The following is a 55,882-nucleotide window of genomic DNA, read 5'->3' as shown; positions in this document are numbered from 1 at the left end:
TCAAGTTCGGCTTTGGTCTGATCGCACTCGCCGTGGTCTACTTCTTTGTGGCCCGTAAGGCAGTGCCCAAGGTCATGAAGGTCCTCGACGAGCGTCACGACGCCATCGAGGGCGGCATCGAGCGTGCCAAGACCGCCGAGGCCGAGGCCGAGGCGATCCGCCAGCAGTACCGCGAGAAGCTCGAAGAGTCGCACCGCGAGTACGCCCAGGAGCTGGAGAAGGCCAAGGAGCAGCGGGCGGCGATCATCGCCGAGGCGCGCGAAGAGGCACAGGCGGAGGCACGGCGTATCGTCGCGGCCGCCCACGCCCAGATCGAGGCCGACCGGCAGCAGGCGTTCTCGCAGCTCAAGGGTGAGATCGGGGTGCTCTCCACGGAGCTCGCCGGCCGCATCGTCGGCGAGAGCCTCAGTGACAGCGCCGCCCAGAACCGGGTCATCGACCGGTTCCTGGACGAGCTGGAGCGGAGCGAGGGCAAGCAGCAAGCCGAGGTGCGCTGATGCGTGGGACCAGCCGCACGTCGCTGGTCGAGGTGACCCGGCGCCTGGACGAGAACGTCCTGGCGTCGGTCAGCACGACCGGCAGCGGAATCGCCCTCGGCCAGGAGCTGTTCCAGGTGGTGGGCCTCATCACCGCGGAGCACTCGCTCCGCCGCTGGCTCGCCGACCCGGCGAACCCGGCCGAGGCCAAGTCGGGCCTGACCGGGCGGCTCCTGGAGACCAAGGTGTCCCCGTCGGCCGTCCTGGTGGTCGGCGACGTCGTCTCGGCCCGCTGGTCGAGCGGCCGGGACCTCGTGGACGCGCTGGAGCGCATGGCGGTCTACGCGACCGTCGCCTCCCTGCGCAGCGCCGCCGCCCTGGACCGGCTGGAGGACGAGCTGTTCCGCTTCGAGCGGATCGTCTCCTCCCAGCCCCGGCTTCGCGACGCCCTGACCCGTGAGGGCGTCGCTCCGGAGCACAAGACCTCTCTTCTGGAGGAGCTGCTCTCGGGCAAGGCGGACCCCGCGACGATGGTCCTGGTCGGTGAAGCGGTCAACCGCCCCAGGGGACGTAACCTGGAGCGGGCGCTGGAGAACTACGGGCGGATCGTCGCCGAGCGCGCCAAGCGCTACGTCGCGGTCGTCCGCAGCGCCGTCCCCCTGAGCGAGGACCAGCAGTCCCGGCTGGGGGCCGCCCTCACGCGCGCCTACGGCCGCGACATCCACCTGAACACCGAGGTCGCCCCCGAAATCGTGGGTGGCCTGTCCATCCAGGTGGGTGACGAGGTCATCGACGGGACCATCGCCGGGCGTATCGCCGAGGCCCAGCGCCGTCTGGCCGGCTGACAGAACGCAAGGCATGTACGCACGGCGCCGGTCAGGCGCCACTTGAGAGCAAGGACAACGTAGAGATGGCGGAGCTGACGATCCGGCCGGACGAGATCCGGGACGCGCTGCAGCGCTTCGTCCAGTCGTACGAGCCTGAGGCAACCCGCGCGGAAGAGGTCGGTACCGTCACCTACTCCGGTGACGGCATCGCCCGCGTCGGCGGTCTCCCCTCGGCGATGGCGAACGAGCTGCTGAAGTTCGAGGACGGAACCCTGGGCCTGGCCCAGAACCTCGAGATCGGCGAGATCGGTGCCGTTGTACTGGGCGACTTCACCGGTATCGAGGAGGGCCAGAAGGTGCGCCGCACCGGACAGCTCCTCTCGGTCCCGGTGGGCGACAAGTTCCTCGGCCGCGTGGTGGACCCCCTGGGCGCCCCCATCGACGGCAAGGGCGAGATCGAGGCCACCGACCGCCGCGAGCTGGAGCTGCAGGCCGCGACCGTGATGGAGCGCAAGCCCGTCCACGAGCCGCTGCAGACCGGTATCAAGGCGATCGACTCGATGACCCCGATCGGCCGTGGCCAGCGCCAGCTGGTCATCGGCGACCGGCAGACCGGCAAGACCGCGGTCTGCGTCGACGCGATCATCAACCAGAAGGCGAACTGGGAGTCCGGCGACCCCGACAAGCAGGTGCGCTGCATCTACGTCGCGGTCGGCCAGAAGGGCTCGACCATCGCCAGCGTGCGCGGTGCCCTCGAAGAGGCCGGCGCGATGGAGTACACCACCATCGTCGCCGCTCCGGCCTCCGACGCCGCGGGCTTCAAGTACCTCGCCCCCTACACGGGTTCGGCCCTGGGCCAGCACTGGATGTACGAGGGCAAGCACGTCCTCATCGTCTTCGACGACCTGACCAAGCAGGCCGAGGCCTACCGCGCCGTCTCCCTGCTGCTGCGCCGCCCGCCGGGCCGCGAGGCCTACCCGGGCGACGTCTTCTACCTGCACTCCCGCCTCCTGGAGCGCTGCGCCAAGCTCTCCGACGAGCTGGGCAAGGGCTCGCTGACGGCCCTGCCGATCATCGAGACCAAGGCGGGCGACGTCTCGGCGTACATCCCCACCAACGTCATCTCCATCACCGACGGCCAGGTCTTCCTGGACTCCGACCTGTTCAACCAGGGTCAGCGTCCGGCCATCGACGTCGGTATCTCGGTCTCGCGAGTCGGCGGCGCGGCCCAGACCAAGGCGATGAAGAAGGTCTCCGGCACCCTGCGGCTGGGCCTGGCCCAGTACCGCGAGCTGGAGGCGTTCTCCGCGTTCAGCTCCGACCTGGACGCCGTGTCCAAGCAGCAGCTCGCCCGCGGCGCCCGCCTCATGGAGCTGCTCAAGCAGGGCCAGTACTCGCCCTTCGCGATGGAGAAGCAGGTCGTCTCCATCTGGATGGGCACCACCGGCCGCATCGACGACGTCCCGGTCGAGGACGTGCGCCGCTTTGAGGACGACTTCCTGGACTTCCTCGACCGCGAGCACACCGGCGTCCTGGACACCGTCCGCGAGGGCGGGAAGTTCGAGAGCGAGACCGAGCAGGCCCTGGAGGTCGCGCTCGACAAGTTCAAGCAGGGTTTCCAGACCTCCTCCGGCTCCCTGCTGGGCACCGAGGCCGAGTCCGAGGCGCTCGAAGAGGAGAACGTCGGCCAGGAGACCATCAAGGTCGCCAAGGGCGGGAAGTAACCCATGGGTGCACAGCTTCGCGTCTATCGCCGGAGGATCCGCTCGACGAAGTCGATGGCGAAGATCACCCGTGCGATGGAGCTCATCGCCACGACGCGCATCACCAAGGCGCAGCGGGCTGCTGAGGCTGCTGGGCCCTATGCGCGGGAGATCACCAGGGCCGTCTCGGCCCTGGCGAGCCGGGTGTCCGACCACCCTCTGCTGACCGAGGCCGAGAACCCCACCCGCGCCGCCGTCCTGGTGATCACCAGCGACAAGGGCCTGGCGGGAGCCTTCTCGTCCAACGTCCTCAAGGAGGCTGACTCCCTCGCCCGGCTCCTCCAGGAGCAGGGCAAGGAGGTCGTCACCTACATGGTGGGCCGCAAGGGCACCGCCTTCTACAAGTTCCGCGGCCGCACGGTCGAGGACCGGTGGGAGGGCATGACCGAGCGCCCGACCTACGCGCACGCCCAGGAGATCGGCACCGCGCTCATGGAGAGGTTCTCCCGGGACTCCTCCGAGGGCGGCGTCGACGAGATCCACGTGGTCTCGACCGAGTTCGTGTCGATGCTGACCCAGCGCGCGTCCGCCACGCGGGCGCTGCCGCTGGAGGTGGAGGAGGTCGACGCGGAGGAGCTGGCCGAGGCGCACGGCGGGCAGGCGCTGCCGCTGTACGAGTTCGAGCCCTCCGCCGAGGAGGTCCTCGACCAGCTGCTGCCGAAGTACGTGGTGAACCGCATCTACTTCGCCCTCTTGGAATCCGCCGCCTCCCAGCAGGCGTCCCGTCGTGCCGCCATGAAGGCCGCCACCGACAACGCCGAGGACCTCGCCAAGAACCTGACCCGTCTGGCCAACCAGGCACGTCAGGCCGAGATCACCAACGAGATCAGTGAGATTGTCGGCGGTGCCGACGCGCTCTCTGCTGTCAGCGCGGGAAGTGAGTAAGAAAAGTGACTGCGACTGTTGAAGAGACGACCGGGGCTGGCACCGCCACCGGTCGGATCGCCCGGGTCACCGGCCCGGTGGTCGACGTGGAGTTCCCCGTCGGCTCGATCCCTGCCATCTACAACGCCCTGCACACCGATGTGACCGTCGGCGGCGAGACCAAGACCATCACCCTGGAGGTCGCCCAGCACCTGGGTGACAACCTGGTGCGGGCCATCTCGCTGGCCCCGCAGGACGGCCTCGTCCGCGGCGCCGAGGTGCGCGACAGCGGTGAGCCCATCAGCGTGCCCGTCGGCGACATCGTCAAGGGCCACGTGTTCAACACCCTGGGCGAGCCCCTGGACGTGTCCGCCTCGGAGCTGCAGGTCACCGAGCGCTGGCCGATCCACCGCAAGCCCCCGGCGTTCGACCAGCTCGAGTCCAAGACCGAGATGATGGTCACGGGCATCAAGGTCATCGACCTCCTCACCCCGTACGTGCGCGGTGGGAAGATCGGCCTGTTCGGTGGCGCCGGTGTCGGCAAGACCGTGCTGATCCAGGAGATGATCACCCGTATCGCCCGCAACTTCGGCGGTGTGTCCGTGTTCGCCGGCGTCGGCGAGCGCACCCGTGAGGGTACGGACCTCTTCCTGGAGATGGACGAGATGGAGGTCCTCCAGGACACCGCGCTCGTCTTCGGCCAGATGGACGAGCCCCCGGGCACCCGTCTGCGCGTGGCGCTGTCGGCTCTGACGATGGCGGAGTACTTCCGCGACGTCCAGAACCAGGACGTGCTCCTGTTCATCGACAACATCTTCCGTTTCACCCAGGCGGGTTCGGAGGTCTCCACGCTGCTGGGCCGCATGCCCTCGGCCGTGGGCTACCAGCCCAACCTGGCGGACGAGATGGGCCAGCTCCAGGAGCGGATCACCTCGACCCGCGGCCACTCGATCACCTCCATGCAGGCGATCTACGTGCCCGCGGACGACTACACCGACCCGGCTCCGGCGACCACGTTCGCCCACCTGGACGCGACGACCGAGCTCTCCCGCCCGATCTCGCAGAAGGGCATCTACCCGGCGGTGGACCCGCTGGCGTCGACCTCCCGCATCCTCGACCCGCAGTACGTGGGCCAGGAGCACTACCAGGTCGCCCAGCGCGTCAAGGAGATCCTCCAGCGCAACAAGGACCTCCAGGACCAGATCGCCATCCTCGGTATGGACGAGCTGTCCGAAGAGGACAAGATCATCGTCAACCGCGCCCGCCGCATCGAGCGCTTCCTGTCGCAGAACATGTTCGTGGCGGAGAAGTTCACCGGCACGCCGGGCGTGTTCGTGCCCCTGGAGGAGACCATCGCCTCCTTCAAGGGCCTGTGCGAGGGCGAGTACGACCACCTGCCCGAGCAGGCCTTCCTCGACGTCGGCAACATCGACATGGTCGTCGAGAAGGCGAAGAAGCTGCAGGGCTAGTACCCCGCGCAGCGTCCGTCGAGGGTGGTGGCGGGCGAGGGGCGGCCGGTCAGTCGTGGGTCGGGGCGGCCGTCCGCAAGGACGGCCGCCCCGACCGCCCCACCCGCTAGCCGAGGAGTTCAGGCAGTGTCGAAGAAGCTTTTCGTTGAGATCGTCTCGCCCGAGCAGGAGGTTTGGGCAGGCGAGGGCGACATGGTCATCGCCAAGACCGTCGAGGGTGAGATCGGTGTCCTGCCGAACCACATCCCGGTGCTCTCGCTGCTCGCCGAGGACGCGGTCGTCCGGGTGCTGGGCGCCCGGGAGAACGGCGAGGTCCGCGCCGCCGCCCACGGCGGGTTCATCTCGGTGTCGGGTGAGGGACGTGTTTCGATCCTCGCCGAGACCGCGGAGCTCGCCGAGGACATCGACGTGGAACGCGCCCGCACCGCGTTGAAGAACGCGTCCGAGGGCGAGGACGCCTCCGCCCTGGGCCGCGCCCGCAGCCGCCTGCGGGCCGCCGGCGAGGACGCCTCCTAGCAGGTGTCCCCTTGAGTCCCCCCTCCGGTCCGTGCCCCGGCGCCCCCGGGCGCGGGAACGGGCCGGAGGGAACGCGGCGGGCGGTGCGGGGGAGTCCGGAGGGTACGGGCTCCCCCGCGCCGGGTCTCCAGGGCCCGCCGGCGCCGCGCCGAACCCCGCCACCACGGCGGAGCACGCGAAGAACAGGCCCTGGCCTCTCGGAACGGGGTGGTATGGAACAGCCGCTGGAATCGCTTCGGTGGGTGTTCGCCGCCCTCGTCCTGTGCGCGGCGGCGGTGGTGCTCGCCGCCCTCCTGCGCCGGCGGGTGATCCTGCGGCGCGGGGGAGCGGTGGAGTGCCACCTGCGCTTCCCGGGAGCCGGGGGGCGCCGGGGGGCCTGGAGGATCGGCCTGTGCCGGTACGGGTCCCTGGGCCTGGACTGGTTCCCCGCGTTTTCGATCAGACCGCGGCCGACGGCGGAGCTGTCGCGCCGCGGTCTCGTCGTCTCCGGGCGCCGTCCGCCCGAGCCGCACGAGCACCTGCCCGCGGACACCACCGTCGTGCTGCTGGCCTGGCCCGCCGGCGGGGGCGGGCCCGAGGCGGAGGTCGCGATGAACGACGCCACCCTCACCGGTTTCCTGTCCTGGGTGGAGTCGCTCCCCCCGGGCACCGACTGGGACTCCTGACCGCGTCCGCGCCCGGCGCCGGACGCCGTCCCCGTGGCCGGGTGCGGCCGGGACCGGTGCGCCGCCGACACCGGGGCGCCCGGGGGTGGCAGGATGCGTTGCCATGGTGGTATCGCGGTTGCGGGGCCTGACCGCCCTCGCCCTACTCAGCCCGTTCCTCGTCTCCTGTCAGCCGACCGGCGGCCATGTCGCCGCGGTCGCCACCGGCCATTTCACGGCCGGGCACAAGTTCCCCGTCGTCATGGTCACCTGGTGCGGGGAGGACCCGCCCCGCCAGATCGACCTCATCGGCGAGAGCCAGCGAAGACACCTGGTGGCCACGCGTGATTTCGAGGGCCGGTCCCTGGAGGTGGACCTGTCCGCCCCCGGCGAGGACTGGAGCATCGTCGGCGGCGACGGCCGCCCCGTCTACCGGATGGGCCCGGAGTCCTCGGACGAGGAGTACCTGCTGGGGGTGGGCAGCGAGGAGGCCGGGCCCGGTGAGGCGGCCGAGCACGACATCGCCGTGCTGCGCTTCACCACCGGCGCCCTGGCCTCCGAGCAGGGCCTGTACGCGAGCGTCTCCGGCGAGGGGGAGGCGGAGTACGCCGACCCCGCCGAGTTCCCGCCCGCCTGTTAGGGGGCGTTCCGCGCCCCCCGGCGGGCCGCCCGGCCCGGGACCGGGCTCAGCGCTCGCCGCCCGGCCGCCACAGGACCTCGTCGCCCTCCCCGGCCATGTACCGGCCCAGGATGAACAGCAGGTCCGAGAGGCGGTTGAGGTACTGCGCGGTGAGCGGGTTGACGCTGTCGCCGTGCTCCTCGACGGCCGCCCACACGCTGCGCTCGGCCCGCCGGGTGACGACCCGCGCGGTGTGCGTCAGCGCCACGGTGGGCGAGCCCCCGGGGAGGATGAAGCTGCGCAGGGTGGGCAGGTCCGCGTTGTAGGCGTCGCAGGCCTCCTCCAGCCGGGTGATGTACTCCGGCAGGACGCGCAGGGGCGGGTACGCGGGGTCCGGGACGATCGGTGTGGAGAGGTCCGCCCCCAGGTCGAACAGCTCGTTCTGGACCCGGGACAGCAGCGCCCGCACGTCGTCGGGCACCTCCCCCAGGGACAGCAGGGTGCCCAGGGCGGCGTTGGCCTCCTCGGTGTCGGCGTAGCCGACGATCCTGGTGTCGTTCTTGCGGGTCCGGCTCATGTCGCCGAGCGCGGTGGTGCCGGCGTCGCCGGTGCGCGTGTAGATCTTGGACAGCACGACCGGCTTGTCCGTGTCCCGTTGAGTCATCCCCCCACCCTAGGGGGACCGGACCGCGGGGCCGGGGCGCGGGCCCGCGGCGGCGGCACTAGCATCGGGCGGCATGAGCGAGACGGAGACGCCGGTCGGTGAGGCCTACGACGCGGTGGTGCGCGAGTACGCGGCCCTGGTGGCCGAGCGGGAGGCCGGCAGGCCGCTGGACCGGGCGCTGTTCCCGGTGTTCGCCGAGCTGGTCCGCGGCGGCGGACCGGTGCTCGACGCCGGGTGCGGCCCCGGGCACCTGACGGCGCGGCTGCGGGCGGCGGGGGTGGACGCGTTCGGGGTGGACCTGTCCCGGGGCATGGTCGACCTGGCCCGGGCCTCCCATCCGGGGGTGCGGTTCGAGCAGGGGGACCTGGCGGACCCGGTCGCGCGGGACGGGACCCTGGGCGGGGTGCTGGCCCACTACTCGGTGATCCACGACCCGCCGGGGCGGCTGCCCGCGACACTGGCGGGCTTCCACCGGATGCTGGCGCCGGGCGGGCTCCTGCTGCTGGCCTTCCAGGCCCACGACGATCCCGGGGTGCTCTCCGAGGCCTTCGACCACCGGGTGGCCACCGCCCACCGCTACTCGCCGGAGCGGGTGGCGGTGCTGGCCGGGGAGGCGGGGTTCACGGAGGCGGCGCGGCTCGTCATCGCGGCGGGGGAGGACGACCAGCGCGGTTTCCCCCAGGCCCACCTGCTCTTCCGGAAATAATCGTCACGGAGGATAACTGTTCGATATCAGGGGGTGAAGGTGATGTGGCTCACTGATACCTTGTGGAGTGAAGGAACTACTCACCGTAGTTCCCGGGCGGTGGCCACGCGCCACACCCGAGCGGAGTCATGAGGGGGGCCGCTCGGGCGGGTGCGGAGGGGGAGACACCGTGAGGGGGCGGCGGGCGTGAAACCGGGGGGTTCACGCCCGCCGCCCCCTCTTCCGCGTGCGTGCTTCAGGCGCGCGGAGGCCTGCGGGTCAGCGGAGCCACTCGTGGCCCAGGCGCGGGAACTCCGCGGCGGCCCGCGAGCTCAGCACCCCGTTGACCGGCAGGGTGCTCGCGGCGAGGAACTCCACGCCGTGCGCGCCCGCGGCGGCCAGCTCGGCCACCGAGTCCCAGTTCACGTTCTCCAGGGTGTCGTCGGGCGTGTGGTAGTACGGGTCGAACTGCTCGCCCGCGGTGCCGCCGTACCATTCCACCTGCTCCTCGGACTTGACCCCGTCGGCGCCGCTGAACAGGCCGCCCGAGGGGATGCCCGCCGCCATGAACGCGGCGTAGTCGCTGCGCCCGCTCAGCACACCCGGCTCGCTGACCTGGCCCTGGGCGGCGAAGTAGTCCTCGAACACCTTCGCGATCGCACCCGAGCCGGACGGCGCGCCCGTCGAGTCCGGCAGCTCCATCCGGCCGTCCAGGACGAACCGGGCGTAGTTGTGCGAGCCGATCATGTCGAAGTTCAGGTACAGGGCGATGTCGTCGACCTCGCCGTCGGTCAGGCCCTCCACGTACTTCGTGGACCCGACCAGCCCCTCCTCCTCGGTGCCCCAGAAGGCGAACCGCACCTTGTTCTTCGGGGCGGCCTGCTCGGCCAGCCGGATCGCGGTCTCCAGCACGAAGGCCGTGCCGGACCCGTTGTCGTTGACGGCCGGGCCGTCCTCGACGCCGTCCAGGTGGGCGCCGACGACCACGACGTTGTCGTCGCGGCCCCCGGGCGTCTGGGCCAGCACGCTGTAGGACGACTCCTCCACCACGGTGGCGTCGACCCTCACCCGCAGCTCCAGGCCCTCGGCCTCCAGCAGCGCGGCGCCCGCGGCACCGGAGACGCCCACGGCCGGGATCTCCGAGGACTCGCCGACCGTCCCCGAGAACACCTCGTCGGCGTTGTTGACCACCAGCGCGGCGGACGCGCCCGCCGCGGCGGCGTTGGCGACCTTCTCGGAGAACGGGCAGGTGCCGCGCACGGTGACCGCGACCGCGCCCTCGGGGAAGCCCGCGAAGTCGTCCGCGGTGCAGCCGCTGTCGGCGCCGTCCGCGCCGACGGCGACCGCGGGCGCGGTCACGTCGCCGGAGACGGAGTACGTCATCGTCAGGAAGTCGGTCCCCTCCTCGTAGGGGACCTCCTGCGGCGCGGTCTGCGCCAGCACCGGGTCGGACTGCTCGCGCCACAGCTCGTAGTCGTACTCGTGGCGGAAGGTCTCGTACCCGGCCCGCTCCAGCTGGTCCTCGACGTACAGGGCCGAGACGTCGTAGCCGGGTGAGTTCGTGGCCCGGTGGCCGCCGTTGTACTCGGCGATCGTGTTCAGGTTCTCCATGTGCGCCCTGACGGCGTCCGCGGTGACCAGTTCGGACAGGCCGGGGGCCGCGGGCTCCCGGGGCACGTTGGGCCGTGCGGGCTTCTCGGGCCGGACCGGGCGCTGGAGCCACTCCGGCGGCTCGACCTCATCGGCGCCGCGTGCCTGCGCGTCGGGGTCCGCGTGGGCCGGGGCGGCCGCGAGGACCCCCGCGGCCATGACCAGTGCGGTGAGGCCGGCGGTCGCCGCCCGTCGTCCGTGGGGTGTGCGCAACGATGTTCCTCCGGTGTGCGGGGGAGTCCATTGCTCCGAAGTGTCGGGGGATGGACACCCGGGGTGGCGGGGTATCGCTGCACAGTGCCACTTCCCGTGCGCACCGGGCAAGCGCCGCACAGGAGGTTGCCACAATCAGCCACAGGCCTTACGTTTCCGTGATCACTGTGGTTGGATTGTCCGCTTCGCGGCGCCCGAACGTCTCGTCCGCCGCCGCCTCACTCCTCGACTTCGCGGTTCTTCTTCTCGTGCTTGCGCTTGCGGTACTCCACGCCCACCCCGCCCATGACGGCCAGCCCGCGGATGTGGATGACCGGCGCCTCGGGGCCGACCACGCTCGGGGTCCCCTCCTCCACGCCGAAGCCGCCCATGATCGGCAGGCCGTGCACGCGGACCTGCACGTCGTCGGGGACGATGATGCCGATCCCGCCCATCACCGTGTGGGTCCAGATGGTGGTCTCGCGGGCGGTGAAGCGCGCCTCGCGCAGGTCCAGCTCCACACCGCCCATGAGGGCGAACGCGAAGTAGTTCTCCGGGACGACCCAGCTGCCGGAGCGGTCGGCGCCGCCCATGACGGCGATCGCGCTGCGGCTCGTCGGGGCCTGGTCGACGATCCGGTCCCCGCCGTAGACCGGGCGGGGCGAGCGGAAGCCCCCCGGCGCCGGGACGGGGGCGGTGGAGTGCCCGACGGCGGGCAGGTCCTCGGTGAGGGGGACGAGTTCGCCGACGGTCTTGGCGCGGTAGACCGCGTCCAGGCGCTCGGTGTGCTCGTCCGGGTCCAGGCGGCCCTCGGCGAAGGCCTCCTGGAGTCGGTGCGCCACCGCGTCGCGGTCCGCGTCGGAGGCGCGCATCCGACCGGGGTCGGGGGGTGTGGTCTCGCTCATCGTCTCCACCATAGTTCTGATTCTGGCGGCGGGACACCCTCGCCCGCATCGGGGGGCGACCCCGGTGCGGCCCCGGGGTTCCCGGAGTCAGTCCCCGGGGAGGAGCCCCTGCCGCAGGGCCCGGCTGACGGCCGCCGTCCGGTCGCCCACCCCCAGTTTCTCGTACACCCGCATCAGGTGCGTCTTGACCGTGGTCGGGCTGATGTGCAGGGCCCGGCCGATCGCCGCGTTGGTCGCCCCCTCGGCGGCCAGGCGCAGCACCTGGACCTCGCGCGGCGACAGCGCCGGGCCCGCGGGCGCGGAGCGGTTGCGCATCCCGGTGACGAGCTTGCCCGCCAGCCGGCCCGTCAGCACGGTCTCCCCGCGGGCGGCGGCGCGCACCGCCTCGGCCAGCTCGGCGCGCGGGGTGTCCTTGAGCAGGTAGCCGGTGGCCCCGGCCTCGACCGCGCGCAGGATGTCGGTGTCGTTGTCGTAGGTGGTGAGCACCAGGACGTGCGTCCCCGGGTGCTCGGCGGTGATGCGCACGGTGGCGGCCACCCCGTCGCCGCCCGGCATGCGCAGGTCCATCAGGACCACGTGGGGGGACAGTTCCGCGACCCGGGCCAGCGCCTCGGGTCCGGAGGCGGCGTCGCCGACGATGTCGAGGTCGTTCTCGGCGGAGAGCATGCCGCGGATGCCCTCGCGGACCACGGGGTGGTCGTCGACCAGCAGGACGCGGATCACGGGCCCTCCTCTTCGGGTTCGGGCAGGGTCAGGCGGACGGTGGTGCCGCGGCCGGGCGCGCTGTCGACGTCCAGCGTCCCGCCCACGCCGCGCGCGCGGTGCAGCATGCCGGGCAGGCCGTTGCCCGCCGACGGGGCGCGGGGGTCGAAGCCGTTCCCGTCGTCGGTGACGGTGAGCCGGGTCCCCACGTCGGTGTGGGCCAGGGTGAGCGCCACCCGCTCCGCGGCGGCGTGCTTGCGGATGTTGGCCAGCGCCTCCTGCGCGGTGCGCAGCAGGCACACCTGGAGGTCGCCGGGCAGCTCGCGCGGGGAGCCCTGGACCCGCACCGCGACGGGCACGCCCAGCTCGGTGCCCAGCCGGGCCCCGATGCGCTCCAGCGCGGCCTCCAGGGTGTCCTCCCCCAGGGGGACGGGCCGCCGGGCCGCCACCATGGCGCGGGCCTCGGCGAGGTTCTCCGCCGCCGTCTCCCGCATGAGCGACAGGTGGCGGCGGGCCAGGGCGGGGTCGGTGTCCAGCTCCGACTCCACGGCCTGGGCGAGGGTGATGATGCTGGTGAACCCCTGGGCGAGGGTGTCGTGCACCTCCCGCGCCAGGTGCTCGCGCTCGGCCAGGGCACCGGTCTCCTCCGACAGCCGCGCGGCCTCGGCGCGGCTCTCCCGGAGCTGGCGGATGAGGACGGAGCGCTCGTAGCTCTCCTCCACCACCCTCTCGAACCAGCGGCCGAACCACAGGGCGAAGCCGAGGATGACCAGGTTGACCCCGATCCCCACCGCCACCTCGCGGGGCTCCGTCTCGCCGAGGGAGAGGCGCACGGCCGCGGGGACGAACATGATGAGGCCGACCGACAGGGAGCCGAACAGCGACCCCGCGCTCATGAAGCACAGGGGGGCCACCGCGAACAGGCAGAAGGTCGTGCTGGGAGTCAGGGTCACCGCGACGGTGACCATGGCGGCCACGGCCAGTGAGAACGAGATCGCGGGGACGCTGCCGTAGCGGTCCTCGTTGTAGAGCCTGCGGCCCGCGACCAGGTACAGGGCGGCGGTCGCGAGCAGCAGCGCCGCGGAGGCCCAGGCGGGCGGGCCCGTCCCGGACATCACCCCGACCGCGGCGGCCACCGCCAGCGCGACCGTCACGTAGATGTACCACCCGATGTTCAGCTCCCAGGCGTGGCGCTCGTCGAGCACGGGCTCCGGCCCCGCGTCCCGCCCCTGCTCCGGAGCCCGCGCCGACACGGCCATCACCCGTCCTTCCGCGTCTTCCACCGGAACGTCAGCAGTACCAGGACCAAGCCCACCACACACCAGGCGCCCAGGGCCAGCGCCACCAGGTGCAGGTCCCACGACCCGGAGGCCTCCAGCGCGGCCATCCCGTCGGGGTAGAAGGCGGCCCGCATGCCCTGCGCCATCCACAGCAGGGGGAACAGGGACGCGACGGCCAGCACCCCGTCGGGCAGCACGGTCACCGGGACGAACACCCCGGAGGTGAACTGCAGGGCCAGGAACGGCACCACCACGATGGTGGACGCCGCCTGCGCGGTGCGGGCCAGCGAACTGACGGCGATGCCCAGCAGCGAGCAGGCGGTCGTGCCCAGGACGAGCACCCAGACCAGGGTCAGCCAGTCGGCGCCGGTCCGGGGCATCTGGCCGCCGAAGGCCAGCGCGGCGACCCCGAGCAGCAGCACCGCCTGGCCGACGGCGAGGAAGAACACCAGCAGCGTCTTGCCCAGGAAGTAGGCGGTGGGCGGCATCGGGGTGCCGCGCAGCCGCCGCAGGCCGCCCTGGTCCCGTTCGGTGGCGATCCCCGCGCCCAGGGTCTGGAAGCTGACCGACATCAGGCCCATGGCGAACAGGCCCGGCAGGTAGTGGTCGACGGCGGGCATGCCCATGTCGAACATCCCGTCGAAGATCGACGCGAACATGACCAGGATCAGGGCGGGCAGGGCGAACGTGAAGACCACGCTCTCCCACTCCCGGACGAAGGACCGGATCTCCAGCCACCCCCGGGACAGGCCCACCCGCAGGGTGCCCGGCAGCCGGACGTCGTCGATGCGCGTTCCGCTCATGCCAGGGCCTCCGCCCGCTCGCCGCCGCTGCCGGCGCCCTCGTCCTCGTCGATGAGCCCCAGGTAGACCTCCTCCAGGGTCGGGCGGTGCACGCGCAGCTCCGGGACCTCCCCGGGGAATCCCGCGGCCAGCTCCGCGACGGCCCGGGTGGGCTCGTCCGTGCGGATCTCGCGGCGCACCCCCCGCTCGGACCAGCTCACGGTGGCCTGCGCGGTGGCCCGTCCGCCCAGGGTGTCGGGGGCTCCCAGGGCGCGGACCCGGCCGCCGGCCAGGACGCACACCCGGTCGGCCAGCGCCTCGGCCTCCTCCAGGTAGTGGGTGGTGAGGAGGATGGTGGTGCCCTGTCCGGCGAGGTCGCGGATCAGCTGCCAGAAGTCGCGCCGGGCCCGGGGGTCGAAGCCGGTGGTGGGCTCGTCGAGGAAGAGGAGTTCGGGGCCGCCGATGATGCCCAAGGCCACGTCGAGGCGGCGCCGCTGCCCGCCGGACAGGGAGTCGGCCAGCGCGCGGGCCTTGCCGGTCAGGCCGACCAGTTCCAGGGTCTCGTCCACGCCGCGGGGGGACGGGTAGTTGCCGGCGAAGTGCCGGACGATCTCGCGCACGGGGACCTTGGGCAGCAGCGTCTCCCGCTGCCACACGATGCCGATCCGGGCCCGCCAGGCCCGGCCCGCGCTCTGCGGGTCCGCGCCGAGCACCCGGACGGTGCCGCCGTCGCGGCGGCGGAAGCCCTCCAGGATCTCGACGGTGGTCGACTTGCCGGCGCCGTTGGGACCGAGCAGCGAGAAGACCTCGCCCCGGGGGACCGCCAGGTCGACCCCGGCGACGGCGAGGTGGTCGCCGTACTTCTTGAGGAGGCCCGAGGCCTCGATGACGGTTGCGCTCATACCACCGAGCCTCGCGCGCGGCGCGGCCCGGCGGTATCGGGCGACCGGGCGGTGCGGTGTCCTCCGGTCGGAGGACACCGGTCAGAACAGGCGCAGGACGTCCGGCTCGATGCCGCGCAGCTCGTCGTAGTCCAGGACCACGCAGGCGATGCCGCGGTCCTCGGCCAGCACCCGTGCCTGCGGCTTGATCTCCTGGGCGGCGAAGATCCCCTTCACCGGCGCCAGCACGGGGTCGCGGTTGAGCAGCTCCAGGTAGCGGGTGAGCTGCTCGACGCCGTCGATGTCGCCGCGCCGCTTCAGCTCCACGGCCACCGTGGCGCTGTCGCCGTCGCGGCACAGGATGTCCACCGGGCCGATCGCGGTCGGGTACTCGCGGCGGATGAGGGTGTAGCCGTCGCCGAGGGTGGTGATGTGCTCGGCCAGCAGCTCCTGGAGGTGGGCCTCCACGCCGTCCTTCTGGAGGCCGGGGTCCTTGCCGAGCTCGTGGGAGGAGTCGTGCAGGACCTCCTCCACGGTCAGGACCAGCTTCTCCCCGGACTTGCCGTGGGTGACCGTCCAGATGTCGGGACCGTCCGCGACGACCTCCTCGCGCAGCCTGCACGGGGGGTTCATCCAGTTGAGGGGCTTGAAGGCCCGGTCATCGGCATGGATGGACACACTCCCGTCGGCTTTGATGAGGATCAGCCGGGGGGCCATGGGCAGGTGGGCGGTGAGCCGGCCGACGTAGTCGACGCTGCACCGGGCGATGACGAGACGCACGAAACGTCACGTTACCGCCTCCGCGGTGCGCCCGCTGCGCGAACCCGGGAACGGGCTCTTCCGGTCCCGCGGGCGCGGCGGCCCCGCCGGGGACAGGTGGGGGCACCGCGCGGGCAAGGGCTTTGTGGCCCGCACGCCCCGTGACCGGCGGGGGGTCGTGCGCCTAACCTCTCCAGAGAACGCGCGGTGCGGGCCGGGACGGTCCGCGTGGACGGACCGCGCGGGGACCCGGCCCGGCCGGGAGGGGAAGGAGAGGGGCCGCCGCCCGTGACGGCGGCGGCCCCCGCCGGGCATGTCCCGACATCGTGTTACTCGTGAGTACGCCCGAGGGGGTCCCGGGGACGGCCGGGGTCCGGCGGCCGTCTAGGCTGGGCCCCATGGTGCAGGAATTCAAGAAGGTCGGTGTCGTCGGACTCGGCACGATGGGAGCGGGCATCGCCGAGGTGTTCGCCCGCGCCGGCTTCGACGTCATCGGGGTCGAGATCGACCAGGCCGCCCTCGACCGCGGCCGCGGCCACCTGGACAGGTCCCTCGGACGGGCCGTCGACAAGGGCAAGCTCACCGGGGAGGAACGCTCCGCGATCGAGGAGCGCCTGGCGTTCACCACGTCCCGCGAGGACCTGGCGGACGCGGACCTGGCCGTGGAGGCCGTCCCCGAGCGGATGGACCTCAAGCGCGACGTCTTCGGCGACCTGGACCGGATCTGCCAGCCCGGGACCGTCCTGGCGACCAACACCTCCTCGCTGTCGGTCACCGAGATCGCGGCCCTGACCGGGCGCCCGGAGCGCGTCGTGGGCCTGCACTTCTTCAACCCGGCCCCCGTCATGAAGCTCACCGAGGTCATCACCACGGTCGCCACCTCCGCCGAGACCGTCGACGTCGTCACCGAGGTGGCCAAGCGCATCGGCAAGACGCCGATCGCAGTCGCCGACCGCGCCGGGTTCGTGGCCAACGCGCTGCTGGTGCCCTACATCAACGACGCCGTCCGCCTCTACGAGCGCGGTATCGCCACCCGCGAGGAGATCGACGCGTCGGTCAAGAGGGTCGCCGGCCTGCCCATGGGCCCGCTGGCCCTGGCCGACATGGTCGGCGTCGACGTGTGCCTGGCCGTCATGGACGTGCTGTGGGACGAGTTCCGCGACCAGCGCTACGTCGCCGCCCCGCTGCTGCGCCGCATGGTCGCCGCCGGCCACTACGGCCGCAAGGCGGGCAGGGGCTTCTACGCCGGCCGCCACGAGGCCCCCGAGCCGCTGCCGACCGGCCGCTACGCCGAGATGATCCGCGAGGAGGAGACCCTCGACCTGGGCGAGATCCTCATCGCCCCGCAGATCGACGACGCCCTGCGGATGATCGGCGACGGCTACGCGACCGCCGCGGACGTCGACACCGCGATGCGCTTCGGCTGCGGCTACCCCAAGGGCCCGACCGAGCTGCTCGACGACCGCGGCGCGGAGTCCGTGGTGACCACCCTGGTCGCCATGGGCGAGTACGGACTCACCACCATCGCCGTGCCCGCGCCGCTGCTCATGGACCGGCTCCCCGACACCCCCGAGGAGGAGGGCCACGGCGGCTGCGCCTGCCACGCCTGACCCCTCCCGGGACCTTCGGTGGCCGCCGCCGCGGCGCGTCTGTGGCGGCGGCCACCCCTGCTTCCACCGGCCCGTGCCCTCCCCGCCCCGCGTCCTCTTCTACCCTGGACGGGTGAGCCCGCGTCGCAATTCCTCCCGCCGCAAGTCCTCGCGCGCGGGCCGCCCCGCCGGCGGCCCCCCGGACGAGGACTCCCTCATGCTGCGGATCACCGGGGGCCAGCGCAGGGAGAGCGGTCCCGACGGCGAATGGGTGATGCGCAGCATCCCCGGCTCCGCCGCGGTCAAGGCCTACCGCTGCCCCGGCTGCGCCCAGGAGATCCCCGCCGGCATGCCCCACGTCGTCGCCTGGCGCCCCTACGGCGACGGCGACGACCGGCGGCACTGGCACTCCTCCTGCTGGGAGCGGCGGTCCCGGCGGGCTCCCCGCGCCCCCCGATACTGAGCACCGCCCGCCGAGAACCGGACCGAGGAGCCATGGAGATCCGAGCCACCACGGTGCTGCCCGCCGTGCGACGTCCCATCACCCTGCACACCGCCGACGGCCTGGAGCTGGTCGGCGAACTCGCCCTGCCCGAGGACCGCGACCCGGTCGCGACCCTGGTGTGCCTGCACCCGCTGCCCACCGCCGAGGGCATGATGGACAGCCACGTCCTGCGCAAGGCGTCGTTCCGGCTGCCCGCGCTGGCCGGCGTGGCGGTGCTGCGGTTCAACACCCGCGGCACCACCTCCCGCCACGGGACCAGCCAGGGCGAGTTCGGCGAGGGGGAGACCGAGAAGCACGACGTGCTCGCCGCCATCGAGTTCACCGAGTTCGAGGGCCTGCCGCACCCGTGGCTGCTGGGCTGGTCGTTCGGCACGGAGCTGGCCCTGAAGTGGGGCGCCGACCCCCAGGTCGCGGGCGCGCTGCTGCTCTCGCCGCCGCTGCACCGGGCCACCGACGCCGACCTGCGGGCCTGGGCCGCCACCGGCAAGCCCGTGGTCGCCCTGGTCCCCGAGCACGACGACTACCTGCGCCCGGAGCAGGCCCGGGAGCGGTTCGCGCCGCTCACCCAGGCCGAGGTCATCGGTGTCGACGGCGCCAAGCACCTGTGGGTGGGCGAACCGTACGTGCGCCGGGTCCTGGACGAGGTCGTCAAGCGGGTCAGCCCCGGCGCGTACCCGCTGCCCACCGAGTGGGACGGGCCCTACGAGAAGGACGTCCAGCCGCCGGCCTGACCCCGGCACGCACGAGGGCCCGCCTCCCCGGGGAGGCGGGCCCTCGCGTGTTCGCCCGTCCGCGGAAGCGGAACGGCTACTCCTGCCACCAGTCCTCGTCGTCGGCGCCCTTGCCGGAGCGGGCCGGCTGCCTGGGCTCCTCGGCCACCGGTGCGGCCTCGGCGATGGCGGGCGCGGGGGCGGGGGCCGGGGGAGCGGCCACCGGCGCGGGGGCCGCACCGCCGGGCAGCGCGCCGCCGCCGAGCAGCTGGCGCAGCTGCTGGAGGTGCGACTGGATGCTGTCCCGCTGGCGGTTGAGCTCGTCGACCTCCTTCTTGGCGGCGGTCGTGGCGCGGTTGGCCTCGGCCTTGGCGTCGCTGACCAGGTGCTCGGCCTTGGACTTGGCCTCCGCCTCGATCTGGCCGGCGTTCTTCTTGGCGTTGCCGACCAGCTGCTTGGCGTGGTTCTCCGCGTCGCGGCGGGTCTGCTCGGCCTGCTGGCTGGCCTGCTTGGCGTGGTGGTCGGCGCTGGCGGCGCGCTCCTCCGCCTCGGCGACCATCTTCTGGGTGGCCGCCTGGGCGGCGGCCAGGCGCTCGGCGTCCTGGCGCTCGGCCTCCGCGCGCCGGTCGGCGAGCTGGAGCTCGAACTGGTCCTCCAGCTCGGTCCGGCGGGCCTCGGACTCGGCGTAGGCGCGCTCGGCGTTCTTGCGCAGCTCCTCGGCCTGGCTCTTGGCGGCCTGGATCGTCTCGTCGCGCTCGCGCTTGGCGGCGGCGCGGGCCTGGGCGCACTCGCGCTCGGTGGTGGTGCGCAGCTTCGCGATCTCGCCCTCGAAGGTCGCCCGCTTCTCGGCGATCTCGTGGTCGACGGCGGCCCGCTTCTTCTGGACCTCGCGCTCGGTGGTGGAGGACAGCTCGTCGGCCCGGCGGCGGGCGCTGGTGCTGATCTCCTCGGCCTCGGCCTCGGCGCTCTGGCGCGTCTCGTCGGCCTCGCGCTGGGCGAGGGTGCGCGCCTCGGTGGCCTCGGACTCCGCCGCCGCCCGCATCTCGGCCGCCTCGATCTTGGCGGCCGAACGGATGTCGTTGGCGTCGATCTGGGCGCTCTGGACCAGCTCGTTGGCCTGCTCCTCGGCCAGGCGCAGCAGCTCCTCGATGCGCGAGCCCAGGCCGGCGTAGGAGGGGCGCTCGCGCTCCTGGAGCTGGCGGTTCTTCGCGTTGAGCTCGGCCTTGTACTTCTCGGCCTGCTTGCTGGACGCCTTGACCTCGTTGCGCAGACCGTCCAGGTAGTCCGACACCTGGGTACGGTCGTAGCCGCGCAACACCACGTCGAATTCGGGCGGGGTGTTGTCCTCGTCGAAGATGTTGTTGAGTTGGGTGTCGATGTTGTTTGACGGCATGTGGCGGAATCCTGAACGGGTGCGAGACGGCTATTTGTGAACTGCCGGGGACCGCGTTGGTGGGCGGTGGTCGGGTACCCCGGGGACGGGCGTGCTCTCCGGTCCGGCCCGCGGGCGCGGGTTGTTCGGCATGGCGTGGTCGCGACCGGTTCTCGACCACCGCCGACGCCGTCGGTGCGCTCCGCGTGCACCGGTCCGCCGCGGCGCGGGGGTCGCGTTGTCGCGGCCGACCCGGTCCACCGGATCGCAGGACGTGGACCGAACGACCGGAGATTCACATCCGGCGGCCAACCGACTTTATCAAGCGGGGAACCCCTGGGAAGGGGGTTTCGGGTAACTTCCGGTGGGGTTTGCGGTCGCTTACACGGGCGACGCACAAGATGTGATGTGTCCGGAACGCCCCCGTGACGTCGGGCGGCGGCCGCCGCCCGGGCGAGAGCGCGTCAGCCCGCGCCCTGCACCAGTTCCGTGAGAACGCCCCCGCAGTCCTTGGGGTGCAGGAAGACGATCCGGGACCCGGCGGTGCCCCGCCGCGGCCGCTCGTCCAGGACCCGCACCCCGCGCTCCCCGATCCCCTCGGCGCTGGCGGCCACGTCCGAGGTGCCGAACGCGATGTGGTGCACGCCCTCCCCGTTGCGGTCGAGGAACTTCGCCACCGGGGAGTCGGGCCGGGTCGGCTCCAGCAGTTGCAGGCAGGTGGCGCCGCCGTCGTCCGTGCCGTTGATCCGGAGCATCGCCTCGCGCACGCCCTGCTCCTCGTTGACCTCCTCGTGCTCGACCTCGAAGCCGTAGGTGGACCGGTAGAACTCGATCGAGGCGTCCAGGTCGCGGCAGGCGATGCCGACGTGGTCCAGGCGGGTCAGACCGGAGAAGGGGACGGCTCGATCAGGGGTGTTGCTCATCGTGTGAACCTCTCGACGGCGGCCGACGGCTGTGTGGGTATCGTTGCAGACCAGGTGCGTCACATATCACTTGGAGGCCAGTTACGATGCCCGGTTCCGTCATCGTCGGTGGGGCTCGGACCCCCACCGGACGACTCCTCGGCTCCCTCGCCGGGTTCTCCGCCGTCGACCTGGGCGGCTTCGCGATCAAGGGCGCCCTCGACAGCGCCGGGATCGCCGGAGACCAGGTCGAGTACGTGATCATGGGCCAGGTGCTCCAGGCCGGCGCCGGGCAGATCCCGTCCCGCCAGGCCGCCGTCAAGGCCGGCATCCCCATGAACGTCCCCTCGGTCACCGTCAACAAGGTGTGCCTGTCGGGCCTGGACGCCATCGCCCTGGCCGACCAGCTGATCTCCGCGGGCGAGTTCGACGTCGTCGTCGCGGGCGGCATGGAGTCCATGACCAACGCCCCGCACCTGCTCCCCAAGTCCCGCCACGGGTACAAGTACGGCTCCATCGAGGTCCTGGACGCCACCGCCCACGACGGGCTCACCGACGCCTTCGAGGGCGACTCCATGGGCGCCTCCACCGAGCGGCACAACGCCAAGCTCGGCATCGGCCGCCGGGAGCAGGACGAGTTCGCGGCGCGCTCCCACCGGCGGGCCGCCGCCGCCGCGGAGAAGGGCCTGTTCGACGCGGAGATCGTCCCGGTGGAGATCCCGCAGCGCAAGGGCGACCCGGTCGTCTTCGCCCACGACGAGGGCGTCCGCCCCGACACCACCGCCGAGAGCCTGGGCAGGCTGCGCCCGGCCTTCGACCGCGACGGCACCATCACCGCCGGGTCCTCCTCGCAGATCTCCGACGGCGCCGCCGCCGTCGTCGTGATGAGCCGGGCCAGGGCGCAGGAGCTGGGCCTGCCGGTCCTCGCCGAGATCGGCGCGCACGGCAACGTCGCCGGCCCCGACAACTCCCTGCACTCCCAGCCCTCCAACGCCATCGGCCACGCCTTGGCCAAGGCGGGCCGGGAGGTCGCCGACCTCGACCTCATCGAGATCAACGAGGCCTTCGCCGCGGTCGGCATCCAGTCCATCAAGGACCTGGGCGTGTCCGCCGACATCGTCAACGTCAACGGCGGCGCCATCGCCGTCGGCCACCCGATCGGCGCCTCCGGCGCCCGTATCGCCCTGCACCTGGTCCACGAGCTGCGCCGCCGCGGCGGCGGGCTGGGCGCGGCCGCCCTGTGCGGCGGCGGTGGCCAGGGCGACGCGCTGCTGTTCTCGGTGCCCGCGGAGTAGGGCGCCCGCCGCCGGAGCCGGGCGCGGAGCGCGGGAGATCCCCGGGTGCCCGCGCGTCGCCGCCGGCGGTCCGAGGACCGTCGAAGAGACTAGAGCATTCCCCGAAGACCGCGCGGGGCCGGACCCGGCCCCGCACGGAGTCACGACGCACCTGTACCGGCGGGGCGGCGGTCACGAGCCGCCGCCCCGCCGCCGCGCGGTACGGGCCGCGCACGGAAGGAGCCGCATGGACACCCCCCGACTGGTCGAGAAGCTGCTGCGGGGCGACCGCCGGGCCCTGGCCCGCGCGATCACCCTCGTCGAGAACGGCTCCCCGGAGCTGCGCGAGATCATGGCGGGCCTGGCCCCGCACACGGGGCGCGCCCGGGTCGTCGGGTTCACCGGGCCCCCCGGTGTCGGCAAGTCCACGACCACCAACGCGGCGGTGCGCGCCGCGCGCGCCCGCGGCCTGAGCGTGGCCGTGCTGGCGGTGGACCCCTCGTCCCCGTTCACGGGAGGGGCGCTGCTCGGCGACCGGGTCCGCATGCAGGAGCACGCCACCGACCCGGGCGTGTTCATCAGGTCCATGGCCAACCGGGGCCACCTGGGCGGCCTGTCGTGGGCCGCCCCGCACGCCCTGCGGGTGCTGGACGCGGCCGGGTTCGACGTGGTGCTGGTGGAGACCGTCGGCGTGGGCCAGGCCGAGGTGGAGATCGCCGGGCGGGCCGACACCACCGTGGTGCTGTGCGCCCCGGGCATGGGCGACTCGGTGCAGGCCGCCAAGGCGGGCGTGCTGGAGGTCGCCGACGTGTTCGCGGTCAACAAGGCGGACCGGGACGGCGCCAAGGCGACCCTGCGCGAGCTGCGGCAGATGATCGCGATGAAGGACCGCTCCGACGAGGAGTGGAAGCCGCCGGTCGTCATGATGGTCGCCGTACGCGACGAGGGCGTGGACGAGCTGTGGGACCGGCTGGACGCGCACTTCGCGCACCTGGAGTCCACCGGCGGCCTCGCGGAGCGCCGCCGGCTGCGCGCCCGGGAGGAGGTCCAGGCCATCGTGCTCGACCTGCTGCGCTCCCGGATCGGGGTGGGCGACGACGGCGCCCTGGAGTCGGCGGCCCGCGAGGTGGCCGAGGGGACCCGCGACCCCTACGCCGCCGCCGACCTGGTCCTCAAGGAGTTGGGCGCCTAGTCCCGGGCCGGGCCCCGGTCCAGGACGTGGCGCAGGACGTCGGCGAAGCCCGCCGGGTCCTCCGCGAACCCGCCGTGCCCGCCGGGGAAGACCACCGGGCCGGTTCCGAGCGCCGCCGCCAGGGCGCGCGACGTCGGGTCGGTGAGCAGCCCCGACGACGCGGCGCCGAGACCGACCACGACCCGGACCGGGCCGCTCCGCAGCGCCGCGACGTCGGGGACGTGGCGGGTGGTGGGGCCCAGTTCGTGGGCGAAGAAGCGGTGGGCGTCGGCCCGGTCCTGTTCGGTGGGCTCCGGCTCGGGGGCCCGCCCGTCCTCCTCCGGCGGCGGGAACCCGGCGTTGGCCGCGAACGCGGCGAAGGCCGCCGCGGCCCCGTCCCGGTGGTAGGTCGCGATGATCGCGTCGGTGGCCGCCCGCTGCCGGGCGGCGTCGGGCAGGACCTCCAGCACGGGCGGCTCGTGCGCCACGACCGTGCCCAAGCGTGCGGGGTGGCGCACGGCGGCCGCGAGGGCGGTCACCGCCCCGCCGCTGGACCCCAGGAGGTCGGCCCGCTCGAAGCCCAGCGCGTCCAGCAGCGCCGCCAGGTCGTCGGCGCGCAGCTCCGGGGTGGAGTCCCGCCCGGGGTCGTCCAGCGGGCTGCGCCCGATGCCGCGGGGGTCGTGGGTGATGACGGTGCGCTCGGCGGCCAGCAGGTCCGCGAGCGCCGCGAAGGGCTTCGCGTCCATCGGGGCGCCGGTGAGCACGAGGGCGGGTCCGGAGCCCCGCACCTCGTGGTACAGGGCGCCGTCGGCGGTCTTCAGGGTGTGCGACTCGGCCATCGTCGTTTCCTCTCCTGGGGATCTCACCGGTACCGACCCGGCCCCTTGCGGGAAATCATCGCCCGGACGGGCCCTGATCCGTTCGCCGGCGGTTCCGGGTGCCCCCGCCGGGGCCGGGCAGCCGGAGAGCGGACACGTGTTCCGCGGCCGTCCGCGGGGACCGGGCGGACCCCCGGGGGGCTCCCGGCCCGGCGGGGTCCGGGAGAAGAGCGGCGGCGCCCCCCGGTGGGGGACGCCGCCGCGGTGCCGCGCCGGGGTCAGCCCAGCGTCGCGTCGATCGCGTCCATGAGGGTGCCGTTCGCGTCGTCACCGTCGATGGACCAGATCATCACGCCGCCCAGGCCCCGGTCGACCGCCCACTGCGTCTTGCGGGCGATGGAGACCTCGTCGTCGTAGGTCCAGAACGTGCTGCCGTCGTACAGCCACGCCGTCCCGGAGTCGTCGTCGCGGTGCAGGTCGAACCCGGTCAGGTTCTTGATGACCTTCCAGTCCTCGATGCCGGCCTCGTAGCTTCCGGGGGCGGGCCCGGTCGCGCTCTGGAACAGGCCGTCGCCGTCCGGCCCCGGCGCGACGCCCGTCCAGCCGCGGCTGTAGAAGGGCACGCCCAGGACCATGTCCGCCGGGTCCACGCCCAGCTCCAGGTACCGGTCGATGCTCACCTCGGCGGCGAAGATCCGCGGGCCGGGGTCGCCGGGGGTGACCAGCAGGTTGGACTGGTGGTTGGTGACGTCCTCCCAGGCGCCGTGGTAGTCGTAGCCCTGCACCGTGATGAAGTCGAAGTTCGGCATCAGGGCGTCCATCTCGAAGCCCAGGTCGATCTTGTCCGGGTCGGCGGGCAGGAACGCGGTCAGCTCGAACTCGCGGGAGGTCTCGGCCTCCAGGGCGTCGAGCTGGTCGCGGAACTCCTGGACCAGGGCGGTGAAGTTCTCCCGGTCCTCGGGCCGGACCGTGTTGTGCTCGTGGCCCTCGGACGCGGGCCACTCCCAGTCGAGGTCGATGCCGTCGAACACGCCGTAGGCGGAGCCGACGCCGCCCGCGCCGTCGAAGAGCGGCAGGTTGCCGCGCAGGTACTGGTCGATGCAGGACGAGACCATGCGCTCGCGCGACTGCGGGGTCAGGGCCGCGTCGGAGAAGTGCTCCGACCAGGTCCAGCCGCCGAGGGAGATGTTGACCTTCAGGTGCGGGTACTTCTCCTTGAGCTCGCGCAGCTGGTTGAAGTTGCCGCGCAGGTCCTGGCTCCAGACGTCGCCGACGCCGTCGACGCTCTCGCCGGCGGTGAAGGAGCGGCCGTAGTCGGCCCAGGCGTCGCCCTGGCCGAGCTGGTTCGCCATGAAGCACTGCCCGTCGGCGTTGACGTTGCCGAACGAGTAGTTGATGTGGGTGAGGCTCTCGGCGCTGCCCGAGGTGTCCAGGTTCTTCACCAGGTAGCCGCGGTCGTAGATCCCCCACTGGGTGAAGTACGCGACGCGGCGGTCCTGCGGCGCGGGGGCGGTGCCGCCCTCGCCGGTGGTGGCCGTGACCGTGCCGGTCTCCGGCCCGCGGTTGTTGGAGGTGTCGTAGGCCCGGACGGTGAAGGAGTACGCGGTCTCCGGGGACAGCCCGGTGACGGTGGCGGTGGTCCCGGTGACGGCGCGGACGACCTCGCCGCCGGAGAGGACCTCGTACCCGGCCACGCCGACGTCGTCGGTGGCGGCGTCCCAGCTCAGTCCGACCGTGGTGGCGGTGGTGCCGGTGACGGTCAGCCCCCCGGGGGCCGAGGGCGGCTCGGTGTCGGGCTCGCCCGGCTCACCCGAGCAGGGGGCTCCGTTGAGCGTGCAGTTCAGCGGGGTGGTGTCGTTGCCCGCGGCGCTGGTGCCGTTGAACCCGATGCCGTAGGTGCCGCCCGCGGGGACGGCCGCGCCCCAGGAGGGCGGGGTCAGGGTGTAGGAGTCGCCGGACCGGGTCAGGACGGCGTCCCACAGGCTCGTGATGGCGGTGCCCGGGGGCAGGTCGAACTCGATCGTCCAGTCGGTCAGCGCCGTGCTCCCGGCGTTGGCGATGGTGATCTGGCCGCCGTAGCCGGTGCCCCAGTTGCCGGTCTCGACGTAGGTGACGGTGGCGTCGGAGGCCTGGGCCGCGGCCGGGGCGGGGGAGAGGGCCAGGGGGATGAGCAGGACGGCTGCGACCCATGCCGCGAGCCGGGATCGTCGTGTTCTCAACTTCGGTGCTCCTGGTGCGTGAGCGGGAGGTGGGGGAGTCGCCGTCCGGTGTCCCCGTGGCGGGGCGGACCGGTGGACGACGGCGGGGGTGTGCGCCCGAGGAGTCGCGTGTGAAGTCGAGGACGGGGCGGAGGGGAGCGGGGCACGGCGTACCTCCGGCGGGGCCGAGGAGGGGCGGGGGAGGGGGTGCGAGAGAAGAGAAGTGGCCGGCGCGAACCGTCGCACATCGGTCCGCGCCGGCCGTGGCGGCGGTGCTCCCCGGATCAGAGCACCGACGCCGTCCGGCTCCCGGTCGGCGGGGGAGGGGCCGTGGGCTCCGCCGACCGGGACGTTCTAGGGCCGGTCCGCCCGCAGGGCCCGGTCGATGGAGCCCATGAGGCTGCCGTCGGCGTCGTCCCCGTCGATGGACCAGATCATGATCCCGGAGTAGCCGTTGTCCAGGGCCCACGTGGTCTTCTGGGCGACCGCGGCCTCGTCGTCGTAGTTCCAGAGGGTCTCGCCGTCGTAGATCCAGGCGGTGCCCGCCTCGTCGTTGCGGAAGACCTGGAACTCGCCGGAGGCGACCTTCTCCTTGAGGAAGCGCCACTCCTCGGTACCGGTCGAGTAGGTGCCCTGGGCCGGGCCGGCCGCGGCCTGGAAGAGGCCGTCGCCCTCGGGGCCGGGCTCCACGCCGGTCCAGCCCTGTCCGTAGAAGGGGATGCCCAGGACGAGCTTGGCCGGGTCGACGCCGCGGGAGACGTAGGCGTCGCGGATGAGCTCGGCGGAGATGACCGGCTCGGGGTCGCGGGCGTCGGTCACCAGGTTGGACTGGTGGTTGGTGACCGACTCCCAGGTGCCGTGGTAGTCGTAGCCCTGCACCGTGATGAAGTCGAAGTTCGGCATGACCTCGTCGAGCTCGTAGCCGGTGTCCAGCCGCCAGCCGCCCGCGGGCATGAACGCGGTCAGCTCGTAGTGGCGGTCGGTCTCGTCGCCGTAGGCGTCGAGCTGGTCGCGGAACTCCTGGACCAGGGCGGTGAAGTTCTCCCGGTCCTCGGGGCGGACGACGTTGTGCGGGTTGCCGTCGGTGCCCGGCCACTCCCAGTCGAGGTCGATGCCGTCGAAGACCCCCTGGGCCGCGCCCTCGCCGCCCGCGCCGTTGAGCTCGGGCAGGTCGCCGCGCAGGTACAGGTCGACGCAGGACTCGACGAGGCGCTCGCGCGACTCCTCGGTCAGGGCGGCGTCGGAGAAGTAGCGGGACCACTCCCAGCCGCCCAGCGAGATGCTGACGGTGAGGTCGGGGTAGAGCTCCTTGAGCTTGCGCAGCTGGTTGAAGTTGCCGCGCAGCTCCTGGCCGGCGCCGTCGGCGACGCCGTCGACGCTCTCGCCCGCCGGGACGGTGTGCCCGTAGTCGGCGAGGGCGTCGCCCTGGCCCTCCTCGTCGGTCATGAAGCACTCGCCGTCGGCGCCGACGTTGCCGAACGCGTACTGGATGTGCGTCAGCTTCTCGGCGCTGCCGGTCTCCACCAGGTCGGCCACGTGGTAGTCGCGCTCGGCGGCGCCCCACTGGGTGTAGTAGGCGACGCTGATGTGGTCGTGCCCGGGCCCGGTGCCGCCGCCGGAGCAGGACGCCCCGTTGACGGTGCAGGCGAGGGGCTCGGTGGCGCCGTCGCGGTGCACGCCGTTGAAGCCGAAGGTGTAGGTGCCCCCGGCCGGGACGGTCGCGCCCCAGCGCGGCGGGGTGACGGTGTAGCCCGACGGGTCGCCGGCCAGGGTGGCGTTCCAGAGTTCGTGGATGCGGCTGCCCTCGGGGAGGGAGAACTCGATCCTCCAGTCGTCCACCGGGGCGTCGGATGCGTTGTGGACGACGATCTCGCCGGTGTAGCCGGTGTTCCACCGGGCGGATTCCACGTAGGTGACGGTCAGGCCGGCGGCGGTCGCCTCCGCGGCGGTCGCCTCCGCGGCGGCCGCCGGGAGCGGGGCGGCCATGAGCGGGGCCGCCAGCACGGTCGCGGCGCAGATCGCCGCGATCCGGTTCCTGAAGGGTCGTGCTCTCACGTCGTGGATCTCCTGCTGTCGGGGGGCTGCAGGGCCCGGGGCCTGACCAGGGGGGATAAATTTTTAGGAAACTTAACTAATAATTACGGGGGCCGTCAACGGTCCGCGGCGAACTTTCCGTCACCGGGAGGTGACTCCGTTGCGGGCGCGTCCGGATTTTTCGAGATGGCGGGCCGTACCGGGCGGCCGAACGCCTGGTTGTCCCCTTGTGGCCACGCAAAGTCATTGACTATTGCTCGCTGTGATGCTAGACGCACAAGCAGTGGGGTGCAGGGCCCCCGCGGGACCCATAGAGTGACGGCGTGGGAAACCCTTTGAACCTTCCGTTCGACCCGATCGAACGCGCGCACGACAACTGGTCGCGCAGATGGGGCCCCTCTCCCGCGATGGCCGCGGTCACCTCGGTCATGCGCGCGCAGCAGATCCTCATCGGCGAGCTGGACGGCGCCCTCAAGCAGTTCGGCCTCACCTTCGCCCGCTACGAGGCGCTGGTCCTGCTCACCTTCAGCACCTCCGGGTCGCTGCCGCTGGGCAAGATCGGCGAGCGCCTCATGGTCCACCCGACCAGCGTCACCAACACCATCGACCGGCTGGAGGGCCAGGGGTTCGTCCTGCGCCGCCCCAACCCCAGCGACGGCCGCGGCGTGCTGGCCGAGATCACCGGCTCCGGCCGGGAGGTCACCGAGCGGGCCACGCGGGCGCTGCTCGACATGGACTTCGGCCTGGGCTGCTACTCCGACGAGGAGCTGTGGGACGTGCACCGCATGTTCACCCGGCTCCGCGTCGACTTCGGGGACTTCCCCGAGCCGGCGGCCGAGGCCGCGGAAGGGCGCTGAGCCCGGCCCCGGGATCCGCGCGGAGCCGCGGATCCCCGCTCCTGTACATATTTATTTGGACGTCCTACTATCCAGGTATGGCGAACACCACGAACGGCACCACCGGCGGCGGTGCCGAGGACATCGAGGCCGGACGCGAGCGCTGGCAGCGCCGCTACGACGCCGCGCGCAAGCGCGACGCCGACTTCACCTCCCTGTCCGGGCGCAGGCTGGAACCCGTCTACGGCCCGCCCCCCGGGTCGGGCGAACCCGGGTTCGAGCGCATCGGCTGGCCCGGGGAGTTCCCCTTCACCCGCGGCCTGCACCCCACCGGCTACCGCGGCCGGGCCTGGACCATCCGCCAGTTCGCCGGGTTCGGCAACGCGCGCCAGACCAACGAGCGCTACAAGATGATCCTCGCCTCCGGGGGCGGCGGGCTCTCGGTCGCCTTCGACATGCCCACCCTCATGGGCCACGACTCCGACTCCCCGCACGCGCTGGGAGAGGTGGGCCACTGCGGCGTGGCCATCGACTCCGTCGCCGACATGGACCTGCTCTTCGACGGCATCCCGCTGGGCGGGACCACCACGTCCATGACCATCAGCGGCCCCGCCGTGCCCGCCTTCTGCATGTACCTGGTGGCCGCCGAGCGCCAGGGCGTGGACACCGGCACCCTCAACGGCACGCTCCAGACGGACATCTTCAAGGAGTACATCGCCCAGAAGGAGTGGCTGTACCCGCCCGAGCCGCAGCTGCGCCTCATCGGCGACCTCATGGAGTACTGCGCGGAGAACATCCCCGCCTACAAGCCGCTGTCGGTGTCGGGCTACCACATCCGCGAGGCCGGGGCCACGGCCGCCCAGGAGCTGGCCTACACCCTCGCCGACGGGTTCGGCTACGTCGAGCTGGGGCTCTCCCGGGGGCTGGAGATCGACTCCTTCGCCCCCGGCCTGTCCTTCTTCTTCGACGCCCACATCGACTTCTTCGAGGAGATCGCCAAGTTCCGCGCCGCCCGGCGGATCTGGGCCCGCTGGATGCGCGACGTCTACGGGGCCGCGAGCGAGAAGTCCCAGTGGCTGCGGTTCCACACCCAGACCGCGGGAGTCTCCCTCACCGCCCAGCAGCCCTACAACAACGTGGTGCGCACCGCGGTCGAGGCGCTCGCCGCGGTCCTGGGCGGCACCAACTCGCTGCACACCAACGCCCTGGACGAGACCCTGGCCCTGCCCACCGAGCAGGCCGCCGAGATCGCCCTGCGCACCCAGCAGGTGATCATGGAGGAGACCGGGGTGGTCAACGTCGCCGACCCGCTGGGCGGCTCCTGGTACCTGGAGTCGCTGACCGACGAGATCGAGGCCGAGGCCGAGCGGATCTTCGCGCACATCAGGAGCATGGGCGGCGGGGACGGTGCCGAGCACGCGATCGGACCGATGACCTCCGGCATCCTCGCCGGGATCGAGAACGGCTACTTCTCCTCCGAGATCGCCGAGTCCGCGTTCCAGTACCAGCAGGCGCTGGAGAAGGGCGAGAAGCGCATCGTCGGCGTCAACGCCCACACGGCCACGGTCTCCGGCGAGCTGGACATCCTGCGCATCGGCCACGAGGTGGAGCGCGAGCAGCGCCGGGCGCTCACCGAGCGGCGCGCCGCCCGCGACGGCGCCGCGGTGGAGAGGGCGCTGGCCGACCTGCTGGCGGGGGTGCGGGCAGGGGCCGGCGCCGGCGGCGGGAAGGCGCCCAACCTGGTGCCTCTGATCATGGAGGCGGCCCGCGCCGAGGCCACCCTCGGTGAGATCTGCGCGACCATGGGCGAGGAGTTCGGGACCTACACCGAGGCGCCCCGCTTCTGACCCGGGGCGCGGGGCGGGACGCGGACCCCGGAGCGGGCCGCGTCCTTTCCGCGCATACGGCAGGATGGACACATGCAGCCTTCGGACTTTTCCCCGAACAGTGCCGTCGACCTCGGTGCGCGCAAGGCGGCCATGGAACGCGAGGCCAAGCAGCGCGCCGCGGAGTCGGCGGGTCGAACCAATCCCTATGCCGTGAACGTCGACGAGGCCAACTTCCAGGCCCAGGTCCTGGAGCGGTCCATGGCCGCCCCGGTGGTCCTGGCCGTCCTCGCCGGCTGGTCCGAGCAGTCCAAGCAGGTGGAGACCACCCTGGACAAGCTCTCCGCGGCCTCCGGCGGCAACTGGTTCCTCGCCAAGGTGGACGGCGAGGCCAGTCCCCAGCTCGTACAGGCGCTGCGGGTGCCGTCCGCCCCGATGATCATCGTGGTCGTGCAGGGCCAGCTCCTGCCCGGCCCGGCGGGCCCGGTCCCCGAGGACCAGCTCACCGCCTGGCTGACCGAGGCCTTCGCCGCGCTCAAGGAGCAGGGCGCCCTGCCGCCCGGCCACCCGGGCACCCTGTTCGGCGAGGGCGGCCCGGAGGCCGAGGAGGCCCTGGAGCCCGACGACGACGTGCGCCCGGTCGACGCCGAGGCGCAGCAGGCCCTGGACCGTGAGGACTTCGACACGGCCGAGGCGGTCTACGCCAAGGCGGTCGAGGCCGACCCCAGGGACACCGAGTCCCGGAGCAGGCTCGCCCAGGTCCGGCTGGTCCGGCGGCTGCGCGCGGTGGACATGAACGCGGTCCGCGCGAGCGCCGCCGACGACCCGCAGGACGTGGAGGCGCAGCTGGCCGTCGCCGACCTGGACATGTACGGCGGCAAGTTCGAGGACGCCTTCGACCGGCTGATCGCGACGGTCAGGCGGACGGCGGACAAGGAGCGGGACGCGGTGCGCGCCCGCCTGCTGGAGCTGTTCGACCTGCTGCCCCCGGGCGACAAGGCGGTGGCCGCGGCCCGCCGCAAGCTCACCTCCGCGCTGTTCTGAGGCCCGCGCGCCGTCCCCCGCGCCGCCGCCGGACCGACGGGCGCGGGCGCGGGGGACGGCCGCCGGGAAGATATCGCTGTGCGGAAACCGGGATCTTTACCCGCCGGTAGCCGGACAAAGCGGTAAAACGCACCGTTCTTTCGCGGTTTCCGGCACCGGAGGATAGGGCCGGGGCGCGGCGGGTACAACCCTGCCACCGCGGGCCTCCCGGCCCGCCCCGCTCCTGCGTGAGGTGCTCCATGGCAGGTCCGCCCGACCCCCGCCGTCCCCGGCGGACGCCCGCGGCCCGGCCCTCGCCGCGCCCCGTCGTCACCGTCTCGGCGACCTACGGCGCGGGCGGCGCGGCCGTCGGACCCGCCGTCGCCGCCGCACTGGGCGTGGTCTTCCTGGACCGGGCCGTGCCCGGCGCCGTCGCCGGCCGGATCGGCTGCTCCCTCGACGAGGCGCTCCAGCACGACGACCGCTCGCCCGGCGGGCTCGAACGCCTCCTGGCCGGGGCCGCCCGCCTGCCCACCGTCACCCTGGGCAGCGTCGACACCGCCTTCGTGGGCACCGTCAACGAGGAGGGGCGGCTGCTCTACGACCACGAGTTCGTCGAGCACACCGAACAGGTCATCGGCGAGGTGGCGCACACCGGCGGGGTCGTCCTGGGCCGGGCCGGCGCCATCGTCCTGGCCGACCACCCCACCGCCCTGCACGTACGGCTCGACGGCGACCCCGACGCGCGCCTGCGCCGGGCCCGCGAGCAGTGGGAGGCCGGGGCGCCGGCCGAGGCCGCCGCGGCGCGGGACGCGGCGGGCGGCCCGCCCACCGCCCGGCTCCGCGACGACAACGACCGGGCCCGTGCCGCCTACGTCCGCCGCTACTACCGCACCGACGCGGCCTCCGCGCGCCACTACCACATGGTGCTCGACGGCACCGCCCTGTCGGCCGGGGCGTGCACCGACGCCATCGTCCGCGCGGCGCTCGACCGGGCGGCCGGGGACTCCTCCTGAACGTCCGGCGCCACCGTTCCGCCACCCGGGAAACCTCCGGAAATTCACCGGTTTTTTACGGAAGCGATAATTGTCGGCTTGTGCTGACTCCGGTGGCTTGACTCGGGTAGGGTGAGGCGACTCCGTCGCGATTCCCCCGACCGCGATCCGAGGTCCACCGCGATGCCGCCCCCGGGGGGTACCGCACATTCCATACCCCGCCGCGCGATCGACGCCGCAGCGCCCGGGGGCGTCCGCACGCACGGACGCAGCAGCACCGGCACCACCCGAGGAGCATTGACGTGGCCACCCTTCCCAGCGTTTCGTATTCCATCACCGTCCGCCTCGAACTGGACGCGGGGAGCACGGCGGTGGGGGGCCTCACCAGCGCGGTCGAGCGCGTCGGGGGCATGATCACGGCGCTGGACGTGGCCGCCGCCGGCCACGAGCGCATCCGCATCGACGTCACCTGCGCCGCCCGCGACACCGAGCACGCGCAGGCCATCGTCGACGCCCTGGGCGCCGTCGACGGCGTCGTCGTGCACAAGGTCAGCGACCGGACCTTCCTCATGCACCTGGGCGGCAAGATCGAGATGAAGTCCAAGGTGCCGCTGCGCAACCGCGACGAGCTCTCCATGGCCTACACCCCCGGCGTCGCCCGCGTCTCCCAGGCCATCGCCGCCAACAAGGACGACGCCCGCCGCCTCACCATCAAGCGCAACAGCGTCGCCGTCGTCACCGACGGCTCGGCCGTCCTGGGCCTGGGCAACATCGGCCCCGAGGCCGCCATGCCGGTCATGGAGGGCAAGGCCGCCCTCTTCAAACGCTTCGCGGACATCGACGCCTGGCCCATCGCCCTGGACACCCAGGACGTCGACGAGATCGTCCGCACCGTCCAGGTGCTCGCCCCCGGCTTCGGCGGCATCAACCTGGAGGACATCTCCGCGCCCCGCTGCTTCGAGGTCGAGGCCCGCCTGCGCGAGCTGCTCGACATCCCCGTCTTCCACGACGACCAGCACGGCACCGCCATCGTCGTGCTGGCCGCCCTGCGCAACGCCCTGCGGGTCGTCGGCAAGAAGCTCGACGAGGTCCGCATCGCCATGTCCGGCGCGGGCGCGGCCGGGACCGCCATCCTCAAGCTGCTCATGCACGCCGGGGCCCGCGACGTCATCGTCAGCGACATCCACGGCGCCGTGCACGCCGGGCGCGAGGACATGGACCCCAGCCTGCGCTGGATCGCGGAGAACACCAACCAGGACGGCTACAGCGGCGACCTCAGGGGCGCGGTGGCCGGGGCCGACGTGTTCATCGGCGTCTCCGCCCCCAACCTGCTCTCCGGCGAGGACGTGGCGGAGATGAACGAGGACGCGATCATCTTCGCGCTGGCCAACCCCGACCCCGAGGTCGACCCGGACGTGGCCCGCCTGCACGCCTCCGTCGTCGCCACCGGCCGCAGCGACCACCCCAACCAGATCAACAACGTGCTGGTCTTCCCCGGGTTCTTCCGCGGCCTGCTCGACGCCCAGAGCCACCACGTCACCTCGGACATGATGGTCGCCGCCGCCAAGGCGCTGGCCGACGTGGTCTCCGAGGACGAGCTCGGCCCCAACTACATCATCCCGAGCGTGTTCCACGCCGACCTGTCCACCCACGTGGCCAACGCCGTCCGCGAGGCCGCCCAGCGCGACCAGAAGACCCGCCGCGGCGAGGCCTGACATACCCTGCCGGAACGGAGCCGGGCACGGGTCCGGTTCCTGTTCCGGGGTATGGGGTGTGGCATGGACCAGCCGACGAAGACCGGGCGGCTCCTGGTGGCCGCGCCGATGCTGCGAGAGGACTCCTTCCGCCGTTCGGTGGTGTTCGTCGTGGACGACACCCCCGAGGGCACCCTGGGGGTGATCCTCAACCGCCCCCTCGGCCTGCCCGTGGCCGAGGTGGTCGTGGACTGGGGAGTGCTGGCCAGCGAGCCCGCCGTCATGTTCTCCGGCGGCCCGGTCGGCACCGGCTCGGGCATCGCGCTGGGGGCGGCGGGCCCGGACGGGCCGCCGCCCGGCTGGTCCCCGCTGGAGGGTCTGGGGCCCGCCGCGGCCCTGGTGGGCGTCGGTGTGGTCGACCTGGACGACCCCGCGCCGCCGAACGGCGGTTCCCTGGACGGGTTCCGCGTCTTCGCCGGCTACGCCGGGTGGAGCGCCGGGCAGCTGGACGGCGAGATCGGGCAGGGGGCCTGGTACGTCCTGGACGCGGTCGCGGCCGACGTGTTCACCACCGACCCCGAGGGGCTGTGGTCGCGGGTGCTGCGCCGCCAGGGCGGCGACCTGGCGCTGCTGTCGACCTACCCGGACGATCCCGGCCTGAACTGAGGGCGGGCCGGGGCGCGGCACCCTATACCGTGGAACACAGACTTCGAAAGGTGAGAACGATGTCGATGGACGTCCTCAACAAGGTCCTGCCGGACAGTGAGACCAAGCCGGACACCTCGCACGACGGCGGGGACCGCGAGCGGTTCTCCCACTACGTGCAGAAGGACAAGATCACCGAGAGCGCGGTCACCGGCAACCCCGTGATCGCGCTGTGCGGAAAGGTCTGGGTGCCCAACCGGGACCCGAAGAAGTTCCCGGTCTGCCCCGAGTGCAAGAAGATCTACGAGGAGATGATGGCCTGAACCCCGGCCGTCCCCGCGACGCGTCAGGGCCCCGGTGCTCGGCACCGGGGCCCTGACGCGTATCCGGGGGCCCGCCCCGCGCCCGACCGGCGCGGGGCGGGCCCCCGGGAAGGGCGGCGGCGCCCCGGGGAGGGCGCCCCCGCCTCCGCTACTCCTGCGTGTCCTCTGCGTCCCCGCCCGCCGGGCGCCGGCGGGACGCGGCCACGGCCACGCCGCCCGCGCCGACGGCCACCGCGGCGGCCGCGAGCAGGCCGGCCAGGGCGACACCGGTGTTGGGCAGGCCCGGCGGCTTGGTGCCGCCGTCACCGTCACCGTCGCCGTCCCCGCCGCCGGGGTTGCCGCCGTTGCCGCCGCCCCCGCCGCCGGGGTTGCCGCCGTTGCCGCCGCCCCCGCCGCCGGGGACCTTGACGTCCTCGTCGACACTGACGGTCAGCGTGATCGGGTCGAGCTGCTCGCCCGCCCCGTAGAAGTCGGCGAAGGCGGGCACGCCCTCGGCGGTCAGGGTCGCCGGGATCGGCTCCCAGCCCAGCACGCCGTCGGTCAGGTCGTACTGGACCCCGGACAGGTCCAGGTCCGCGAACGCGACGCCCTCGTAGGTGACCAGCTCCGCGTCGGACAGCGACTTGCTGACGATGTCGGCGTAGAGCACGCCCTCGGCGCCCTCGATGACCACGCGCGGGTTCTCGACCGTCATGTACAGCAGCGGGTCGTCGTCACCGTAGACGTGGCCCTGGAACAGGACGGTGCCCTCGAAGCCGATGTCGGCGGTGGACGCCTCCAGGTCGACCTCGCCCGAGCCGTTCGTGAAGGAGAACGTGCCGTCGTCGTTGCGGCCGGCGCCGTTCTCGGTCTCGATCGTGCCCTTGGCGATGTTGCCCACGATGTAGGTGCGGAACGACTCCCGCACGCCCCAGTCGGCGCGGCCGTTGTGCACGGTCAGCGGGCCCTCAGGGTCGGTCGGGTCGGTCGGCTCCTCGGTGGGGTCGGTCGGCTCGTCGGTCGGGTCGGTCTCCGTGGCGAAGGACACCGGGGTCCACACGTCCTGGTCGCGGTTGGCCAGGTCGTTGCGGTCGTTGAAGACCGCGACGTAGCACTGCGTCTCCAGGCAGTCGTAGGAGGAGCCGCCCTTGTCGAAGGCGCCCACCACGTCGAGCGGGGTGCTGAAGGCGCCCCGGGCGTCCGGCGCGGTGTCGCCGCGCAGCCACACGCCCGAGCCGTACCAGTGGGCCGGGTAGGAGTCGGCGGCCTGTGGGATCGCGGTCAGCGCCACGTAGACGCCCGAGCCCGGCCGGAAGCCGGTGCCGCTGACGGTGACGCTGTCGCCCTCCGGGTCGAGGTCGGCGGTCGGGGCGACCGTGACGCGCGGGTCGTGCACCGGGTCGGGGTTCTGCCCGGCGTCGTCGATGCCCGCGGTGAACGCGAGGGCGTCCACCGGGGTGCCCGCGGTGTAGAAGTTCGCGAACGGCTCGACGGCCTCCTCGTTCAGCGTGCCGGCGGCCGAGGTGAAGACCAGGTCCTCGCCCTCGACGTCGACCTCCACGCCGGTCAGGTCGGCGACGGCGACCTCGCCGTACTCGACCAGGCCGCCCGGGGGGTTGTTCGGGTTCGCGCCGAGGAACTCGCGGCTGGTGACGTCGGCGTAGACCGTGGCGGTGTCCTGAGCGAACTCCACGCGGGGGTCGGAGAGGCGGACCTCCAGCACGGCGCCCTGGCCGTAGTCGTGGCCGGAGAAGACCACGGTGCCGGAGAACTCCACCTCACCGGAGGCGTCCTCCTTGGAGACCGTGCCGCCGGCGGTGGGGAAGTCGATCAGGCCGCTGCCCAGCCGGGTGGCGCCGTCGGACGCCGCGTACCCGCCGTGGGCGATGGGCCCGGAGACGTAGTTGCGGAAGGACTCCTTGACACCCCAGGTGGCGGAGCCGCCGGAGAGCTGGAGCACCTCGTCGGCGGAGGCCGCCGGGGCGCTCGCCACGGCGAGGGTCCCGCCCAGGGCCGCCACACCCGCGTAGGCGGTGAGGGCGCGCAGCGCGCGGCGGGCTCTCCCGCGCGTGCCGCTGCTGGTCGTGCTGGTCATGGGATTCGTCGGTTCCAATCGTGAGGGGGATGGCAGGGGGCGCCCGGTGGTTCCGGGCACCCGCGGCGGGGGGTGGTGGGGGAGGGGCGGACCCGGGCGGAGCGGGAGCGGCGGGCCCGTCCCTCCCCCGGTCGGGACGGCTAGGAGACGTCGGTGGTGAAGGACAGCGGGTCGACGGCGGTGCCGGCGCTGTAGAAGCCCGCGAAGGGCTCGACGGCGTCGGCGTGCAGCGTGCCCGCGGCGGACGTGAAGTCGAGCTCCGTGCCGCTGACGTCGACGTTCACCCCGGTCAGGTCGGCGACGGCGACCTCGCCGTACGCGACCAGGTCGCCCGGGGGCAGGGCGGGGTTCGCCCCGTGGAACTCGCGGCTGGTGACGTCGGCGTAGACCGTGGCCGTGCTGCCGTCGAACTCCACGCGGGGGTCGGAGAGGCGGACCTCCAGTACGGCGCCCTGGCCGTAGTCGTGGCCGGTGAAGACCACGGTGCCGGAGAACTCCACCTCGCCGGAGATGAAGAACGTCCCGTCGACGTCCCCGCCGGCGGTGGGGAAGTCGATCAGGCCGCTGCTCAGCCGGGTGGCGCCGTCGGACGCCGCGTACCCGCCGCCCGCGATGGGCCCGGAGACGTAGTTGCGGAAGGACTCCTTGACACCCCAGACGGCGGAGCCGCCGGAGACGGGGTCCGCGGCGGCCGATGCCGCGGGGGCGGAGACCGCGACCAGGGCCGCGGCCAGGGCGACGGCGGCGGAGGCCGAGGTGAGGGTGCGGAGCGCACCGCGGTTCGCGGTGGCGCCGTGCGTGGACGTCAGGGTCATGTGCGTCGATTCCCATCATCGAGAGGAGACGGTGACCGATCCCGGGGGTCCGGGGGCGGGGCGGCGGATGCTGGGCCCGTGGGCCCGTGGGCCCGTGGGCCCGTGCCGGCGAGGGCACGGGCCCGTCATGGAGAGTGGGGTGCGTGGGTCAGGCCGACGCCGCGTCGGGGGCGTCGGTCCCCGGGGTGCGGCGGCGCCGGGTAGCGAAGAGGGCGAAGGCGCCGGTCGCGGCCGCCACGGCGGCGGCCAGGACCAGGACGGTCAGTTCGGTGCCGGTGCGGGGCAGGTTCGTGGTGGGGCCGGAGCCCCCGCCGCCGTTGCCGGAGCCGCCCGAACCCCCCGAGCCGCCGTTGCCGGAGCCTCCGTTGCCGGAACCGCCGTCGCCGGCGCCCGTGGAGCCCCCGCCGCCGTCGCCTCCGGAACCCGGGCCGTCGGAGAAGGACACCGGGACGAAGTGGTCCTGGCCGCGGTCGCTGGAGCGGGTGTGGTCGTTGCGGGTGACCACGGCGCACTCGACGCCGGGGTCGTTGCAGTCGGTGGTGCCGTCGTCGGCCTTGACCGTGATCTCGACGCTGAAGCCGCCGTCGGTGCCGGAGCCGCTGTAGGCGACGGCCAGGCCCTCGCCGTAGGGGGGCGGGTTGCTGGAGATCCAGGCGGAGGCGCCGCCGGAGCCGTCCATGTCCACTCCGCCGATGCACGGCGTCGGGGCCCGGGTGGGGCCGGCGTCGGCGGTGTCGCACAGCGCGACGTAGATGCCCTTGGAGGTGTCGTAGCCGGTGCCGGTGACCGTGACCGTCTCCCCGGCGGGGTCGAGGCCCTCGGTCTTGGAGACGGTGATCCTCGGGTTCCCCGGCTCTCGGGGGGCGGGCGCCTGCGGCGCCCCCGCCAGGGCCTGCGGGGCGGTCTGCGGCCGCGACTCCGGGACCGGGGCGGCCTCGGGCACCGCGAAGGCGACCGGGATCCGGCCCACGACCGCCGCCGCGGGGGAGGCCGGGGCGAGCACGGGGGCGCTCATGCCGGCCCCGGGGGCCCGGACCGGTTCCCCGGCGTCCCCGGCGTCCGCGGCGGGGGCGTCTCCGCCCCAGGTGCCGGTGACGGGTTCGGCCGCGGGGTCGGCCGGATCCACCTCGACGAGGCGGATCTCGAAGGCGTCGTCCGCCGCGTCGAGCCCGGCCGCGGCGGCGAACGCCGCTCCGGTGACGAGGGCGGCGCTGAAGGCGCCGTGTTCGCCGACCCGCACCTCCACCGTGTTCTCGGTGTCGGTGACGGCCTCGCCACCCTCCTGCGGTGCGGCGCCGGCCGCCTCCGGGGGAAGGGCGAGGGTGGCGATCTCGATGACGGATCCGGGGGTGTGGCCGATCCCGGAGACGGTGACGGTGTCACCTTCGGGGTCCAGCCCCTCGGTCCGGTCGACGGTGGTGATCCGGGGGTGTCCGGCCTCCTCCTGAGGGGCCGGCTCTGCGTACGCCGCCACGGGCAGCGCGGTGGAGATCAGTACCGCGGCCGCGGCGACGGCCAGGGGAGGGAGGGACCCGCCCCGGCGCCGCCCGGTGGCCGGGCGGTGGGAAACCGCTGCTTGCATCAGGGGCCTTCGGGGTTCGTGCGGGTCTGTGCGTTGAAGGGGTGACCCGCGTGACGTGCGGATTCTTTTTTAGGTTACGCTTACCTTTGCGAAGTGAGCCTTACCTAACACGGAGTCCGCGACCGGAACAGTTGAACACCGAAGCATCGGGCTTGTCAAGATGGTGACGAGGTGTCATAAAAGTCGGTGTCGTCCCTCCCCGCTCCCGGCGACAACCGACCCCGGTCCGACCCGAAAGCGATCCCCATGCCCCGTACCGACCCCCGGCCGCCCGCCGACGCACCCCCCGGCCACCGGCGTCCGGGCCGGACCCCCGCCGCCCCCCGGACCGACGCACGCGGCCCCCGGCGCGGCGGACGGGCCCTGGCCGCCGCCTGCGCCCTCGCGCTCGCCCTCACCGGCTGCTCCGGCGGTGCCGGACCGGCCCCGGCCGACACCTCCTCCGGCGGCGCCGGGGACATCCCCGAGCTGTCCGAGAACCGCCTCCAGCCCCTGGAGGAGGACTTCGTCCAGCAGCTCCCGGTGACCGTCGACTCCGTCGTGCTCGACCCCTACCGGACCAGCACCGACCCCCTGGAGTACGAGCAGGTCGAGGTCGCGGACGCCTCCCGCGTCCTGCCCCTCACCGGGAGCCTGGCCGAGATCGTCTTCACCCTCGGGCTGGGGGACCGGGTGGTGGGCCGCGACGTCGCCGCCACCTTCGACGAGGCCGCCGACCTGCCCGTCGTGACCAGCGGGCACGAGGTCTCCGCCGAGAGCGTCCTGGCCCTGGAGCCCACGGTGATCCTCGCCGACACCCAGACGGGGCCGCCCGAGGCCATCGAGCAGATCCAGCGCTCGGGCATCCCCGTGGTCATCGTCGAGGAGGCGTGGTCCTTCGACGAGATGTACCCGCGCTTCGAGCGCGTCGCCCGGGCCCTGGGCGTCCCCGAGGCGGGCACCGCCCTGGTCGAGCGCACCCGGGCCCAGATGACCGGCGTCCGCGAGGACTCCTCCGGCTCCGTCGGCTCGCCCCTGGTCGCCTTCCTCTACCTGCGCGGCACCGCCGGCGTCTACCTGATCGGCGGACCCGGGTCCGGCGCCGACGCGATGCTCGCCGAGGTCGGCGCCCGCGATGCCGGGGTCGAGATGGGCCTGGAGACACCCTTCACCCCCATCACCACCGAGGCCCTCATCGCCGCGCAGCCCGATGTGATCCTGGTCATGACCAAGGGCCTGGAATCCGTCGGCGGCATCGACGGCCTCGTCGAGATCCCCGGCGTCGCCCAGACGCCCGCCGGACGCGACCGCGCCGTCGTCGACTTCGAGGACGGGGTGCTGCTCAACTTCGGCCCCCGCACCCCCCAGGTCATCGCCGCCCTGGCCGGTGAGCTCTCCGCGTTCGGGTCGGGGGAGGGCTCGTGACCGCGGGAGAGGCGACCGCGGCCGACCCCTCCGAGCGGCACGCCCCGGGCCCGGCGGCCCCGCCGCCCACCGGGCGGGCCCTGCGCCGCCTGCGCGCCGCCCTCCTGCTGGGCGGCCTGACCGCCGGCCTGGTCGTCGTCTCCGTCGTCGCCGCCGGGGTCGGCGCCTACACCATCCCCGCCGGGCAGGTCGCCGCCTCGATGCTCGACGCCGTCGGCATCCGGGTCGCGGCCCCCCTGCCCGACCGGGTCGCCCACACCGTCCTGTGGGACGTGCGCCTGCCCCGCGTGGTGCTCGCGGTCACCGTGGGCGCCGCCCTGGGCGTGGCCGGGGCCATGATGCAGGGCATCTTCGGCAACCCCCTGGCCGAACCCGGCGTCATCGGCGTCTCCTCCGGCGCGGCCGTGGGCGCCATCGTGGTCATCTTCACCGGGGCCACCGTCCTGGGCCACTGGACGATCATCGCGTCCTCGTTCGTGTTCGGCCTGGCCACCACCCTGTTCGTGTACGTGTTCGCACGCTCGCGCGGACGCACCGAGGTGGTCACCCTGCTGCTCACCGGCATCGCAGTCAACGCCATCGCCGGGGCCGCCATCGGCCTGATGACCAACTTCTCGCAGGACGCCGAGATCCAGACCATCACCTTCTGGCAGCTGGGCAGCGTGGCCACCGCCACCTGGTCCAAGGTCGCCGCGATCGTGCCCTGCCTGATCGCGGGGATGGTCGTCATCCCGATCTACGCGCGCCGCCTGGACCTGCTCGCCCTGGGGGAGGGGCCCGCCCGCCACCTCGGCGTGGACGTGGAGCGCATGCGCCTGGTCCTCATCACCGCCCTGGCCCTGCTCACCTCCGCGGCCGTGGCCTTCGCCGGGATCGTGGCCTTCATCGGACTGGTCGTCCCGCACATCGTCCGCATGGTCACCGGGCCCGGGCACCGGGTCCTGCTGCCCGCCAGCGCCCTGGGCGGCGGCCTGCTGCTGCTCGCCGCCGACCTGCTGGCCCGCACCGCCGCGGCCCCCGCCGAGATCCCCCTGGGCGTGGTCACCGCCGCGCTCGGCGGGCCGTTCTTCTTCTACCTCCTCTACCGCACCCGCTCCAAGCAGGGAGGCTGGTCGTGATCCCCACCCTTCGACGGCGGGCCCGCGCCGCCATCGCCCCCCTGTCCCGGCCGCCCGCGCGCCCCGCCCCCGTCGCCGCCGGCGACCCCGTCGTACGGGCCGAGGGGGTCACCGTCCGCCGGGGCGGGCGCGCCCTCCTGGACGGCGTGGACCTGACCGTCCGCGCCGGGGAGCTGGTGGCGCTGGTCGGCCCCAACGGCGCCGGCAAGTCCACCCTGCTGGGGGCCGTGTCCGGGGACCTCGCCGCCGGCCCCGAGCGCGGCGCCGACGGCGGTGCGGTGCGCCTGTTCGACCGCGGCCTCAACGAGTGGACCCCGCCCGAACTCGCCCTGCGCCGCGCCGTCCTGCCCCAGGAGGCCGCGGTCAGCTTCCCGTTCTCCGTCGCCGAGCTGGTCGCCATGGGCCGCGCCCCCTGGGCCGGGCTCGGCGACCCCGCCCAGGACGACGAGATCGTCGCCGCCGCCATGGAGGGCACCGGTATCTCCCACCTGGCCGACCGCCGCTTCCCCACCCTGTCCGGCGGCGAGCGGGCGCGCGTGATGCTCGCCCGCGTCCTGGCCCAGGACGCCCAGCTCCTCATGCTCGACGAGCCCACCGCCGCCCTCGACATCCACCACCAGGAACTCGTCCTCACCATCGCGCGCACGCTCGCGGAACGGGGCGGGGCGGTTATCGTGGTCCTGCACGATTTGGGGCTTGCGGCGGCCTACGCCCACCGTGTGGCGATACTCTCCGAGGGACGGATCGCCGCGCAGGGCCCTCCCGCTGAAGTGTTCACCGCACCCCTGCTCAGCGCCGTCTACCGGCACGAGGTCGAGGTCCTGCCGCATCCGAGGACCGGGATCCCGCTGGTCGTGCCCCTCCGGTAGGTCCACGGAGCACACGCGAGCCGTCCACAGGAGTAGGTCGTATTGGTGTCCACAACGGAACGACAGCCACAGGATGACCCCGGGGCCGGGGAGGGCCGCCGCCGCTCCTCCGGCGGCCGCCGCCGCAAACCCCCGCCCCGGCGCCGGACCACACCCGGCGACGTGGTGCGCGGCGTCGTCCGCTTCGTCGGCGAGATCCTGCTGACCGCCGGCCTCCTCATGCTCTTCTACGCCGGGTACGAGGTGTACGGCTCCCAGTGGGAGACCGACCGCGAGCAGCAGGGCCTCGCCCAGGGACTGGAGGACGCCTGGGCCGTGACCGACGAGCGCGGGCCCGACTCCGAGCCCCTGCCCGGCAGCGCCGACAGCCGCCTGTACATCCCCTCGCTGGACCTGGACTGGGTCGTCGTCAACGGCACCACCCAGGACGACATCCGCTACAGCCCCGGCCACTACACCGAGTACCCCAGCAGCCCCGGGCAGGCGGGCAACTACGCCGTCGCCGCCCACCGGACCCCCGGCCTGTTCTGGGACGTCGACCTGCTGGACAACGGCGACGTCCTGGTGCTGGAGGACGGCGAGAACTTCTACACCTACGAGGTGTTCAGGGAGGAGACGGTCCTCCCCACCGACGTGTGGGTGATCGAGCCCGACCCGTTCGACGACGTCGAGGGCGCGGGCGAGACCGACCCCGAGAGGGCCATCATCACCCTCACCACCTGTGCCCCCAAGCTGAACAACACGCACCGCCTCATCGTCTGGGGCGAGCTCGTCGAGACCACGCCCAAGGCGGAGGGCATGCCCGAGTCGATCGCGCACATGGCCCCCCAGGCCGCCGCCGCGAGCGAGTGAGGAGACCCGCATGTACGGCCTGATCTGGCGCATCCTGCCCGGACCCTGGATCTCCAAGTTCATCATGGCGCTCGGCCTGCTGGTCGGGGCCGCCGCCCTGCTGTGGTTCTTCGCGTTCCCGGCGATCTCCCCCTACATGCCCTTCAACGACGGAGCCGTCGACATCGAGGGCGCGGGCGGGGGAGCGGGGGCGGAGGGGGCCGCCGAGTCCGGTGGGGCCCCCGCGGACTCCGGGGCCCCGGAGGAGTCCGACACCACCGAGTGACACCCGCGCGACACGCGCGCCCCGCGGGCCCTTCCGACGCGTGTTCGGGCCCGCGGGGCTCCTGTGTGTTCGGGCCCGTATGCGCCCGTGCGCGGGCGTTCGTGGGTGTTCGCGGGGGCGTGCCGACGCCCGCCGGTGTGCGCGGCACCACGGGAAGCCGACCCTGTCCGGTCGGATCGGCCCGCTAATCTCGACCAGGTGAGTATCGGGGGACGAAACGCATGACGGTGACGCAGACCACGGCCGAGGGCCGCCTCAGCGGGCTCCGGGCCTGGCAGCGGGAGGCGTTCGAGGAGTACTTCCGCCGCCGGCCGAGGGACTTCCTCGCGGTCGCCACGCCCGGGGCGGGCAAGACCACGTTCGCCCTCACCCTGGCGAGCGAACTCCTGGAGCAGCACGTCATCCGCTCCATCACCATCGTCTGCCCCACGGAGCACCTCAAGAAGCAGTGGGCCGAGGCCGCCGCGCGGTTCAACATCCCCATCGACCCCGACTTCCGCAACGGGCAGGGGGCCCTGGGCCGCCAGTACCTCGGCGCCGCCGTCACCTACGCGCAGGTCGCCGCGCACCCGGCGCTGCACCGCAACCGCACCGAGGCCCGCAAGACCCTGGTGGTCTTCGACGAGGTCCACCACGCGGGCGACGCCCTGTCCTGGGGCGAGGCCGCCCGCGAGGCGTTCGAACCGGCCACCAGGCGGCTCTCCCTGACCGGGACGCCCTTCCGGTCCGACATCAACCCCATCCCGTTCGTGGACTACGTCCAGGACGCGGCCGGGGTGCGCCGCTGTTCCTGGGACTACAGCTACGGCTACGGGCCGGCGCTGGCCGACGGCGTCGTGCGCCCCGTCATCTTCATGGCCTACTCCGGCGAGATGCGCTGGCGCACCCGCGCCGGGGACGAGCTGGCCGCCCGCCTGGGCGAGCCGCTCACCCAGGACGCGCTCTCCCAGGCCTGGCGGGCGGCCCTGGACCCCAAGGGCGACTGGATCAAGCGCGTGCTCCAGGCCGCGGACCGGCGGCTCACCGAGGTCCGCAAGACCCACCCCGACGCCGGGGGCCTGGTCATCGCCAGCGACCACGAGAACGCGCGCGCGTATTCGCGGATCATCCGCCAGCTCACCGGCAAGAGCGCCACGGTGGTGCTGTCCGACGACCCCACCGCCTCCAAGAAGATCTCCCGGTTCGCCGCGGGCGACGACCGCTGGATGGTCGCGGTGCGCATGGTGTCCGAGGGCGTCGACGTGCCCCGGCTGATGGTCGGCGTGTACGCCACCTCCACCAGCACCGCCCTGTTCTTCGCCCAGGCCATCGGCCGGTTCGTGCGCGTGCGCAAGCGCGGCGAGGTCGCCTCGGTGTTCCTGCCCTCGGTGCCCAACCTGCTGGAGTTCGCCGGGGACATGGAGCGCGAGCGCGACCACGTCCTGGACCGCACCCCCGCCGAGGACGACGAGTACCCGGAGGAGGACCTCCTCACCGAGGCGCGCAAGAAGCGCGACACCCCCGACGCGGGGGAGGAGCTGCCGTTCGAGACGATGGAGGCGTCGGCCGAGTTCGACCGCGCCCTCTACGACGGCAACGAGTACGGCGGCGTCCCCGGCTCCTCCGAGGAGGAGGACTTCCTGGGGCTGCCCGGCCTGCTGGAGCCCCAGCAGGTGGCCCAGCTGCTGCGCAAGCGCAAGGACGACCTCAAGGCCGGGGAGATCAAGGCCCGGAAGAAGGAGGAGCCCGTCCGGGAGGAGGGCCCCACCCACGAGGTCCTGGCTGAACTGCGCCGCGAGCTGAGCGGACTGGTCGGCGCCTGGCACCACCGCACCGGCAAGCCGCACGGGGTGATCCACAACGAGCTGCGCCGCGCCTGCGGCGGGCCGCCGGTCGCCCAGGCCACCCCGGACCAGATCCGCGAGCGCATCGCCAAGCTCCGCGTCTGGGCGGTCGGGGGCAAGTAGCCCGCGCCCCGGCCCCGGCCGCGGACCCCCTACCCGGGGGGTCCGCGGCCGGGGCTTTTTCGGGCAAACAATTCGCAAGTTCGCACACGAGTCGAAGACTATAAGTAATCATTTCACTACAGTCCGTGATGTGAATGGACGAAACGCACGCGGCGGGACGGCCGCGCTCTGGACCGGACTGGTGATGTGCGGGCTCGCCCTGACCGGAGTGGTCGGGGGCACCGCCCTGCCCGACCCCGCCGGGGCGGTGCACGCGCGGGCGGCTGCGGACGCGGGGCCCGACTGCCCGCCGGGCACGGTGGCCCGCCTCGCCGAACCGGGGGCGGTCCGCGGCGGCGACAGCGCGGAGCTCACCCCCGAACAGGCCGCCGGCTACGACGAGCGGCTGCGCGAGGCCCTGCGCTCCCTGCGCTCCCACGACATCGCGCCGCCGGACGCCGTCCCGGTCGTGGTCCACGTCATCTCCGCCGCCGACGGCCGGGGCCACGTGAGCGACGCCCGCATCGACGACCAGATCGACGTCCTCAACACCGCCTACGCCGGCGGGTACGACCCGGCCGGGACCGACACCGGCTTCCGCTTCACCCTCTCGGAGGTCACGCGCCACGAGAACGACGACTGGTTCTCCGACTTCAACGCCCACAGCGAGGAGATCCGCTCGCAGCTGCACAGCGGCGGTGCCGACACGCTCAACGTCTACACCGCCGACCTCGGCTCCGGCCTGCTCGGCTTCTCCAGCTTCCCGCAGGACCAGGCCGCGGCCCCCGACCAGGACGGCGTCGTCCTGGCCCACGACACCCTGCCCGGCGGCGGACGCGACCGCTTCGGCCTGGGCCACACCGGCACCCACGAGGTCGGCCACTGGCTCGGCCTGTTCCACACCTTCCAGAACGGCTGCACCACCCCGGGCGACTACGTCGCCGACACCCCCTACGAGCGGGAGGCCGCCGCCGGCTGCCCGGAGGGCCGCGATTCCTGCCCGCACCGCGCCGGACTCGACCCGGTCACCAACTTCATGGACTACAGCGACGACGACTGCATGACCCACTTCACGGAGGGGCAGTCCCGCCGCATGGCCGAGCACTGGGCCGCCTTCCGCTCGCCCCAGCGCCTCTGAGCCCCGGCGCGGTCAGAGCGCGAGCAGCCCGCGCAGGATCGGCTCCACCCGGAACAGCACCGTGTCCTCGACCGGCCCGAAGCTCCGCTCCAGGCGGAGCGGCACGCCCGCGCGGGGGCTCCGCGCGGGCGCGCCGCTAGGCTGGAGGCATGGCAGCGAACACCTACCTGACCGGGATCAAGCCCACCGGCGACTTCCACCTGGGCAACTACGTCGGCGCGATCAAACCGGCCCTGGCGGCCGCGAAGGTCTACGACACGTACTACTTCGTGGCGGACTACCACGCGCTCAACACCGTCAAGGACGCGGACGAGCTCCGCCACAGCATCCGGTCCGGGGCTGCCACCTGGCTGGCGTGCGGGCTGGACCCGGCCGAGACGGTCATCTACCAGCAGTCCAAGGTCCCCGAGACCTTCGAGCTGACCACCGTCCTCACCGCCCTCACCCCCAAGGGCCTGATGAACCGCGCCCACGCCTACAAGGCGGCCCGCGACCGCAACAACGAGGCCGGGATCACCGACCTGGACGCCGGCGTCAACATGGGGCTGTTCAACTACCCGATCCTCATGGCCGCGGACATCCTCATCATGGAGGCCACCCACGTCCCCGTGGGCCGCGACCAGTCCCAGCACATCGAGTACACCGCCGACATCGCCGGGTACTTCAACAACCGCTACGGCCAGGGCGGGCAGGGGTACACCCTCCCCCTGCCCAAGGGCGTCATCGACGACAGCGAGGCGAGCATCCTCCCCGGCGTCGACGGCCGCAAGATGAGCAAGTCCTACGACAACCACATCCCGCTCTTCCTCCCCGAGAACAAGCTCAAGAAGGCGATCCGCCGGATCCCCACCGACTCCACCCCGGTCGAGGACCCCAAGGACCCCGACACCTCGGTGCCCTTCCAGCTCCTCACCCACTTCGTCGGCCCCGACACCGTCGCCGACGTGCGCAAGCGGCTGGAGCGGGGCGGGACGGGCTGGGGCGACCTCAAGAACGAGCTGTTCGAGGCCGTCAACGCCGAGCTGGGACCCAAGCGCGAGCGCTACGAGGAGCTGATGGCCGACCCCCGGCAGATCGACGACATCCTCGAAGCCGGGTCGGTCCGCGCCCGCGAGCGCGCCCGCGCCGTCCTGGACCGCGTGCGCGCCGCCATCGGCGTCGCCTGAGCCCGACGGGCACCGGGGGGCGGGGCCGTCCGGCCCCGCCCCCCGTATGTGCGCGGGCGGTCAGCCGACCCGGGGCTCGCCCTCCAGGGCCACGCCCGCCCCGGCCAGCCGCTCCAGCGCCGCGTCCACGGTCGGCCGGGAGACCCCCGCGGTCAGGCCCAGCAGCACCCGCGTGCGCAGCCCCTCCCGGACGGCGTCCAGCGCGGTGGCCCGCACGCAGTGGTCGGTGGCGATGCCCACCACGTCCACCTCGTCCACCCCGCGCTCGCGCAGCCAGTCCGCCAGCGTCGCCCCGCCGTCGGCCGTCCCCTCGAACCCGCTGTAGGCCGCCGTGTAGCGGCCCTTGCTGAAGACCTCCTCGGCCAGCGAGGCGTCGAACCCCGGGTGGAACTCCGCCCCGGGCGTGCCCACCTCGCAGTGCCGCGGCCAGGTGTCGACGAAGTCCGGCTCCTCCGAGAAGTGGGACCCCGGGTCGACGTGGTAGTCGCGGGTGGCGACCACGTGGTCGTACCCGCCGGAGCGGGCGTGTCCGGTGACCGCCTCCGCCGTCGCGGCACCCCCGGCCACCGCCAGGCTCCCGCCCTCACAGAAGTCGTTCTGCACGTCCACCACGATGAGCGCCCTGGTCATACCGGCACCTCCCTTTCCAGCAACACTGCCTGCAACACCCTCGGTCAATGGAACACGGTCGGCAGCGCGGCGTCGCCCCGCGACATCCGCAGCGCCTGCTCGGGAAGCTCGGCCACCACCGCGCGGTGCCGGTCGCGGGCGTCGTGCACGCTCTCGGCGCCCACCACCTCGCCGGCCTCCACCAGCGGCCGCAGCACCGGGCGGGTCCCCACCGCCTCCTGCGGCTCGTAGGGGAACACCTCCTCGGCGACGGCGAGCCCCTTGTCGTCGAGCCGGCGCAGCGCCCACTTGCGGCCGCCCCGGCTGGGCTTGCCCACGGACCGCTTGGCGACCGGCTCCAGCGGCAGGCCGGGCTCCGTGCCGCGCGCCCGGGCCACCAGCTTGTACACCAGCGAGACCGTCGGCGCGCCCGAACCGGTCACCAGGGAAGTACCCACCCCGTACCCGTCCACGGGGGCCACGGCCAGCGCCTGGATGGAGTGCTCGTCGAGGTCGCCGGTCACCACGATCCGGGTCTCGCCGGCGCCGAGCGCGTCCAGCTGCGCCCGCACCCGGCCCGCGGTCGCGCCCAGGTCGCCGGAGTCGATGCGCACCGCGCCCAGCTCCGACCCGGCCAGCTCGACGGCGGTGCGCACGGCGCGCTCCACGTCGTAGGTGTCCACCAGCAGCGTCGTCCGCTTCCCCAGCGACTCCAGCTGCGCGGAGAAGGCGTGCCGCTCGCTGTCGTGCAGCAGGGTGAAGGCGTGTGCCGCGGTGCCCCCGGTGGGCACCCCGTAGGACCGCCCGGCCTCCAGGTTGGAGGAGGTCGCGAACCCGGCGAGGTAGGCGGCGCGCGCGGAGGCCACGGCCGCCGCCTCATGGGTGCGGCGCGACCCCATCTCGATGAGCGGCCGTCCGCCGGCCGCCACGACCATCCGGCTCGCCGCGGAGGCGATGGCGCTGTCGTGGTTGTACACCGACAGCGCGAGGGTCTCCAGGATCACCCCCTCGGCGAACGTGCCCTCGACCACCAGGATCGGGGAACCGGGGAAGTAGGCCTCGCCCTCGCCGTAGCCCCAGACGTTGCCGGAGAACCGGTACTCCGACAACCAGCGCAGGGTGGTGTCGTCCACCACGCCGTTGTCCGACAGGAAGTCCAGTTCCTCGGTGCGGAAGCGGAACCGCTCCAACAGGTCGAGGAAGCGTCCGGTCCCCGCCACGACGCCGTAGCGGCGCCCCTCGGGCAGCCGCCGGGCGAACATCTCGAAGACCGACGGCCGGTCCGCCGCACCGCTGTGCAGGGCGGCCTGGAGCATCGTCAGCTCGTAGTGGTCGGTCAGCAGCGCACTGCCGCCTTGCTCGTTCATGGGTACGAGACTAATCCGTGGGCCTTCGCGGCCCGACGCCGACCTGCCCCATCCCGCCCGGGGTGACCTCGGCCTACGCTAACAATACCCATTCGGTTGGTAGGTAAATTTGTTCCGATACCCTGGGAGGCATGTTGAGGATTGATCGCTCGATCTACGACCAGATCGTCGCCCACGCCCGCCGCGACCACCCGGACGAGGCCTGCGGCATCGTGGCCGGCCCGGTGGGCTCCGACCGCCCGGAGCGGTTCATCGAGATGATCAACGCCGAGCGGTCCCCGACCTTCTACCGGTTCGACTCCCTCGAACAGCTGAAGGTCTGGCGGGAGATGGACGACCGCGACGAGGAACCCGTCGTGATCTACCACTCCCACACGGCCACCGAGGCCTACCCCTCGCGCACCGACGTCTCCTACGCCTCCGAGCCCGGCGCGCACTACGTGCTCGTGTCCACGCGGGACCCCGAGACCGCCGAACTGCGCTCCTACCGGATCCTGGACGGCGAGATCACCGAGGAACCGGTCGAGGTCACCGGAGCCCCGACCGGCCGGTAGCACCGGCCGACCCGGCGGGACCCGCGGAATGGCCGCGGGAGGACCCCTGTTGGGACTGTACGCACATCCACCACGTTCACGGGAAGACACACCTATGGCCATCGAGGTCCGCATCCCCACCATCCTGCGCAACCTGACCGGCGACGCCAAGGTCGTCGAGGGCAGCGGCGCCACCCTGGGCGAGCTGTTCACCGACCTGGACAACCGCTACCCGGGCATCGGCGCGCGCCTGGTGGACGACGGCAAGCTGCGCCGCTTCATCAACGTGTACCTCAACGACGAGGACGTGCGCTTCGTCGGCGGGCTGGACGCGGAGCTCTCCGACGGCGACAACGTCACCGTCCTGCCCGCCGTCGCCGGCGGAAGCCGCTAGGCCCGTCCCATGCGTTACGACTCCCTGCTCGACTCCCTCGGCGGCACGCCGCTCGTCGGCCTGCCCCGGCTCTCGCCCTCACCGCGGGTCCGGCTGTGGGCGAAGCTGGAGGACCGCAACCCGACCGGGTCCATCAAGGACCGCGCCGCGTTCCACATGATCGAACAGGCGGAGAAGGACGGGCTGCTCTCCCCCGGCTGCACCATCCTGGAGCCGACGTCGGGGAACACCGGCATCGCCCTGGCGATGGTCGCCAAGCTGCGCGGCTACCGCATGGTGTGCGTCATGCCGGAGAACACCTCGGCCGAGCGCAGGCAGCTCCTCGCCATGTGGGGCGCCGAGGTCCACTTCTCCGACGCGGCCGGGGGGTCCAACGAGGCGGTCCGCGTCGCCAAGGAGATGTCCGCGGAGCACCCCGACTGGGTGATGCTCTACCAGTACGGCAACCCGGCCAACGCCCGGGCCCACTACGAGACGACCGGCCCCGAGATCCTCGCGGACCTGCCGGGGATCACCCACTTCGTGGCGGGGCTGGGCACCACCGGGACCCTCATGGGCGTGGGCCGCTACCTGCGCGAGCACAAGCCGGACGTGCGGATCGTCGCCGCCGAGCCGCGCTACGGCGAGCTGGTGTACGGCCTGCGCAACCTCGACGAGGGGTTCGTTCCGGAGCTGTACGACGAGTCGGTGCTGACCACCCGGTTCTCGGTGCCCTCCGACGCCGCCCTGCGGCGGACCCGGGAACTCCTGGACAAGGAGGGCATCTTCGCCGGCGTCTCCACCGGCGGGGCGCTGCACGCCGCGCTGGGCATGGCCCGCAAGGCGGAGCAGGCGGGGGAGGACGCCGACATCGCGTTCGTCGTCGCCGACGCCGGGTGGAAGTACCTGTCCACGGGCGCCTACGAGGGCACCCTGGAGGAGGCGGAGGAGCGGCTCGACGGGCAGCTCTGGGCCTGACCGCCGCGCCGGACCACGGGGCGGCATCCCGGAGACGGGGTGCCGCCCCGGCCGCGTGCCGCCCCCGCGCGGGCCGAACGCCGCCGGAACGCGACCGTAATACGGAGAGAAGGAATCGCCCGTAATGTGTCATATGGTGTGAAAAATTCACACGTGATGGAGGTCGCGTGAGATGCAGAACACATTTTGTACCACCCGGCCGGGCATTGGGGTAGACCCGTAACAACGGGACAACCGCTGAACCAGCCGCCATCCGTACTCCGCGCACACGGTCGAGGGGGTGCCACGGAGCAGCGCGGCCCTTCGAGAAGGCGACGACGACGTGCGACTCACGATTATCGGGTCCTCCGGGAGCTTCCCGGGGCCGGACAGCCCCGCCTCCTGTTACCTGGTCGAGGCCGACGGCTTCCGCCTGCTCCTCGACATGGGCAACGGCGCACTCGGAGCACTCCAGCGGTACATCGACATCTACTCCGTCGACGCGGTCTACCTCAGCCACCTGCACGCCGACCACTGCTTCGACCTCTGCTCGTACTGGGTCGCCCGCATGTTCCACCCCGAGGGGGCCAAACCCCGGATCCCCGTCTACGGTCCCGGCGGCGTCGCCGACCGCGTCGCCGAGGCGTACGGCCTGGAGCCCGACCCCGGCATGACCGAGGTCTTCGACTTCCACGAGCTCACCCCCGGGAGCCTGGGCATCGGCCCGTTCTCCGTCCGCGTGGACCACGTCAACCACCCGGTGGAGGCCTTCGGCATCCGCCTGGAGCACGACGGGTCGAGCATGGCCTACTCCGGGGACACCGGCGCCTGCGACTCCCTCGTGGACCTGGCCGCCGACACCGACCTGTTCCTGTGCGAGGCCGCCTTCCAGGACCACCTCGACCACCCCAAGGACATGCACCTCACCGGCAGCGAGGCGGGCGACCACGCCAGCCGCGCCCGCGCGCGCAGCCTGCTGCTCACCCACCTGGTGCCGTGGAACGACGACGAGGTCACCCTGGCCGAGGCCCGGTCCACCTACGGCGGCCCCATCGACCTGGCCCGCAGCGGCCGCAGGTTCGCCGTCGGCGGCTGACCGCGGGGAGGAGCCCGCCCGGTCCCGCCTTCCGCGCTCCCGGCACCGCCGCGACCGCGCACGTATACGCTCTTCACCATGGCCCGACCTGACGGACGAGTTCCGACCCAACTCCGCCCCGTGACGATCACCCGCAACTGGCTGCGCCAGGCGGAAGGCTCCGCGCTCATCGAGTTCGGGGACACCCGCGTGCTCTGCGCCGCCACCGTCGAGGACGGCGTCCCCCGCTGGCGCCGCGGCACCGGCGAGGGGTGGGTCACCGCCGAGTACGCGATGCTGCCCCGCGCCACCGACACCCGCGGCGCCCGCGAGTCGGTCCGTGGCAAGATCGGCGGCCGCACCCACGAGATCTCCCGGCTCATCGGCCGCTCCCTGCGCGCCGTCGTCGACTTCAAGGCGATGGGGGAGCACACCATCACCCTGGACTGCGACGTCCTCCAGGCGGACGGGGGCACCCGCACCGCGGCCATCACCGGCGCGTACGTGGCCCTCGCCGACGCGGTGAAGTGGCTGCGCAAGCGCCGCAACCTCAAGAACAACCCGCTCACCGGATCGCTGGCGGCGGTCAGCGTCGGCGTCGTCCAGGGCCAGCCCCGGCTGGACCTCAACTACCTGGAGGACTCCGTCGCCGACACCGACATGAACGTCGTCCTCACCGGCGACGGCAGGTTCATCGAGGTGCAGGGCACCGCCGAGGGCGCCGCGTTCGACCGCGAGCTGCTCGACAAGCTGCTCGACCTCGCGGTCGGCGGCTGCGAGGAGCTGACCGTCCTCCAGAAGAAGGCGCTGGCCGAGTGACCGTTCTCAACGGCACCAGGATCGGCGGAGTCGCCGGCGAAGGGGGAATCGTGAAGATCGTTCTGGCCACCCGCAACGCCAAGAAGGTGCCCGAGCTGCGCGCCATCCTCGCGGACGCGGGGGTGAGCGCCGAGGTGCTGTCCCTGGAGGCCTTCCCGGATGCCCCGGAGGTCCCCGAGACCGAGCCCACGTTCGTGGGCAACGCCCTGCTCAAGGCCCGCGCCATCGCCGCCCACACGGGGCTGCCCGCGGTCGCCGACGACTCGGGGCTGAGCGTGGACGAGCTGAACGGCATGCCGGGCGTGCTGTCGGCCCGCTGGGCCGGCCGCTTCGGTGCGGGGGACCAGGACCGGGCCAACCTGCAGCTGGTCCTGGACCAGCTGGCGGACACCCCGCCCGAGCGCCGCGGCGGCGCCTTCGTGTGCGCGGCCGCCCTGGTCCTGCCCGACGGCACCGAGGTGGTGACGGAGGGGGAGATGCGCGGCCGTGTGATCGAGGCGCCCCGCGGGGAGAACGGGTTCGGCTACGACCCGGTCTTCGTCCCCGAGGGGGAGAACCGCAGCACCGCCGAGCTGGCCCCGGACGAGAAGAACGCGATCAGCCACCGGGGGATCGCCTTCCGCGGGCTGGCGGCCGAGATCGCCGCGATGCTCTGAGCACCCGCGACACCCGGGGGCGGTCCGTTCCGGGCCGCCCCCGCGGCGTTCCCCGCGAAGGCCGGCGGAGAAATCTCCCGAACCGTGTTTGAGCCGTGCACACCGGGGGAGAACGATCCACGTCCGACGAAACAGCCGCGGACGCACACGATCCCCGGTGTGGGGGGTCGAGGACCGCGGCGACCGCCTGCGAACAGGGGCCTCCCCCCGCCGAGCAGGTGATTTGACGTCGACCAAGCTGTTGCCTACACTCGAACGAGTCGCTGCGGGACGGCGAGCGCCCTGAGGGCGTGTTCGGCCCCGGACCGCGATCGCGCGACACCTCTTCTTCACTCCGACCCAGAGCGTCACGGGCATGCGCCCGGAGGCGGTAGGGTCAGGGGGTCGCCTTGAGAAGGGCGGTGAGGGAAAACGGGAATTCTCCACTCCTGGTCGGTTGATTCCGCGAAAACGCCGGTTTGGCGGGTCGCAGAAACACTGATAAAGTGAAGACACAACAAAGCGGAAACGCAGACGCCTTCCACGGAAGAGCAACACGGACCCAGGTCCGGTGCTTGTACGGGAAGGGCGGTTGCTTCTTGAGAACTCAACAGCGCGTGTTCGATTTTTACAGCCAAGTTTGTTTTGGCCCCGTCACACGACGGCGAAGTCGGTGAGATTTCGTCCGGAGTGTGCGAGGTTCCTTTGATTGA

The 55,882-nt window shown here is 72.8% G+C and carries 53 protein-coding genes (1 of these 53 cut by a window edge); 35 read left to right on the top strand and 18 right to left on the bottom strand.

The annotated features are described in order from the left end of the window. From BUE45_RS13695 to BUE45_RS13660, 8 genes are all read left to right on the top strand, one after another. Window positions 1–497: the 3' portion of a F0F1 ATP synthase subunit B gene (locus BUE45_RS13695; RefSeq protein WP_178378542.1), read on the top strand. The gene continues 46 nt to the left of window position 1, outside the view; 497 of the gene's 543 nt are visible here — the last part of the coding sequence; its start codon lies beyond the left edge, outside the window; the stop codon is at window positions 495–497. Beyond that, complete coding sequence (locus BUE45_RS13690) at window positions 497–1,321, top strand: F0F1 ATP synthase subunit delta (protein ID WP_073379701.1); 825 nt, start codon at window positions 497–499, stop codon at window positions 1,319–1,321. The genes BUE45_RS13695 and BUE45_RS13690 overlap by 1 nt, the downstream gene beginning before the upstream one ends. 65 nt (window positions 1,322–1,386) lie before the next feature. Then, window positions 1,387–3,027 carry a F0F1 ATP synthase subunit alpha gene (gene atpA, locus BUE45_RS13685; RefSeq protein WP_073379700.1) on the top strand — a complete coding sequence of 547 codons (1,641 nt, stop codon included), beginning with the start codon at window positions 1,387–1,389 and terminating at the stop codon, window positions 3,025–3,027. Between the two features lie 3 nt (window positions 3,028–3,030). Then, window positions 3,031–3,951, top strand: a complete 921-nt coding sequence (locus tag BUE45_RS13680) for a F0F1 ATP synthase subunit gamma (protein WP_073379699.1) — start codon at window positions 3,031–3,033, stop codon at window positions 3,949–3,951. Between the two features lie 5 nt (window positions 3,952–3,956). Further along, complete coding sequence (gene atpD, locus BUE45_RS13675; RefSeq protein WP_073379698.1) at window positions 3,957–5,399, top strand: F0F1 ATP synthase subunit beta; 1,443 nt, start codon at window positions 3,957–3,959, stop codon at window positions 5,397–5,399. Between the two features lie 126 nt (window positions 5,400–5,525). After that, window positions 5,526–5,915 (top strand): F0F1 ATP synthase subunit epsilon, encoded by a 390-nt coding sequence (locus tag BUE45_RS13670; RefSeq protein ID WP_073379697.1) that lies wholly within the window; start codon window positions 5,526–5,528, stop codon window positions 5,913–5,915. A 212-nt stretch (window positions 5,916–6,127) separates the two neighbouring features. Beyond that, window positions 6,128–6,580 (top strand): DUF2550 domain-containing protein, encoded by a 453-nt coding sequence (locus BUE45_RS13665; protein WP_073379696.1) that lies wholly within the window; start codon window positions 6,128–6,130, stop codon window positions 6,578–6,580. 103 nt (window positions 6,581–6,683) lie between these two features. Then, window positions 6,684–7,199 carry a hypothetical protein gene (locus BUE45_RS13660; protein ID WP_073379695.1) on the top strand — a complete coding sequence of 172 codons (516 nt, stop codon included), beginning with the start codon at window positions 6,684–6,686 and terminating at the stop codon, window positions 7,197–7,199. Between the two features lie 46 nt (window positions 7,200–7,245). Here the strand turns inward: BUE45_RS13660 and BUE45_RS13655 are convergent, their stop codons facing one another. Then, window positions 7,246–7,842 carry a cob(I)yrinic acid a,c-diamide adenosyltransferase gene (locus BUE45_RS13655; protein WP_073379693.1) on the bottom strand — a complete coding sequence of 199 codons (597 nt, stop codon included), beginning with the start codon at window positions 7,840–7,842 and terminating at the stop codon, window positions 7,246–7,248. A 73-nt stretch (window positions 7,843–7,915) separates the two neighbouring features. Between BUE45_RS13655 and BUE45_RS13650 the strand changes: the two genes are divergently transcribed. Then, window positions 7,916–8,548, top strand: a complete 633-nt coding sequence (locus tag BUE45_RS13650) for a class I SAM-dependent DNA methyltransferase (protein WP_073379691.1) — start codon at window positions 7,916–7,918, stop codon at window positions 8,546–8,548. Window positions 8,549–8,806: 258 nt separating this feature from the next. Here BUE45_RS13650 and BUE45_RS13645 read toward each other — a convergent pair whose 3' ends face one another. The 7 genes from BUE45_RS13645 to nucS form a co-directional block, all read right to left on the bottom strand. Beyond that, window positions 8,807–10,336, bottom strand: coding sequence for a M20/M25/M40 family metallo-hydrolase (locus tag BUE45_RS13645; protein WP_073379871.1), 1,530 nt, complete (start codon window positions 10,334–10,336; stop codon window positions 8,807–8,809). Between the two features lie 272 nt (window positions 10,337–10,608). After that, window positions 10,609–11,286 carry a DUF1707 SHOCT-like domain-containing protein gene (locus BUE45_RS13640; protein ID WP_073379689.1) on the bottom strand — a complete coding sequence of 226 codons (678 nt, stop codon included), beginning with the start codon at window positions 11,284–11,286 and terminating at the stop codon, window positions 10,609–10,611. A gap of 75 nt (window positions 11,287–11,361) precedes the next feature. Continuing rightward, window positions 11,362–11,997 carry a response regulator transcription factor gene (locus BUE45_RS13635; RefSeq protein ID WP_073379687.1) on the bottom strand — a complete coding sequence of 212 codons (636 nt, stop codon included), beginning with the start codon at window positions 11,995–11,997 and terminating at the stop codon, window positions 11,362–11,364. Next, a complete protein-coding gene (locus BUE45_RS13630) occupies window positions 11,994–13,235 on the bottom strand; it encodes a sensor histidine kinase (protein WP_245833151.1) in 1,242 nt (413 codons plus the stop codon). Before BUE45_RS13630 ends, BUE45_RS13635 begins: the two co-directional genes overlap by 4 nt. Beyond that, window positions 13,235–14,059, bottom strand: coding sequence for an ABC transporter permease (locus tag BUE45_RS13625; RefSeq protein ID WP_073379683.1), 825 nt, complete (start codon window positions 14,057–14,059; stop codon window positions 13,235–13,237). The genes BUE45_RS13630 and BUE45_RS13625 overlap by 1 nt, the downstream gene beginning before the upstream one ends. Next, window positions 14,056–14,940 carry an ABC transporter ATP-binding protein gene (locus BUE45_RS13620; protein WP_073379681.1) on the bottom strand — a complete coding sequence of 295 codons (885 nt, stop codon included), beginning with the start codon at window positions 14,938–14,940 and terminating at the stop codon, window positions 14,056–14,058. The genes BUE45_RS13625 and BUE45_RS13620 overlap by 4 nt, the downstream gene beginning before the upstream one ends. Window positions 14,941–15,021: 81 nt before the next feature. Then, complete coding sequence (gene nucS, locus BUE45_RS13615) at window positions 15,022–15,699, bottom strand: endonuclease NucS (protein ID WP_073379679.1); 678 nt, start codon at window positions 15,697–15,699, stop codon at window positions 15,022–15,024. Window positions 15,700–16,076: 377 nt separating this feature from the next. Between nucS and BUE45_RS13610 the strand changes: the two genes are divergently transcribed. The 3 genes from BUE45_RS13610 (at window position 16,077) to BUE45_RS13600 (ending at window position 18,503) form a co-directional block, all read left to right on the top strand. Continuing rightward, window positions 16,077–17,288 (top strand): 3-hydroxyacyl-CoA dehydrogenase, encoded by a 1,212-nt coding sequence (locus BUE45_RS13610; RefSeq protein WP_073379677.1) that lies wholly within the window; start codon window positions 16,077–16,079, stop codon window positions 17,286–17,288. A gap of 112 nt (window positions 17,289–17,400) precedes the next feature. Beyond that, entirely contained in the window at window positions 17,401–17,730 is a 330-nt protein-coding gene (locus BUE45_RS13605) for an ATP/GTP-binding protein (protein WP_218619540.1), read from the top strand. A 32-nt stretch (window positions 17,731–17,762) separates the two neighbouring features. After that, the gene (locus BUE45_RS13600; RefSeq protein ID WP_073379673.1) at window positions 17,763–18,503 is read left to right on the top strand and encodes an alpha/beta hydrolase; all 741 of its coding nucleotides are present in this window, start codon (window positions 17,763–17,765) and stop codon (window positions 18,501–18,503) included. Between the two features lie 76 nt (window positions 18,504–18,579). Here BUE45_RS13600 and BUE45_RS13595 read toward each other — a convergent pair whose 3' ends face one another. Both BUE45_RS13595 and mce read right to left on the bottom strand, forming a co-directional pair. Further along, window positions 18,580–19,875: a DivIVA domain-containing protein gene (locus BUE45_RS13595; protein ID WP_073379671.1), complete on the bottom strand. Its 1,296-nt coding sequence runs from the start codon at window positions 19,873–19,875 to the stop codon at window positions 18,580–18,582. 443 nt (window positions 19,876–20,318) lie between these two features. Then, window positions 20,319–20,777: a methylmalonyl-CoA epimerase gene (mce, locus tag BUE45_RS13590; protein WP_073379669.1), complete on the bottom strand. Its 459-nt coding sequence runs from the start codon at window positions 20,775–20,777 to the stop codon at window positions 20,319–20,321. 86 nt (window positions 20,778–20,863) lie between these two features. Here mce and BUE45_RS13585 point away from each other — a divergent pair, with 86 nt between their 5' ends. Next, window positions 20,864–22,051, top strand: a complete 1,188-nt coding sequence (locus tag BUE45_RS13585; RefSeq protein WP_073379667.1) for an acetyl-CoA C-acetyltransferase — start codon at window positions 20,864–20,866, stop codon at window positions 22,049–22,051. Between the two features lie 226 nt (window positions 22,052–22,277). Then, window positions 22,278–23,222, top strand: coding sequence for a methylmalonyl Co-A mutase-associated GTPase MeaB (gene meaB, locus BUE45_RS13580; RefSeq protein WP_073379665.1), 945 nt, complete (start codon window positions 22,278–22,280; stop codon window positions 23,220–23,222). Here meaB and BUE45_RS13575 read toward each other — a convergent pair. The 3 genes from BUE45_RS13575 to BUE45_RS13565 all read right to left on the bottom strand — a co-directional run bounded on the left by BUE45_RS13575 (window position 23,219) and on the right by BUE45_RS13565 (window position 28,272). Next, window positions 23,219–24,040 carry an alpha/beta fold hydrolase gene (locus tag BUE45_RS13575; RefSeq protein WP_073379663.1) on the bottom strand — a complete coding sequence of 274 codons (822 nt, stop codon included), beginning with the start codon at window positions 24,038–24,040 and terminating at the stop codon, window positions 23,219–23,221. The two genes, meaB and BUE45_RS13575, sit on opposite strands and share 4 nt — an antisense overlap. A gap of 257 nt (window positions 24,041–24,297) precedes the next feature. Next, window positions 24,298–26,238, bottom strand: coding sequence for a glycosyl hydrolase family 18 protein (locus tag BUE45_RS13570; protein ID WP_073379661.1), 1,941 nt, complete (start codon window positions 26,236–26,238; stop codon window positions 24,298–24,300). A 333-nt stretch (window positions 26,239–26,571) separates the two neighbouring features. Continuing rightward, entirely contained in the window at window positions 26,572–28,272 is a 1,701-nt protein-coding gene (locus BUE45_RS13565; RefSeq protein WP_073379659.1) for a glycosyl hydrolase family 18 protein, read from the bottom strand. 314 nt (window positions 28,273–28,586) lie between these two features. On the opposite strand from BUE45_RS13565, the gene BUE45_RS13560 reads away from it, so the two are divergent. The 7 genes from BUE45_RS13560 (at window position 28,587) to BUE45_RS13530 (ending at window position 35,593) form a co-directional block, all read left to right on the top strand. Further along, entirely contained in the window at window positions 28,587–29,108 is a 522-nt protein-coding gene (locus tag BUE45_RS13560) for a MarR family transcriptional regulator (protein WP_073379657.1), read from the top strand. 77 nt (window positions 29,109–29,185) lie between these two features. After that, entirely contained in the window at window positions 29,186–30,934 is a 1,749-nt protein-coding gene (locus BUE45_RS13555; RefSeq protein ID WP_073379654.1) for a coenzyme B12-dependent isobutyryl-CoA mutase large subunit, read from the top strand. A 72-nt stretch (window positions 30,935–31,006) separates the two neighbouring features. Beyond that, entirely contained in the window at window positions 31,007–31,957 is a 951-nt protein-coding gene (locus BUE45_RS13550; RefSeq protein ID WP_073379652.1) for a tetratricopeptide repeat protein, read from the top strand. Between the two features lie 239 nt (window positions 31,958–32,196). Next, entirely contained in the window at window positions 32,197–32,952 is a 756-nt protein-coding gene (locus BUE45_RS13545) for a cytidylate kinase-like family protein (RefSeq protein WP_073379650.1), read from the top strand. A 281-nt stretch (window positions 32,953–33,233) separates the two neighbouring features. Further along, window positions 33,234–34,646: an NAD-dependent malic enzyme gene (locus tag BUE45_RS13540; protein ID WP_073379648.1), complete on the top strand. Its 1,413-nt coding sequence runs from the start codon at window positions 33,234–33,236 to the stop codon at window positions 34,644–34,646. A 63-nt stretch (window positions 34,647–34,709) separates the two neighbouring features. Further along, on the top strand, window positions 34,710–35,291 hold the full coding sequence (locus BUE45_RS13535) for a YqgE/AlgH family protein (protein WP_073379646.1): 582 nt from the start codon (window positions 34,710–34,712) through the stop codon (window positions 35,289–35,291). A gap of 59 nt (window positions 35,292–35,350) precedes the next feature. Further along, entirely contained in the window at window positions 35,351–35,593 is a 243-nt protein-coding gene (locus BUE45_RS13530) for a DUF3039 domain-containing protein (protein WP_073379644.1), read from the top strand. 148 nt (window positions 35,594–35,741) lie between these two features. On the opposite strand, the gene BUE45_RS13525 is transcribed toward BUE45_RS13530, so the two are convergent. The 3 genes from BUE45_RS13525 to BUE45_RS13515 form a co-directional block, all read right to left on the bottom strand. Continuing rightward, entirely contained in the window at window positions 35,742–37,667 is a 1,926-nt protein-coding gene (locus BUE45_RS13525; protein ID WP_073379642.1) for an HtaA domain-containing protein, read from the bottom strand. A 140-nt stretch (window positions 37,668–37,807) separates the two neighbouring features. Further along, entirely contained in the window at window positions 37,808–38,482 is a 675-nt protein-coding gene (locus BUE45_RS13520; protein ID WP_073379640.1) for an HtaA domain-containing protein, read from the bottom strand. 148 nt (window positions 38,483–38,630) lie between these two features. Beyond that, window positions 38,631–40,064 (bottom strand): LPXTG cell wall anchor domain-containing protein, encoded by a 1,434-nt coding sequence (locus tag BUE45_RS13515; protein WP_073379638.1) that lies wholly within the window; start codon window positions 40,062–40,064, stop codon window positions 38,631–38,633. 246 nt (window positions 40,065–40,310) lie between these two features. Here BUE45_RS13515 and BUE45_RS13510 point away from each other — a divergent pair, with 246 nt between their 5' ends. The 8 genes from BUE45_RS13510 to BUE45_RS13475 all read left to right on the top strand — a co-directional run bounded on the left by BUE45_RS13510 (window position 40,311) and on the right by BUE45_RS13475 (window position 48,801). Next, on the top strand, window positions 40,311–41,468 hold the full coding sequence (locus BUE45_RS13510; RefSeq protein ID WP_073379636.1) for a heme/hemin ABC transporter substrate-binding protein: 1,158 nt from the start codon (window positions 40,311–40,313) through the stop codon (window positions 41,466–41,468). Then, window positions 41,465–42,586, top strand: coding sequence for a FecCD family ABC transporter permease (locus tag BUE45_RS13505; protein WP_073379634.1), 1,122 nt, complete (start codon window positions 41,465–41,467; stop codon window positions 42,584–42,586). Before BUE45_RS13510 ends, BUE45_RS13505 begins: the two co-directional genes overlap by 4 nt. Beyond that, window positions 42,586–43,455, top strand: a complete 870-nt coding sequence (locus BUE45_RS13500; RefSeq protein ID WP_245833187.1) for a heme ABC transporter ATP-binding protein — start codon at window positions 42,586–42,588, stop codon at window positions 43,453–43,455. Before BUE45_RS13505 ends, BUE45_RS13500 begins: the two co-directional genes overlap by 1 nt. 42 nt (window positions 43,456–43,497) lie before the next feature. After that, on the top strand, window positions 43,498–44,307 hold the full coding sequence (locus BUE45_RS13495; RefSeq protein WP_178378529.1) for a class E sortase: 810 nt from the start codon (window positions 43,498–43,500) through the stop codon (window positions 44,305–44,307). A gap of 10 nt (window positions 44,308–44,317) precedes the next feature. Beyond that, on the top strand, window positions 44,318–44,572 hold the full coding sequence (locus tag BUE45_RS13490; protein ID WP_073379631.1) for a hypothetical protein: 255 nt from the start codon (window positions 44,318–44,320) through the stop codon (window positions 44,570–44,572). Window positions 44,573–44,793: 221 nt separating this feature from the next. Beyond that, window positions 44,794–46,518, top strand: coding sequence for a DEAD/DEAH box helicase (locus BUE45_RS13485; protein ID WP_073379629.1), 1,725 nt, complete (start codon window positions 44,794–44,796; stop codon window positions 46,516–46,518). 184 nt (window positions 46,519–46,702) lie between these two features. Next, window positions 46,703–47,635 carry a zinc metalloprotease gene (locus BUE45_RS13480; RefSeq protein WP_073379627.1) on the top strand — a complete coding sequence of 311 codons (933 nt, stop codon included), beginning with the start codon at window positions 46,703–46,705 and terminating at the stop codon, window positions 47,633–47,635. 149 nt (window positions 47,636–47,784) lie between these two features. Further along, window positions 47,785–48,801 carry a tryptophan--tRNA ligase gene (locus tag BUE45_RS13475; protein ID WP_073379625.1) on the top strand — a complete coding sequence of 339 codons (1,017 nt, stop codon included), beginning with the start codon at window positions 47,785–47,787 and terminating at the stop codon, window positions 48,799–48,801. A gap of 60 nt (window positions 48,802–48,861) precedes the next feature. Here the strand turns inward: BUE45_RS13475 and BUE45_RS13470 are convergent, their stop codons facing one another. Then, window positions 48,862–49,431 carry a nicotinamidase gene (locus BUE45_RS13470; protein WP_073379622.1) on the bottom strand — a complete coding sequence of 190 codons (570 nt, stop codon included), beginning with the start codon at window positions 49,429–49,431 and terminating at the stop codon, window positions 48,862–48,864. A 44-nt stretch (window positions 49,432–49,475) separates the two neighbouring features. Further along, window positions 49,476–50,777, bottom strand: coding sequence for a nicotinate phosphoribosyltransferase (locus BUE45_RS13465; RefSeq protein ID WP_073379620.1), 1,302 nt, complete (start codon window positions 50,775–50,777; stop codon window positions 49,476–49,478). 131 nt (window positions 50,778–50,908) lie between these two features. Between BUE45_RS13465 and BUE45_RS13460 the strand changes: the two genes are divergently transcribed. From BUE45_RS13460 to rdgB, 6 genes are all read left to right on the top strand, one after another. Continuing rightward, window positions 50,909–51,331, top strand: coding sequence for a M67 family metallopeptidase (locus BUE45_RS13460; protein WP_073379618.1), 423 nt, complete (start codon window positions 50,909–50,911; stop codon window positions 51,329–51,331). Window positions 51,332–51,425: 94 nt separating this feature from the next. Beyond that, window positions 51,426–51,704 (top strand): MoaD family protein, encoded by a 279-nt coding sequence (locus BUE45_RS13455; protein WP_073379616.1) that lies wholly within the window; start codon window positions 51,426–51,428, stop codon window positions 51,702–51,704. 9 nt (window positions 51,705–51,713) lie between these two features. Continuing rightward, complete coding sequence (locus tag BUE45_RS13450) at window positions 51,714–52,661, top strand: PLP-dependent cysteine synthase family protein (RefSeq protein ID WP_073379614.1); 948 nt, start codon at window positions 51,714–51,716, stop codon at window positions 52,659–52,661. A gap of 322 nt (window positions 52,662–52,983) precedes the next feature. Next, the gene (locus tag BUE45_RS13445) at window positions 52,984–53,736 is read left to right on the top strand and encodes an MBL fold metallo-hydrolase (protein WP_073379612.1); all 753 of its coding nucleotides are present in this window, start codon (window positions 52,984–52,986) and stop codon (window positions 53,734–53,736) included. Between the two features lie 78 nt (window positions 53,737–53,814). Then, complete coding sequence (gene rph / locus BUE45_RS13440; RefSeq protein ID WP_073379610.1) at window positions 53,815–54,534, top strand: ribonuclease PH; 720 nt, start codon at window positions 53,815–53,817, stop codon at window positions 54,532–54,534. 50 nt (window positions 54,535–54,584) lie between these two features. Beyond that, complete coding sequence (gene rdgB / locus BUE45_RS13435; RefSeq protein ID WP_073379869.1) at window positions 54,585–55,190, top strand: RdgB/HAM1 family non-canonical purine NTP pyrophosphatase; 606 nt, start codon at window positions 54,585–54,587, stop codon at window positions 55,188–55,190. Window positions 55,191–55,882 lie beyond the last annotated feature (692 nt).

The organism is Nocardiopsis flavescens (assembly GCF_900141985.1).
Taxonomy (GTDB): domain Bacteria; phylum Actinomycetota; class Actinomycetes; order Streptosporangiales; family Streptosporangiaceae; genus Nocardiopsis; species Nocardiopsis flavescens.
Note: the sequence above shows the minus strand (reverse complement) of the source record. Positions and strands in the feature narration are given on the sequence as shown.

Bases quoted from the DNA above. Each gene is read 5' to 3' on its own strand.
- BUE45_RS13690 (WP_073379701.1), top strand. From the start codon at position 497: ATGCGTGGGACCAGCCGCACGTCGCTGGTCGAGGTGACCCGGCGCCTG.
- atpA (WP_073379700.1), top strand. From the start codon at position 1,387: ATGGCGGAGCTGACGATCCGGCCGGACGAGATCCGGGACGCGCTGCAG.
- BUE45_RS13680 (WP_073379699.1), top strand. From the start codon at position 3,031: ATGGGTGCACAGCTTCGCGTCTATCGCCGGAGGATCCGCTCGACGAAG.
- BUE45_RS13665 (WP_073379696.1), top strand. From the start codon at position 6,128: ATGGAACAGCCGCTGGAATCGCTTCGGTGGGTGTTCGCCGCCCTCGTC.
- BUE45_RS13660 (WP_073379695.1), top strand. From the start codon at position 6,684: ATGGTGGTATCGCGGTTGCGGGGCCTGACCGCCCTCGCCCTACTCAGC.
- BUE45_RS13655 (WP_073379693.1), bottom strand. From the start codon at position 7,842: ATGACTCAACGGGACACGGACAAGCCGGTCGTGCTGTCCAAGATCTAC.
- BUE45_RS13650 (WP_073379691.1), top strand. From the start codon at position 7,916: ATGAGCGAGACGGAGACGCCGGTCGGTGAGGCCTACGACGCGGTGGTG.
- BUE45_RS13645 (WP_073379871.1), bottom strand. From the start codon at position 10,336: ATGGCCGCGGGGGTCCTCGCGGCCGCCCCGGCCCACGCGGACCCCGAC.
- BUE45_RS13640 (WP_073379689.1), bottom strand. From the start codon at position 11,286: ATGGTGGAGACGATGAGCGAGACCACACCCCCCGACCCCGGTCGGATG.
- BUE45_RS13630 (WP_245833151.1), bottom strand. From the start codon at position 13,235: ATGGCCGTGTCGGCGCGGGCTCCGGAGCAGGGGCGGGACGCGGGGCCG.
- BUE45_RS13625 (WP_073379683.1), bottom strand. From the start codon at position 14,059: ATGAGCGGAACGCGCATCGACGACGTCCGGCTGCCGGGCACCCTGCGG.
- BUE45_RS13620 (WP_073379681.1), bottom strand. From the start codon at position 14,940: ATGAGCGCAACCGTCATCGAGGCCTCGGGCCTCCTCAAGAAGTACGGC.
- BUE45_RS13610 (WP_073379677.1), top strand. From the start codon at position 16,077: ATGGTGCAGGAATTCAAGAAGGTCGGTGTCGTCGGACTCGGCACGATG.
- BUE45_RS13600 (WP_073379673.1), top strand. From the start codon at position 17,763: ATGGAGATCCGAGCCACCACGGTGCTGCCCGCCGTGCGACGTCCCATC.
- BUE45_RS13595 (WP_073379671.1), bottom strand. From the start codon at position 19,875: ATGCCGTCAAACAACATCGACACCCAACTCAACAACATCTTCGACGAG.
- mce (WP_073379669.1), bottom strand. From the start codon at position 20,777: ATGAGCAACACCCCTGATCGAGCCGTCCCCTTCTCCGGTCTGACCCGC.
- BUE45_RS13585 (WP_073379667.1), top strand. From the start codon at position 20,864: ATGCCCGGTTCCGTCATCGTCGGTGGGGCTCGGACCCCCACCGGACGA.
- meaB (WP_073379665.1), top strand. From the start codon at position 22,278: ATGGACACCCCCCGACTGGTCGAGAAGCTGCTGCGGGGCGACCGCCGG.
- BUE45_RS13575 (WP_073379663.1), bottom strand. From the start codon at position 24,040: ATGGCCGAGTCGCACACCCTGAAGACCGCCGACGGCGCCCTGTACCAC.
- BUE45_RS13555 (WP_073379654.1), top strand. From the start codon at position 29,186: ATGGCGAACACCACGAACGGCACCACCGGCGGCGGTGCCGAGGACATC.
- BUE45_RS13550 (WP_073379652.1), top strand. From the start codon at position 31,007: ATGCAGCCTTCGGACTTTTCCCCGAACAGTGCCGTCGACCTCGGTGCG.
- BUE45_RS13545 (WP_073379650.1), top strand. From the start codon at position 32,197: ATGGCAGGTCCGCCCGACCCCCGCCGTCCCCGGCGGACGCCCGCGGCC.
- BUE45_RS13535 (WP_073379646.1), top strand. From the start codon at position 34,710: ATGGACCAGCCGACGAAGACCGGGCGGCTCCTGGTGGCCGCGCCGATG.
- BUE45_RS13530 (WP_073379644.1), top strand. From the start codon at position 35,351: ATGTCGATGGACGTCCTCAACAAGGTCCTGCCGGACAGTGAGACCAAG.
- BUE45_RS13525 (WP_073379642.1), bottom strand. From the start codon at position 37,667: ATGACCAGCACGACCAGCAGCGGCACGCGCGGGAGAGCCCGCCGCGCG.
- BUE45_RS13520 (WP_073379640.1), bottom strand. From the start codon at position 38,482: ATGACCCTGACGTCCACGCACGGCGCCACCGCGAACCGCGGTGCGCTC.
- BUE45_RS13515 (WP_073379638.1), bottom strand. From the start codon at position 40,064: ATGCAAGCAGCGGTTTCCCACCGCCCGGCCACCGGGCGGCGCCGGGGC.
- BUE45_RS13510 (WP_073379636.1), top strand. From the start codon at position 40,311: ATGCCCCGTACCGACCCCCGGCCGCCCGCCGACGCACCCCCCGGCCAC.
- BUE45_RS13490 (WP_073379631.1), top strand. From the start codon at position 44,318: ATGTACGGCCTGATCTGGCGCATCCTGCCCGGACCCTGGATCTCCAAG.
- BUE45_RS13485 (WP_073379629.1), top strand. From the start codon at position 44,794: ATGACGGTGACGCAGACCACGGCCGAGGGCCGCCTCAGCGGGCTCCGG.
- BUE45_RS13480 (WP_073379627.1), top strand. From the start codon at position 46,703: ATGTGCGGGCTCGCCCTGACCGGAGTGGTCGGGGGCACCGCCCTGCCC.
- BUE45_RS13475 (WP_073379625.1), top strand. From the start codon at position 47,785: ATGGCAGCGAACACCTACCTGACCGGGATCAAGCCCACCGGCGACTTC.
- BUE45_RS13470 (WP_073379622.1), bottom strand. From the start codon at position 49,431: ATGACCAGGGCGCTCATCGTGGTGGACGTGCAGAACGACTTCTGTGAG.
- BUE45_RS13465 (WP_073379620.1), bottom strand. From the start codon at position 50,777: ATGAACGAGCAAGGCGGCAGTGCGCTGCTGACCGACCACTACGAGCTG.
- BUE45_RS13460 (WP_073379618.1), top strand. From the start codon at position 50,909: ATGTTGAGGATTGATCGCTCGATCTACGACCAGATCGTCGCCCACGCC.
- BUE45_RS13455 (WP_073379616.1), top strand. From the start codon at position 51,426: ATGGCCATCGAGGTCCGCATCCCCACCATCCTGCGCAACCTGACCGGC.
- BUE45_RS13450 (WP_073379614.1), top strand. From the start codon at position 51,714: ATGCGTTACGACTCCCTGCTCGACTCCCTCGGCGGCACGCCGCTCGTC.
- rph (WP_073379610.1), top strand. From the start codon at position 53,815: ATGGCCCGACCTGACGGACGAGTTCCGACCCAACTCCGCCCCGTGACG.